This window comes from Citrobacter sp. Ce006, assembly GCF_030336535.1.
GTDB classification, from domain to species: domain Bacteria; phylum Pseudomonadota; class Gammaproteobacteria; order Enterobacterales; family Enterobacteriaceae; genus Citrobacter; species Citrobacter europaeus.
Map to the genome: position 1 here is coordinate 647,797 of NZ_JAOWDO010000073.1, position 57,671 is coordinate 705,467.

The 57,671-nt window shown below is 54.2% G+C and carries 48 protein-coding genes (2 of these 48 only partly in view); 21 read left to right on the forward strand and 27 right to left on the reverse strand.

Annotated elements, in window-relative coordinates; all coding sequences use genetic code 11:
- The 5 genes from igaA to pckA all read left to right on the forward strand — a co-directional run.
- Window positions 1-82: the 3' portion of an intracellular growth attenuator protein IgaA gene (gene igaA / locus OGV94_RS21755; RefSeq protein ID WP_286524375.1), read on the forward strand. The gene continues 2,054 nt to the left of window position 1, outside the view; the window shows 82 of its 2,136 coding nt (coding positions 2,055-2,136); its start codon lies off the left edge, out of view; it ends in the stop codon at window positions 80-82.
- 62 nt (window positions 83-144) lie between these two features.
- Window positions 145-813 (forward strand): GMP/IMP nucleotidase, encoded by a 669-nt coding sequence (yrfG, locus tag OGV94_RS21760; protein ID WP_003023533.1) that lies wholly within the window; start codon window positions 145-147, stop codon window positions 811-813.
- A gap of 10 nt (window positions 814-823) precedes the next feature.
- The gene (hslR, locus tag OGV94_RS21765) at window positions 824-1,225 is read left to right on the forward strand and encodes a ribosome-associated heat shock protein Hsp15 (RefSeq protein WP_019078146.1); all 402 of its coding nucleotides are present in this window, start codon (window positions 824-826) and stop codon (window positions 1,223-1,225) included.
- A 24-nt stretch (window positions 1,226-1,249) separates the two neighbouring features.
- Entirely contained in the window at window positions 1,250-2,128 is an 879-nt protein-coding gene (hslO, locus tag OGV94_RS21770) for an Hsp33 family molecular chaperone HslO (protein WP_016157640.1), read from the forward strand.
- Window positions 2,129-2,705: 577 nt separating this feature from the next.
- Window positions 2,706-4,328: a phosphoenolpyruvate carboxykinase (ATP) gene (gene pckA / locus OGV94_RS21775; protein ID WP_043018578.1), complete on the forward strand. Its 1,623-nt coding sequence runs from the start codon at window positions 2,706-2,708 to the stop codon at window positions 4,326-4,328.
- A gap of 74 nt (window positions 4,329-4,402) precedes the next feature.
- Here the strand turns inward: pckA and envZ are convergent, their stop codons facing one another.
- Entirely contained in the window at window positions 4,403-5,755 is a 1,353-nt protein-coding gene (gene envZ / locus OGV94_RS21780; protein WP_043018579.1) for a two-component system sensor histidine kinase EnvZ, read from the reverse strand.
- Complete coding sequence (gene ompR / locus OGV94_RS21785) at window positions 5,752-6,471, reverse strand: osmolarity response regulator transcription factor OmpR (protein WP_001157751.1); 720 nt, start codon at window positions 6,469-6,471, stop codon at window positions 5,752-5,754. The genes envZ and ompR overlap by 4 nt, the downstream gene beginning before the upstream one ends.
- 225 nt (window positions 6,472-6,696) lie before the next feature.
- On the opposite strand from ompR, the gene greB reads away from it, so the two are divergent.
- The 6 genes from greB to OGV94_RS21815 all read left to right on the forward strand — a co-directional run bounded on the left by greB (window position 6,697) and on the right by OGV94_RS21815 (window position 14,049).
- Window positions 6,697-7,170: a transcription elongation factor GreB gene (gene greB, locus OGV94_RS21790; RefSeq protein ID WP_016154802.1), complete on the forward strand. Its 474-nt coding sequence runs from the start codon at window positions 6,697-6,699 to the stop codon at window positions 7,168-7,170.
- Window positions 7,171-7,268: 98 nt separating this feature from the next.
- Entirely contained in the window at window positions 7,269-9,602 is a 2,334-nt protein-coding gene (locus tag OGV94_RS21795) for a Tex family protein (RefSeq protein ID WP_043018580.1), read from the forward strand.
- A 432-nt stretch (window positions 9,603-10,034) separates the two neighbouring features.
- Complete coding sequence (gene feoA / locus OGV94_RS21800; RefSeq protein WP_003023519.1) at window positions 10,035-10,262, forward strand: ferrous iron transporter A; 228 nt, start codon at window positions 10,035-10,037, stop codon at window positions 10,260-10,262.
- Window positions 10,263-10,280: 18 nt separating this feature from the next.
- Window positions 10,281-12,599 carry a Fe(2+) transporter permease subunit FeoB gene (feoB, locus tag OGV94_RS21805; RefSeq protein WP_043018581.1) on the forward strand — a complete coding sequence of 773 codons (2,319 nt, stop codon included), beginning with the start codon at window positions 10,281-10,283 and terminating at the stop codon, window positions 12,597-12,599.
- Between the two features lie 11 nt (window positions 12,600-12,610).
- Window positions 12,611-12,847, forward strand: coding sequence for a [Fe-S]-dependent transcriptional repressor FeoC (gene feoC, locus OGV94_RS21810; RefSeq protein ID WP_047408167.1), 237 nt, complete (start codon window positions 12,611-12,613; stop codon window positions 12,845-12,847).
- A gap of 239 nt (window positions 12,848-13,086) precedes the next feature.
- Window positions 13,087-14,049 carry an Rpn family recombination-promoting nuclease/putative transposase gene (locus tag OGV94_RS21815; RefSeq protein ID WP_286524378.1) on the forward strand — a complete coding sequence of 321 codons (963 nt, stop codon included), beginning with the start codon at window positions 13,087-13,089 and terminating at the stop codon, window positions 14,047-14,049.
- 44 nt (window positions 14,050-14,093) lie between these two features.
- Here the strand turns inward: OGV94_RS21815 and bioH are convergent, their stop codons facing one another.
- Window positions 14,094-14,864 carry a pimeloyl-ACP methyl ester esterase BioH gene (gene bioH / locus OGV94_RS21820; RefSeq protein WP_043018584.1) on the reverse strand — a complete coding sequence of 257 codons (771 nt, stop codon included), beginning with the start codon at window positions 14,862-14,864 and terminating at the stop codon, window positions 14,094-14,096.
- A gap of 37 nt (window positions 14,865-14,901) precedes the next feature.
- Here bioH and gntX point away from each other — a divergent pair, with 37 nt between their 5' ends.
- The 3 genes from gntX to gntT all read left to right on the forward strand — a co-directional run bounded on the left by gntX (window position 14,902) and on the right by gntT (window position 17,904).
- Window positions 14,902-15,585 carry a DNA utilization protein GntX gene (gene gntX / locus OGV94_RS21825; RefSeq protein WP_043018585.1) on the forward strand — a complete coding sequence of 228 codons (684 nt, stop codon included), beginning with the start codon at window positions 14,902-14,904 and terminating at the stop codon, window positions 15,583-15,585.
- A gap of 58 nt (window positions 15,586-15,643) precedes the next feature.
- A complete protein-coding gene (nfuA, locus tag OGV94_RS21830; RefSeq protein WP_003023509.1) occupies window positions 15,644-16,219 on the forward strand; it encodes a Fe-S biogenesis protein NfuA in 576 nt (191 codons plus the stop codon).
- Between the two features lie 368 nt (window positions 16,220-16,587).
- The gene (gene gntT, locus OGV94_RS21835) at window positions 16,588-17,904 is read left to right on the forward strand and encodes a gluconate transporter (RefSeq protein WP_286524383.1); all 1,317 of its coding nucleotides are present in this window, start codon (window positions 16,588-16,590) and stop codon (window positions 17,902-17,904) included.
- 88 nt (window positions 17,905-17,992) lie between these two features.
- Here gntT and malQ read toward each other — a convergent pair whose 3' ends face one another.
- A complete protein-coding gene (gene malQ, locus OGV94_RS21840; protein WP_047408156.1) occupies window positions 17,993-20,080 on the reverse strand; it encodes a 4-alpha-glucanotransferase in 2,088 nt (695 codons plus the stop codon).
- A 9-nt stretch (window positions 20,081-20,089) separates the two neighbouring features.
- Complete coding sequence (gene malP / locus OGV94_RS21845) at window positions 20,090-22,483, reverse strand: maltodextrin phosphorylase (RefSeq protein WP_200008158.1); 2,394 nt, start codon at window positions 22,481-22,483, stop codon at window positions 20,090-20,092.
- Between the two features lie 611 nt (window positions 22,484-23,094).
- On the opposite strand from malP, the gene malT reads away from it, so the two are divergent.
- Entirely contained in the window at window positions 23,095-25,800 is a 2,706-nt protein-coding gene (gene malT / locus OGV94_RS21850) for an HTH-type transcriptional regulator MalT (RefSeq protein WP_043018588.1), read from the forward strand.
- 37 nt (window positions 25,801-25,837) lie between these two features.
- Here the strand turns inward: malT and OGV94_RS21855 are convergent, their stop codons facing one another.
- The 3 genes from OGV94_RS21855 to glpE all read right to left on the reverse strand — a co-directional run bounded on the left by OGV94_RS21855 (window position 25,838) and on the right by glpE (window position 27,939).
- Window positions 25,838-26,596, reverse strand: coding sequence for a DeoR/GlpR family transcriptional regulator (locus OGV94_RS21855; RefSeq protein WP_003023499.1), 759 nt, complete (start codon window positions 26,594-26,596; stop codon window positions 25,838-25,840).
- A 15-nt stretch (window positions 26,597-26,611) separates the two neighbouring features.
- Window positions 26,612-27,442, reverse strand: a complete 831-nt coding sequence (gene glpG, locus OGV94_RS21860; RefSeq protein WP_043018837.1) for a rhomboid family intramembrane serine protease GlpG — start codon at window positions 27,440-27,442, stop codon at window positions 26,612-26,614.
- 170 nt (window positions 27,443-27,612) lie between these two features.
- On the reverse strand, window positions 27,613-27,939 hold the full coding sequence (gene glpE / locus OGV94_RS21865) for a thiosulfate sulfurtransferase GlpE (RefSeq protein WP_003827629.1): 327 nt from the start codon (window positions 27,937-27,939) through the stop codon (window positions 27,613-27,615).
- Between the two features lie 198 nt (window positions 27,940-28,137).
- On the opposite strand from glpE, the gene glpD reads away from it, so the two are divergent.
- Entirely contained in the window at window positions 28,138-29,646 is a 1,509-nt protein-coding gene (gene glpD, locus OGV94_RS21870) for a glycerol-3-phosphate dehydrogenase (protein WP_043018589.1), read from the forward strand.
- Between the two features lie 142 nt (window positions 29,647-29,788).
- Here glpD and glgP read toward each other — a convergent pair whose 3' ends face one another.
- The 6 genes from glgP to asd all read right to left on the reverse strand — a co-directional run bounded on the left by glgP (window position 29,789) and on the right by asd (window position 40,537).
- Entirely contained in the window at window positions 29,789-32,236 is a 2,448-nt protein-coding gene (gene glgP, locus OGV94_RS21875; protein WP_075145537.1) for a glycogen phosphorylase, read from the reverse strand.
- A 19-nt stretch (window positions 32,237-32,255) separates the two neighbouring features.
- Window positions 32,256-33,689, reverse strand: coding sequence for a glycogen synthase GlgA (gene glgA, locus OGV94_RS21880; RefSeq protein ID WP_047408145.1), 1,434 nt, complete (start codon window positions 33,687-33,689; stop codon window positions 32,256-32,258).
- A complete protein-coding gene (gene glgC / locus OGV94_RS21885) occupies window positions 33,689-34,984 on the reverse strand; it encodes a glucose-1-phosphate adenylyltransferase (protein ID WP_043018592.1) in 1,296 nt (431 codons plus the stop codon). The genes glgA and glgC overlap by 1 nt, the downstream gene beginning before the upstream one ends.
- Before the next feature lie 13 nt (window positions 34,985-34,997).
- Window positions 34,998-36,974: a glycogen debranching protein GlgX gene (gene glgX / locus OGV94_RS21890; RefSeq protein WP_043018593.1), complete on the reverse strand. Its 1,977-nt coding sequence runs from the start codon at window positions 36,972-36,974 to the stop codon at window positions 34,998-35,000.
- A complete protein-coding gene (gene glgB / locus OGV94_RS21895; protein ID WP_043018594.1) occupies window positions 36,974-39,157 on the reverse strand; it encodes a 1,4-alpha-glucan branching enzyme in 2,184 nt (727 codons plus the stop codon). Before glgB ends, glgX begins: the two co-directional genes overlap by 1 nt.
- Before the next feature lie 273 nt (window positions 39,158-39,430).
- Window positions 39,431-40,537, reverse strand: a complete 1,107-nt coding sequence (gene asd, locus OGV94_RS21900; RefSeq protein ID WP_043018595.1) for an aspartate-semialdehyde dehydrogenase — start codon at window positions 40,535-40,537, stop codon at window positions 39,431-39,433.
- Window positions 40,538-40,727: 190 nt separating this feature from the next.
- Here asd and yhgN point away from each other — a divergent pair, with 190 nt between their 5' ends.
- Window positions 40,728-41,321, forward strand: a complete 594-nt coding sequence (gene yhgN / locus OGV94_RS21905) for an NAAT family transporter YhgN (protein ID WP_003023480.1) — start codon at window positions 40,728-40,730, stop codon at window positions 41,319-41,321.
- Window positions 41,322-41,781: 460 nt separating this feature from the next.
- The gene (locus OGV94_RS21910) at window positions 41,782-42,228 is read left to right on the forward strand and encodes a hypothetical protein (RefSeq protein WP_047408133.1); all 447 of its coding nucleotides are present in this window, start codon (window positions 41,782-41,784) and stop codon (window positions 42,226-42,228) included.
- Between the two features lie 94 nt (window positions 42,229-42,322).
- Here OGV94_RS21910 and gntU read toward each other — a convergent pair whose 3' ends face one another.
- The 5 genes from gntU to OGV94_RS21935 form a co-directional block, all read right to left on the reverse strand.
- Window positions 42,323-43,663: a gluconate transporter gene (gntU, locus tag OGV94_RS21915; RefSeq protein ID WP_047408130.1), complete on the reverse strand. Its 1,341-nt coding sequence runs from the start codon at window positions 43,661-43,663 to the stop codon at window positions 42,323-42,325.
- Window positions 43,663-44,193: a gluconokinase gene (gene gntK, locus OGV94_RS21920; protein WP_003023475.1), complete on the reverse strand. Its 531-nt coding sequence runs from the start codon at window positions 44,191-44,193 to the stop codon at window positions 43,663-43,665. The genes gntU and gntK overlap by 1 nt, the downstream gene beginning before the upstream one ends.
- A gap of 141 nt (window positions 44,194-44,334) precedes the next feature.
- Window positions 44,335-45,330 (reverse strand): gluconate operon transcriptional repressor GntR, encoded by a 996-nt coding sequence (gene gntR / locus OGV94_RS21925; RefSeq protein WP_016157654.1) that lies wholly within the window; start codon window positions 45,328-45,330, stop codon window positions 44,335-44,337.
- A gap of 223 nt (window positions 45,331-45,553) precedes the next feature.
- Window positions 45,554-46,249, reverse strand: a complete 696-nt coding sequence (gene yhhW / locus OGV94_RS21930; protein ID WP_003023472.1) for a quercetin 2,3-dioxygenase — start codon at window positions 46,247-46,249, stop codon at window positions 45,554-45,556.
- A 123-nt stretch (window positions 46,250-46,372) separates the two neighbouring features.
- Window positions 46,373-47,410 carry an oxidoreductase gene (locus OGV94_RS21935; protein WP_286524389.1) on the reverse strand — a complete coding sequence of 346 codons (1,038 nt, stop codon included), beginning with the start codon at window positions 47,408-47,410 and terminating at the stop codon, window positions 46,373-46,375.
- Between the two features lie 416 nt (window positions 47,411-47,826).
- Between OGV94_RS21935 and yhhY the strand changes: the two genes are divergently transcribed.
- Both yhhY and OGV94_RS21945 read left to right on the forward strand, forming a co-directional pair.
- The gene (gene yhhY / locus OGV94_RS21940; RefSeq protein ID WP_019078130.1) at window positions 47,827-48,315 is read left to right on the forward strand and encodes an N-acetyltransferase; all 489 of its coding nucleotides are present in this window, start codon (window positions 47,827-47,829) and stop codon (window positions 48,313-48,315) included.
- 46 nt (window positions 48,316-48,361) lie between these two features.
- Window positions 48,362-49,246, forward strand: a complete 885-nt coding sequence (locus OGV94_RS21945; RefSeq protein ID WP_286524391.1) for a hypothetical protein — start codon at window positions 48,362-48,364, stop codon at window positions 49,244-49,246.
- A 47-nt stretch (window positions 49,247-49,293) separates the two neighbouring features.
- Here OGV94_RS21945 and ggt read toward each other — a convergent pair whose 3' ends face one another.
- Window positions 49,294-51,039, reverse strand: coding sequence for a gamma-glutamyltransferase (gene ggt / locus OGV94_RS21950; protein ID WP_286524394.1), 1,746 nt, complete (start codon window positions 51,037-51,039; stop codon window positions 49,294-49,296).
- Between the two features lie 118 nt (window positions 51,040-51,157).
- Here ggt and OGV94_RS21955 point away from each other — a divergent pair, with 118 nt between their 5' ends.
- A complete protein-coding gene (locus OGV94_RS21955; RefSeq protein ID WP_043018601.1) occupies window positions 51,158-51,598 on the forward strand; it encodes a DUF2756 family protein in 441 nt (146 codons plus the stop codon).
- Here OGV94_RS21955 and ugpQ read toward each other — a convergent pair.
- From ugpQ to livF, 7 genes are all read right to left on the reverse strand, one after another.
- Window positions 51,595-52,338 (reverse strand): glycerophosphodiester phosphodiesterase, encoded by a 744-nt coding sequence (ugpQ, locus tag OGV94_RS21960; protein ID WP_286524397.1) that lies wholly within the window; start codon window positions 52,336-52,338, stop codon window positions 51,595-51,597. The genes OGV94_RS21955 and ugpQ overlap by 4 nt on opposite strands.
- Window positions 52,335-53,405, reverse strand: coding sequence for a sn-glycerol-3-phosphate import ATP-binding protein UgpC (locus tag OGV94_RS21965; RefSeq protein ID WP_047408101.1), 1,071 nt, complete (start codon window positions 53,403-53,405; stop codon window positions 52,335-52,337). Before OGV94_RS21965 ends, ugpQ begins: the two co-directional genes overlap by 4 nt.
- A 1-nt stretch (window position 53,406) precedes the next feature.
- Complete coding sequence (gene ugpE, locus OGV94_RS21970; protein WP_003023450.1) at window positions 53,407-54,252, reverse strand: sn-glycerol-3-phosphate ABC transporter permease UgpE; 846 nt, start codon at window positions 54,250-54,252, stop codon at window positions 53,407-53,409.
- Window positions 54,249-55,136, reverse strand: a complete 888-nt coding sequence (gene ugpA / locus OGV94_RS21975; protein ID WP_043018604.1) for a sn-glycerol-3-phosphate ABC transporter permease UgpA — start codon at window positions 55,134-55,136, stop codon at window positions 54,249-54,251. The genes ugpE and ugpA overlap by 4 nt, the downstream gene beginning before the upstream one ends.
- A gap of 102 nt (window positions 55,137-55,238) precedes the next feature.
- The gene (gene ugpB / locus OGV94_RS21980; protein WP_043018605.1) at window positions 55,239-56,555 is read right to left on the reverse strand and encodes a sn-glycerol-3-phosphate ABC transporter substrate-binding protein UgpB; all 1,317 of its coding nucleotides are present in this window, start codon (window positions 56,553-56,555) and stop codon (window positions 55,239-55,241) included.
- 248 nt (window positions 56,556-56,803) lie between these two features.
- Window positions 56,804-57,085, reverse strand: a complete 282-nt coding sequence (locus tag OGV94_RS21985) for a hypothetical protein (protein ID WP_080626001.1) — start codon at window positions 57,083-57,085, stop codon at window positions 56,804-56,806.
- A 101-nt stretch (window positions 57,086-57,186) separates the two neighbouring features.
- Window positions 57,187-57,671 carry the 3' portion of a high-affinity branched-chain amino acid ABC transporter ATP-binding protein LivF gene (gene livF / locus OGV94_RS21990; protein WP_087050797.1) on the reverse strand. Its footprint extends 229 nt past the window's final position, so 485 of the gene's 714 nt are visible here — the last part of the coding sequence; the start codon falls outside the window, past its right edge; it ends in the stop codon at window positions 57,187-57,189.

Sequence of the window (57,671 nt, forward strand, 5' to 3'; positions counted from 1 at the left end):
CCGCATCGCGGAAATTCAGAGCTACTACGAAAGCTGCCTGAATCCAACGCTGATTGACGACCCGGAAAGCCTGATTCGATAACACGCTCGCGCGACAGGATATGCTACTCTGTCGCGCATCATGTTTTCTTCTGGGGAGTTTCCATGCATATCAATATTGCCTGGCAGGATGTCGACACCGTGTTGTTAGATATGGACGGCACGCTGCTCGACCTGGCATTCGATAACTATTTCTGGCAAAAGCTGGTGCCGGAAACCTATGGCGCGAAGCAGGGTATCTCTCCCCAGGAAGCCCAGGACTATATTCGTCAGCAGTATCATGCCGTGCAGCATACGCTAAACTGGTACTGCCTGGATTACTGGAGCGAGTGCCTGGATCTGGATATTTGCGCCATGACTACGGAACAGGGACCGCGCGCCGTTTTGCGTGAAGATACCGTACCGTTTCTTGATGCCTTAAAAGCCAGCGGCAAGCGCCGTATTTTGCTCACCAACGCGCATCCGCATAATCTGGCGGTGAAGCTTGAGCATACCGGTCTGGCCTCACACCTTGATTTATTACTTTCCACCCACACATTTGGTTATCCCAAAGAGGATCAGCGGTTATGGCACGCTGTGGCTGAAGAAACGGGAATGAGTGCAGAGAAGACGCTATTTATTGACGACAGCGAACCCATTCTCGACGCCGCTGCCCTGTATGGTATTCGTTACTGCCTCGGCGTAACCAATCCCGACTCTGGCATTGCGGAAAAACAGTACGCACGCCATCCGTCATTGAATGACTACCGCCGACTGATCCCCTCACTGATGTGAAGGAGACGCCATGAAAGAAAAGCCCTCTACTGAAGTCAGGCTGGATAAATGGCTGTGGGCGGCACGCTTTTACAAAACGCGTGCGCTAGCCCGCGAAATGGTTGAAGGCGGTAAGGTGCATTACAACGGCCAGCGCAGCAAGCCGAGCAAGATTGTCGAGCTGAACGCCACCCTCACCCTGCGCCAGGGAAATGACGAACGAACGGTCATTATCAAGGCTATTACCGAGCAGCGTCGCCCGGCCACGGAAGCCGTTACGCTGTATGAAGAAACCGCGGAAAGCGTGGAAAAACGCGAAAAAGTGGCGCTGGCGCGTAAACTTAACGCGTTAACCATGCCGCACCCGGACAGGCGACCGGACAAGAAAGAGCGCCGCGACCTGTTACGATTTAAACATGGCGACAGTGAGTGACTGTCACCTGCAAGAGAGATGATTATGCCGCAACATGACCAATTACATCGTTATCTGTTTGAAAACTTTGCCGTGCGCGGCGAGCTGGTGACCGTTTCGGAAACTCTGCAACAGATCCTCGAAAATCATACTTACCCGCAGCCGGTCAAAAACGTGCTGGCTGAACTGCTGGTCGCCACCAGCCTGCTCACCGCCACGCTGAAGTTTGCCGGTGATATCACCGTGCAGCTGCAGGGTGATGGTCCGCTGAGCCTGGCCGTCATTAACGGCAACAACAATCAGCAGATGCGCGGCGTGGCCCGCATGCAGGGTGATATTCCTGAAGGCGCGGATCTGAAAACGCTGGTAGGCAACGGTTACCTGGTGATCACCATTACCCCGGAAGAAGGCGAACGCTATCAGGGCGTGGTCGGTCTGGAAGGTGACACGCTGGCCGCCTGTCTGGAAGATTACTTCATGCGTTCTGAACAGCTGCCGACACGCCTGTTTATCCGTACTGGCGACGTCGATGGCAAACCTGCTGCTGGCGGAATGCTGCTGCAGGTAATGCCGGCGCAAAACGCGCAGGCCGATGATTTCGATCACCTGACCGCCCTGACCGAAACCATTAAAACCGAAGAGCTGTTGACGCTGCCGGCCAACGAAGTGTTGTGGCGCTTGTACCACGAAGAAGAGGTCACCCTCTACGATCCGCAGGACGTTGAGTTCAAATGCACCTGTTCACGCGAACGCTGCGCTGGTGCACTGAAAACGCTGCCGGACGAAGAAGTGGACAGCATTCTGGCGGAAGAAGGCGAGATCGATATGCACTGCGATTATTGCGGTAGCCACTATCTGTTTAACGCCATGGACATTGCTGAGATCCGCAGCAATGCATCCCCGGCAGACCCGCAGGTACATTAAATCACGAGCCCGGTAGTTTGCTCTACCGGGCTAAATTCCGCTTACTCTGCGTAATACTGCATCTTTATCCGTGCGCCGTGAATGACAATATACGCCACGCTCTGAACGCTGAATCCAGTTGCTCATTCGCCCCCGTCTGCCGCAGACCAATAGATCTCATGCTCCAGTAAGTGATTCGTGAACGTTCAACACTATGCATGTCGTCATCCAGCATCACGAGAAAGCCTCATAATCGCATCAACTTCACAATTTTGAGCATTGATGGACCGAATTCAGACCACCGCCACGGGAAGTGAATCGATATTGTTTATGTATGAGTTACGTTATTTTCTTACGTGAATGCGATTACACTCACAAGATTCCCGCCAAAAACACTCTCTATTAACGTTTTAAGAACATTTTCCACAACAAAAAAGGGTTTCCTGCCATAATATCCGCCTCTTTGTGACAGGAGTCGCAGCGCATTCGGTTACCCGTGATTTTCCCGGATGCGTAAATCTATGAGCCTTGTCGCGGTTAGCAATCCCTAAAAAACCTTACTATTCCAGGTAATACATATTGGCTAAGGAGCAGTGAAATGCGTGTGAACACCAGTTTAACCCCGCAAGATCTCAAGGCTTATGGTATCAATGACGTTCAGGATATCGTTTACAATCCAGACTACGACACACTTTTCCAGGAGGAACTTGATCCTTCCCTGCAAGGTTATGAGCGTGGCGTGTTAACGAACCTGGGCGCCGTTGCAGTTGATACCGGTATCTTTACCGGACGTTCGCCAAAGGATAAGTACATTGTCCGTGACGACACCACGCGCGACACGCTCTGGTGGTCAGACAAAGGTAAAGGTAAGAACGACAACAAACCGCTCTCCCAGGAAACCTGGCAGCATCTGAAAGGATTAGTCACCCAGCAGCTTTCCGGCAAGCGTCTGTTTATCATTGATGCTTTCTGCGGCGCTAACGCCGATACCCGCCTTTCCGTACGCTTCATTACCGAAGTTGCCTGGCAGGCGCATTTTGTCAAAAACATGTTCATCCGCCCAAGCGAGGAAGAGCTGGTTGATTTCAAACCTGATTTCATCGTGATGAACGGCGCTAAATGTACCAACCCACAGTGGAAAGAGCAGGGTCTGAACTCCGAAAACTTCGTAGCTTTCAACCTGACTGAGCGTATCCAACTGATTGGCGGTACCTGGTACGGCGGCGAAATGAAGAAAGGTATGTTCTCCGTAATGAACTACCTGCTGCCGCTGAAGGGCATTGCCTCCATGCACTGCTCGGCAAACGTCGGGGAAAAAGGTGATGTGGCGGTCTTCTTTGGCCTGTCCGGCACCGGTAAAACCACGCTGTCCACTGACCCGAAACGCCGCCTGATTGGCGATGACGAACACGGCTGGGATGACGACGGCGTGTTTAACTTCGAGGGTGGTTGCTACGCGAAGACCATCAAACTGTCTAAAGATGCCGAGCCGGAAATCTACAACGCGATCCGTCGTGATGCGCTGCTGGAAAACGTCACCGTGCGCGAAGATGGTTCCATCGATTTCGATGACGGTTCCAAAACTGAAAACACCCGTGTGTCCTACCCGATTTATCACATCGAAAACATCGTTAAGCCGGTGTCGAAAGCGGGTCACGCTACCAAAGTTATCTTCCTGACCGCCGACGCGTTTGGCGTGCTGCCGCCGGTTTCTCGCCTGACGGCAGACCAAACCCAGTACCACTTCCTGTCTGGCTTCACCGCCAAACTGGCCGGTACCGAACGTGGCGTCACCGAACCAACCCCAACCTTCTCTGCCTGCTTCGGCGCAGCATTCCTGTCGCTGCACCCAACGCAGTACGCAGAAGTGCTGGTGAAACGCATGCAGGCGGCAGGTGCGCAGGCATATCTGGTTAACACTGGCTGGAACGGTACCGGCAAGCGTATCTCTATCAAAGATACCCGCGCGATTATCGACGCCATCCTGAACGGTTCGCTGGATGACGCGGAAACGTTCCGTCTGCCGATGTTTGACCTCGCTATCCCTACCGAGCTGCCGGGCGTAGACACTCGCATTCTCGATCCGCGTAATACCTACGCGTCTCCGGAGCAGTGGCAGGAAAAAGCCAATGCACTGGCGAAACTGTTTATCGAGAACTTCGAGAAATACACCGACACCCCTGCGGGTGAAGCGCTGGTTAGCGCCGGACCGAAGCTGTAACGAAAAGTGCCGGATGGCGGTTTCGCCTTATCCGGCCTACAGCAACAAAAAGGGAGGCATTTCGCCTCCCTTTGTTATGCGTCTTTCGTGTTGCCCGGCGCGCGAGTGAAGGGCACCGGAAGCCAGGCGCGAATCGACAACCCTCCTCGCTCGCTGGTACCAATTTCCAGCATACCGTTATGGTTATCGATAATACGCTGCACAATCGCCAGACCCAGCCCTGTGCCGCTGGTACTACGCGCGCTGTCGCCGCGGACAAACGGCTGGAACAGATGCTTACGCTGCTCAGGCTTGATGCCCGGACCATCATCCTCTACCTGGAACCAGGCGCGATGCGTCTCCGTACCACTGCTGACCTTAATCCAGCCGTTGCCGTAGCGAGCGGCGTTAACCACCATATTGGCAACCGCACGCTTGATCGACAGCGGGTGCATCTTCACCTGAATGCTGCCAGGCAGCAGCGCAGTTTCGATTTCACGTTCATAGCCGCTTTCCGCCGCGACCACTTCGCCTAACACCGAATTCAGATCCGCCATCTCCATCGGCATCTCCTGACCGGTACGCAGGTAATCGATAAACTGCTCGATAATGGCGTTACATTCTTCGATGTCCTTATTGATGGATTCCGCGAGATAACCGTCCTCTTCGCCCATCATTTCGGTCGCCAGACGAATACGCGTCAGCGGAGTACGTAAATCGTGGCTCACACCCGCCATTAACAGCGTACGGTCATCGGCCAGTTGCTTCACACCTGCGGCCATATGGTTAAAGGCTCGGGTTACGGAGCGCACCTCTGAAGCGCCATACTCACGCAACGGCGGCGGAATGATGCCTTTCCCCACCTGCAGCGCCGCATGCTCCAGATCCACCAACGGTCGGTTCTGGATACGAATAAACAGCCATGCCCCACCGATAGCCAGCAGCATAATCGCCAGCGTATAGCGGAACAGCGGTGAGAAATCGCCCTGGTGGATTTCGGTCAGCGGTACGCGTACCCAGATATTGGGCGACAGCCAGGTTTTCAGCCAGACGACCGGCGAGCTTTTGTTCACCTCAACGCGGACTTCCGTTGGGCCCCCCAGCTGCTGCGCCATCTGATGGCTTAAGAATTCATAGTGTTGCGCCCAACGCAGCCCGGCTTCTTCCGCGGCCTCGTTGGAATAGAGGGAAATGCCCAGCTCACGGTAAATTTCCCGGCGGAATGCGGGCGGCACCACCAGTTGCGTACCGTCCTCCAGCTGCAGTTTATCGGTCATCAGCATACGAACTTCGTAGGCCAGGACCTTATTAAACTGCTGGAGGCTCGGCAGAATCGCGAAGTTCAGCACTACCAGGTAAGTCGTCACCAGGCTGGCAAACAACAAGGTGACGATGAGCAATAACGTGCGGGCAAACGAACTTCGTGGCGAGAAGCGCATTCGCCTCATGCTTTAGAACCGTCCGGAACAAAGACGTAGCCCAGACCCCATACGGTCTGAATATAACGCGGATGCGCCGGATCTTCTTCCACCATACGACGCAGACGGGAGATTTGGACGTCGATAGAACGCTCCATCGCCGAGTATTCACGGCCACGGGCCAGGTTCATCAGCTTGTCGCGGGACAACGGTTCACGCGGGTGACTTACCAGCGCTTTCAGTACCGCAAATTCCCCGCTGGTGAGCGGCATTGGCTCATCTTCGCGGAACATTTCACGCGTACCGAGGTTCAGTTTGAACTTACCAAACGCAATGACCGCTTCTTCCTGAGAAGGCGCGCCCGGCAGTTCGTTCGCCTGACGACGCAGTACAGCGCGAATACGCGCCAGCAGTTCACGCGGGTTAAACGGTTTCGGGATGTAATCGTCAGCGCCGATTTCCAGCCCTACGATACGGTCAACTTCTTCACCCTTCGCGGTGACCATAATGATCGGCATCGGGTTGCTCTGGCTGCGCAGGCGACGGCAAATAGACAGGCCATCTTCTCCCGGCAGCATTAGATCCAGCACCATCAGGTGGAAGGACTCACGGGTCAGCAGACGATCCATCTGCTCAGCGTTTGCGACGCTTCGAACCTGGAAGCCCTGCTCGGTCAGATAACGCTCCAGAAGCGCACGCAAGCGCATGTCGTCATCGACCACCAGAATCTTATAGTTCTCTTGCATTGTTATTACTCCCAAAGGTTCGCAACAATTAAGTGTATATTCTTAAGAAAGCTAACGTGAGTCACCAGCGAATTCTGGTATGAATTCCAGGCTAAATTGTTACAAAGCATATTAAACAGCAGCTTAAGTATACAATGTTTCTCGCAATACATTATTTATTCTGTTGATATGCTCACGTAATACCAATTGTGCGCATCATCACAGAGTCGAAGGTAAAACAATAAGATGAAAACGCCCCTGATAACCCGTGAAGGGTATGAAAAACTTAAACAAGAGCTGAATTATCTCTGGCGTGAAGAGCGCCCGGAAGTCACCAAAAAAGTTACCTGGGCCGCAAGTCTGGGTGACCGCAGCGAAAATGCCGACTACCAGTATAATAAAAAGCGCCTGCGTGAGATCGACCGCCGCGTCCGTTATTTGACCAAGTGCATGGAGAATCTGAAAATCGTCGATTACTCCCCCCAGCAGGAGGGCAAAGTCTTCTTTGGCGCATGGGTTGAGATCGAAAATGACGATGGCGACATCCGAAAATTCCGAATTGTCGGCTACGATGAGATCTTCGGTCGAAAAGATTACATCTCTATCGACTCGCCGATGGCGCGGGCGCTGCTGAAAAAAGAGGTCGGCGATCTCGCGATAGTAAACACTCCCGGCGGTGAAGCCAGCTGGTACGTGAACGAGATTGAATACGTGAAGTGAGACCGGAACAATCCGAAGCCCCCGTAGATGACTGGCATTTTTGCCAGTCAATCCGTATAACTATCCCCTGATTTTTTATCCTATAGACGAAGCTATCCATGATGAATGATTCTTTCTGCCGCATTATCGCAGGTGAAATTCAGGCTCGTGCTGAACAGGTAGAAGCTGCCGTTCGCCTGCTTGATGAAGGGAACACCGTGCCGTTTATCGCACGTTATCGTAAGGAAATCACCGGCGGTCTGGACGATACGCAACTGCGTAATCTGGAGACCCGTCTGGGATATCTGCGTGAACTGGAAGACCGCCGTCAGGCAATCCTGAAATCTATCGGCGAGCAAGGCAAACTGACCGACGATCTGGCGAACGCGATCAACGGCACGTTAAGTAAGACCGAACTCGAAGATCTCTATCTGCCGTACAAACCTAAGCGCCGCACCCGTGGGCAGATCGCTATTGAGGCCGGACTGGAGCCACTGGCAGACCTGTTGTGGAACGAACCCTCCCACGACCCGGAAACGGAAGCCGCAAAATATCTCAATGCCGAAAACGGCGTGGCGGATACCAAAGCCGCCCTCGACGGCGCCCGCTACATTCTGATGGAGCGCTTCGCCGAAGACGCCGCGCTGCTGGCGAAAGTGCGTGATTATCTGTGGAAAAACGCCCACCTGGTCGCCACCGTGGTCAGCGGTAAAGAAGAGGAAGGCGCTAAGTTCCGCGACTACTTCGATCACCATGAACCGATTTCTACCGTGCCATCCCACCGTGCCCTGGCCATGTTCCGTGGTCGTAATGAAGGTGTGTTGCAGCTTTCACTGAACGCCGATCCGCAATTCGATGAGCCGCCAAAAGAGAGCCATGGCGAGCAGATTATCCAGGATCACCTGGGACTGCGCCTGAACAATGCACCTGCCGATAGCTGGCGTAAAGGCGTGGTGAGCTGGACGTGGCGCATCAAAGTGCTGATGCACCTTGAAACCGAGCTGATGGGTACCGTGCGCGAACGTGCGGAAGATGAAGCGATCAACGTCTTTGCCCGTAACCTGCATGACCTGCTGATGGCCGCCCCGGCCGGACTGCGCGCCACCATGGGGCTCGATCCTGGTCTGCGTACCGGTGTAAAAGTGGCGGTAGTTGACGGTACCGGCAAGCTGGTCGCGACCGATACCATTTATCCGCATACCGGCCAGGCCGCCAAAGCCGCCGTTGCCGTTGCGGCGTTATGCGAAAAATATAACGTTGAGCTGGTGGCGATTGGTAACGGTACGGCGTCGCGCGAAACCGAGCGTTTCTTCCTCGACGTACAGAAGCAATTCCCGCAAGTGACGGCACAGAAAGTGATCGTCAGTGAAGCTGGGGCATCGGTTTACTCTGCTTCCGAGCTGGCGGCGTTGGAGTTCCCGGACCTCGACGTTTCGCTACGCGGTGCGGTTTCTATCGCCCGTCGTCTGCAGGATCCGCTAGCTGAGCTGGTGAAAATCGATCCGAAATCTATCGGTGTGGGCCAGTATCAGCACGACGTTAGCCAGACGCAGCTGGCGCGTAAGCTGGATGCGGTAGTGGAAGACTGTGTGAACGCCGTCGGCGTCGATCTGAATACCGCCTCCGTACCACTGCTGACCCGCGTTGCCGGCCTGACGCGCATGATGGCGCAAAACATCGTCGCCTGGCGCGATGAGAACGGTCAGTTCCAGAACCGTCAGCAACTGCTAAAAGTCAGCCGTCTGGGGCCTAAAGCCTTTGAACAGTGCGCGGGCTTCCTGCGTATCAACCACGGCGATAACCCGCTGGATGCCTCTACCGTTCACCCGGAAGCTTATCCGATTGTGGAACGCATTCTGGCCGCCACCGAGCAATCGCTGCGCGATCTGATGGGCAACAGCAGCGAACTGCGCAATCTGAAAGCCGCCGATTTTACCGACGAACGCTTCGGGGTGCCGACCGTCACCGACATCATCAAAGAGCTGGAAAAACCGGGCCGTGACCCACGTCCTGAATTTAAAACCGCGCAGTTTGCTGATGGCGTCGAAACCATGAACGATCTGCTGCCGGGAATGATTCTGGAAGGGGCTGTCACCAACGTCACCAATTTCGGCGCGTTTGTTGATATTGGCGTACATCAGGATGGTCTGGTGCATATTTCTTCGCTGTCGAATAAGTTCGTCGAAGATCCACACACCGTGGTGAAAGCGGGCGACATTGTGAAGGTGAAAGTGCTGGAAGTGGACCTGCAGCGTAAGCGTATCGCGCTGACCATGCGTCTGGACGAGCAGCCGGGTGAAACCAATGCGCGTCGCGGCGGCGGGAATAACGATCGCACTCAGAGCAATCGCCCGGCGCCAAAAGCCGCGAAACCGCGTGGTCGTGACGCCCAGCCTGCGGGCAACAGCGCCATGATGGATGCGCTGGCGGCGGCAATGGGTAAAAAGCGCTAAGTTTAAACCGTGTGCCGGATGGTGGAGTAAACACCCTGTCCGGCCTGGTTTTCGCCATTAATTTGTAGGCCGGATAAGACACATGAGTGTCGCCATCCGGCATATTTAATCTATTTCCCGCTTTGCACCACAATATATTTATCACTTCATTAACAGATGAAACCTTAATTAAACATTAAGATCCCCACTAATTACTTCCGTGAATCCTTCATGCCCAACCAGAATAAATATTGAGGAATATCAAAATTGGCTCAAATTATTATCCAATTGTACATTCCGTCACATTTATTCTATTGATGATAGAAACCATTCTCATTATCATTGATTTGTTGATTATTTACTCTTTCCTTACGTTGGCTAATCATCTGGTCTCATGCCGCCCTTTCGCCCCATGAGGTAATCATCCAGTTAGCGAGATATAAGTAGGTCCCTATGCAATTCACTCCTGACAGTGCGTGGAAAATTACCGGTTTTGCCCGTGAAATCAGCCCAGCTTATCGTCAGAAACTGTTGTCACTTGGCATGCTACCCGGCTCATCCTTCAACGTGGTACGCGTCGCCCCGCTCGGCGATCCTATCCATATCGAAACGCGTCGCGTAAGTCTGGTATTGCGTAAAAAGGATTTGGCGTTATTAGAAGTGGAAGCGGTTTCCTGTTAATACAGTGAGTCTATAAAAATGAAAAAACTAACCATTGGTTTAATTGGTAATCCTAATTCCGGCAAGACAACTTTATTCAACCAGCTCACCGGCGCACGCCAGCGTGTAGGCAACTGGGCTGGCGTTACCGTTGAGCGTAAAGAAGGTCATTTCGCCACAACGGACCATCAGGTCACACTGGTCGATTTACCCGGCACCTATTCTCTGACGACAATCTCATCGCAAACCTCTCTCGATGAGCAGATTGCCTGCCACTATATTTTAAGCGGCGACGCGGATCTCTTGATCAACGTGGTCGATGCTTCAAACCTTGAGCGCAACCTCTACCTGACGTTGCAACTGCTTGAGTTGGGCATCCCCTGCATCGTCGCACTGAACATGCTGGATATCGCTGAGAAGCAGCAAATCCGTATCGATATCGACGCCCTCTCCGCTCGTCTTGGCTGCCCGGTGGTTCCGCTGGTTTCCACCCGCGCTCGCGGCATTGAAGCGCTGAAGCTGGCGATCGATCGCTATAAAGAAAACGACACCGTCGAGCTGGTCCATTATGCCCAGCCGCTGCTGCAAGAAGCGGATTCCCTGGCCGACGCGATGACCAAAGATATGCCGCTTAAGCAGCGTCGCTGGCTGGGCCTGCAGATGCTGGAAGGCGATATCTACAGCCGTGCTTACGCCGGTGATGCCGCGCAAAACCTTGATGCCGCCATTGCGCGCCTGAGCGAGACCATGGACGATCCGGCGCTGCATATCGCCGATGCGCGTTATCAGTGCATTGCCGCTATCTGCGATACCGTCAGTAACACCCTGACGGCAGAGCCAAGCCGTTTCACCACCGCTGTAGATAAAATCGTCCTTAACCGCTTCCTTGGTCTGCCGATTTTCCTGTTCGTGATGTACCTGATGTTCCTGCTCGCCATCAACATTGGCGGTGCGCTGCAACCCTTGTTTGACGTCGGCTCCGTGGCGCTCTTTATCCATGGTATTCAGTGGATTGGCTACACGCTGCACTTCCCGGACTGGCTTACCATCTTCCTGGCCCAGGGCCTTGGCGGCGGGATTAACACCGTGCTGCCGCTGGTACCGCAAATCGGCATGATGTACCTGTTCCTCTCCTTCCTTGAAGACTCCGGCTACATGGCGCGCGCCGCGTTTGTGATGGACCGTTTGATGCAGGCGCTGGGACTCCCGGGCAAATCGTTTGTCCCGCTGATCGTCGGCTTTGGCTGTAACGTACCTTCTGTAATGGGCGCACGTACGCTGGATGCCCCGCGTGAGCGTTTGATGACCATCATGATGGCGCCGTTTATGTCCTGTGGCGCACGTCTGGCGATTTTCGCCGTCTTCGCCGCAGCGTTCTTTGGTCAGAACGGCGCGCTGGCGGTCTTCTCACTATACGTGCTGGGTATCGTTATGGCGGTGTTGACCGGTCTGATGCTCAAACACACCATCATGCGTGGTGAAGCAACGCCGTTCGTGATGGAGCTGCCGGTGTACCACGTGCCGCACATTAAGAGTCTGATCATTCAGACCTGGCAACGCCTGAAAGGCTTCGTTCTGCGCGCGGGTAAAGTCATCATCATCGTCAGCATTTTCCTCAGCGCGTTTAACAGCTTCTCGCTGAGCGGAAAAATCGTCGACAACATCAACGACTCTGCTCTGGCCTCCGTTAGCCGCGTTATTACCCCTGTCTTTAAGCCGATTGGCGTTCACGAAGATAACTGGCAGGCAACCGTAGGTCTGTTTACCGGCGCGATGGCGAAAGAAGTGGTTGTCGGTACGCTGAACACGCTCTATACCGCAGAAAACATTCAGGAAGAAGAGTTCAATCCGGCAGATTTCCACCTCGGTGACGAACTGCTCGGCGCGGTGGATGAAACCTGGCAAAGCCTGAAAGACACCTTCAGCCTGAGCGTGCTGGCTAACCCTATCGAAGCCAGCAAGGGCGACGGTGAAATGGCGACAGGCGCAATGGGCGTGATGGGCGAGAAATTTGGCAGCGCCGCCGCCGCGTACAGCTACCTGATCTTTGTTCTGCTGTATGTACCGTGCATTTCAGTGATGGGCGCAATCGCACGTGAATCCAGCCGTGGCTGGATGAGCTTCTCGATTCTGTGGGGTCTGAACATCGCCTACTCTCTGTCGACGCTGTTTTATCAGACGGTCAGCTACAAAGAACACCCGACCTACAGTCTGGTGTGCATTTTAGCCGTCATCCTGTTTAACATCGTGTTGCTGGGCCTGCTGCGTCGAGCTCGCAGCCGCGTGGACCTCGCGCTGCTGGCGACGAACAGGACGGCAAGTTCCTGCTGTTCAAGCACCACTGGCGATTGCCACTAAGGTTATCGACGATGGCATCGCTTATTCAGGTTCGTGATTTATTGGCTTTGCGGGGGCGCATGGAGGCGACACAAATTAGCCACACGCTGCATACCCCGCAGCCCATGATTGACGCCATGCTGAATCAGTTAGAAAAGATGGGCAAAGCGATGCGGATTCAGGAAGATGCCGACGGGTGTCTCTCCGGAAGCTGCAAAAATTGTCCGCAAGGTAAAGCCTGCCTGCGCGAGTGGTGGGCTTTACGCTAGTTCGATGCCGGATGGCGCTACGCTTATCCGGCCTACAAATAACTGCAAACGTTCAGGCCGGATATAGCGTTTAAGCTAATATCCGGCTTTTTGCGTAATGGATTCCACAAAGACCTCTCTGTTTTCAGCAAAACAGATCTATCCTCCAGCCTGCCGCGCATCGTTATCAACTCGTGGATGATTACTGCCGACCAGAGAAGTAGAGTCCCGTCATCTTGTTTCTCAGGTGACGGATCGCCATGAATACTGACACGACAGCTACACCGCATGACGCGATTTTCAAAACGTTCTTAAACAACCCTGCGACCGCACGCGACTTTATTCAGCTTCATCTTCCAGCCTCTTTGCAAAAACTTTGCGATCTTAAAACGCTGCAACTGGAATCCGGCAGTTTTATTGAGGACGATTTGCGCGCCTACTATTCCGATGTGCTGTGGTCGTTAAAAACGCGCGAAGGCGATGGCTATATTTACACCATTATTGAGCATCAGAGCACCGCCGATAGCCATATGGCATTTCGGCTGATGCGTTATGCCATTGCGGTAATGCACCGCCATTTAGCGGCAGGCCATAAGAAACTCCCGCTGGTGATCCCCATGCTTTTTTATCATGGCTCAGCAAGCCCATACCCCTACTCACTTTGTTGGCTGGACGAATTTGATGACCCTGAATCCGCCAGACAACTTTATAGTACCGCGTTTCCACTGATCGATATCACCGTCGTGCCCGATGACGAGATCATGCAGCATCGTCGGATGGCGCTGCTGGAACTCATCCAAAAACATATTCGTAAACGCGATTTGATGGGGCTGGTAGAAAAGCTGGCCATCCTGCTTGTTAAAGGACACGCTAATGACAACCAGTTGAAAGCCCTGTTTAATTATTTACTGCAGGCCGGGGACAGCGCACATTTTGGCGAGTTCCTATATGAAGTCGCCGAACGTTTACCCCAACATAAGGAGAAGCTGATGACTATCGCCGAAAGATTACGACAAGAAGGGCACCTTAATGGTCTTCAGGAAGGTCACAGGAAAGGGTTACGAGAGGGATTACAAGAGGGGTTACGAGAGGGTTTGCAACAAGGCAAACGTGAGGAAGCTCTGCGCATTGCATCAACCATGCAGGCTGATGGTATAGACCCGCTGACCATCTTCAGAATTACCGGTCTGACCGCTGAGGATCTGGCTGCGCGCAGTCATTAATCTCAAGCCCGGCAAGCGTGGCTGTGCCGGGCAACGCAACGAATTTATAGCCGCTGCTTCAACGCCACCAGCGCTGCGCAGAACTCAGCAGGATGCGAGATAAACGGCGCATGCGCCGCCTTAGCAAACACCAACGACTCGCTCTGGGGCCACAGGGCATCCAGCATCGGGATAACTTTGCGCGGAACCAGCCCGTCAAGATAACCATACATCCGCAGGAAAGGCATATCCACCGAGCACAGCGGCTCACGCAGATCGACTGTTTTCAGGATCTCCAGCCCGCCATTAAGCACCTCGACTTCCGGCATGGGTAAAGCCAGCACCGTTTTCTTCAACGCTCGCGCATCCTGACGCGCGGTTTCCGTACCCATCGTTTGCAATGCCAGAAAACGCTCCACCGTACGCTGAAAATCTTCGCTCAACTGCTGCTGGAAGCCTGCCAGCACTTCTGGCTTGATACCCGGCCACTCGTCTCGCGCGCTAAAGCAAGGGGAAGACGCCACGGTCACCAGCGCCTGAACACGGCCAGGATGCGTTAACGCCACCTGGCTTGCAACCAGCCCGCCCAGACTCCAGCCGAGCCAGATAGCGTTCTCCGGCGCCTGTTTTAATACCCGCTCAGCCATCTCTTCCAGCGACATTGCACCAAAACCCTGGCTGCGGCCAAATCCCGGTAAGTCGACAAGATGCAGCGTGAAATGCGAGCTCAGTTCCTCACTTATGCAATTCCAGACTTGCGCATTCAGTCCCCATCCGTGCAGCAGCACAAGATGGCAATTTCCCGAACCCTGGGTCTGCCACCAGATGTCATTCATCAGTTATTGTTCTCTTTTAGCCTGAAAGGATGCTTCTATGCTAACAGTACCGGGATTGTGCTGGCTATGCCGAATGCCCCTGACGTTGGGGCATTGGGGGATTTGCTCTGTTTGCACGCGGGCAACGCGTCAGCGCGGCAGCCTGTGCCCTCAATGTGGCCTCCCTGCCGCTCATACCGTCATTCCCTGCGGGCGATGCCTGCAAAAACCACCACCGTGGCAGCGACTGGTCACGGTCAGCGACTACATTCCACCGTTGAGCGGGCTTATCCACCAGCTCAAGTTTTCGCGACGCAGCGAAATGGCCTGCGCCCTGTCACGTTTACTGTTGCTGGAGGTATTACAGGCCCGGCGCGCCAGCGGCCTTCCTCTGCCGGACAGGCTGGTCAGCGTCCCGCTCTGGCAACGCCGACACTGGCGCAGAGGATTTAATCAGAGCGATTTATTGTGCCGCCCTCTGGCGCGCTGGCTGGGCTGCGACTGGAACAGCCAGGCCATCACGCGGGTTCGGGCGACGGCGACGCAGCACCATCTCAGCGCCCGATTACGTAAACGTAACCTGAAAAACGCCTTTCGCCTTGAATTGCCGGTGCGGGGACTCCATATGGTTATTGTGGATGATGTCGTCACTACCGGAAGTACCGTCGCGGAAATCGCGCAGCTGCTTTTACGCAACGGCGCGGCGACTGTCCAGGTATGGTGCCTGTGTCGAACCTTGTAGAGCCTCGATGATGGGCGTATTATAACCAAGTAAAATAGTCAACTATTAGGCCATTACTATGATCCATATTTCCGATGCTGCACAAGCGCACTTTGCCAAACTGCTGGCAAATCAGGAAGAAGGGACACAAATCCGCGTATTTGTGATTAATCCCGGCACGCCTAACGCTGAATGCGGCGTTTCTTATTGTCCGCCGGACGCCGTGGAAGCAACCGACACCGCCATTAAATTTGACCTGCTGACCGCATATGTTGATGAACTGAGCGCACCGTATCTGGAAGATGCAGAAATCGATTTCGTGACCGACCAGTTAGGCTCTCAACTGACTCTGAAAGCGCCAAACGCCAAAATGCGTAAAGTTGCCGATGATGCGCCGCTGATGGAACGCGTGGAGTACATGCTGCAATCGCAGATCAACCCTCAGTTGGCTGGCCACGGCGGTCGCGTCTCTCTGATGGAAATCACCGATGAAGGCTACGCCATTCTGCAGTTTGGCGGCGGCTGTAACGGCTGTTCAATGGTAGATGTCACGCTGAAAGAAGGTATCGAGAAACAGCTGCTGGCTGAATTCCCTGAACTGAAAGGCGTTCGCGATTTAACCGAACACCAGCGCGGCGAGCACTCTTACTACTAAGTCCTAAGCTGTAGAGTTGCCGTAGGCCCGATAAGACGCATCCGCGTCGCTATCGGGCATTGCTGCCGAATGGCAGCGTAACGGCCTACTACCCTGCATTTCTTCGCATCTATCCTGCAACAATCCCCCGCATAATTTGACCAGCCTCTCATAATTTAAATTTTGCCTGCCCAGGTGATTTTCAAGCGCCACATGTTACCCGTATCATTCGTATCAGCACCTAATACACACATAATAGCCAGCTAAACTGATTAGTTTTGAAGGCAACCAGCATTGGTGCTGAGAATACTCTGTTCCCGGTCGGGACAATCGGAATTTGTCATCTAAACACTGACGTTACCCATAACAAAGTAAAGGCCAGGTAAATCATGCCATTAGTCATCGTTGCTATCGGTGTAATCTTGTTACTCCTCCTGATGATCCGTTTCAAAATGAACGGTTTCATCGCTCTCGTCCTGGTGGCGCTTGCTGTCGGATTGATGCAAGGGATGCCACTGGATAAAGTCATCGGTTCGATTAAAGCCGGCGTCGGCGGAACCCTTGGCAGCCTCGCCCTGATTATGGGTTTTGGCGCCATGCTGGGCAAAATGCTGGCGGACTGCGGCGGCGCACAGCGCATCGCAACCACCCTGATTGCTAAATTCGGCAAAAAACATATCCAGTGGGCGGTGGTATTAACTGGCTTCACCGTCGGTTTTGCCCTGTTCTACGAAGTCGGCTTCGTGCTGATGCTGCCGCTGGTGTTCACCATCGCCGCTGCTGCCAATATCCCGCTGCTGTACGTTGGCGTACCGATGGCTGCTGCGCTGTCCGTAACACATGGCTTCCTGCCGCCACACCCGGGTCCAACCGCTATTGCCACCATTTTCAACGCAGATATGGGTAAAACCCTGCTGTTTGGTACAATTCTGGCAATCCCAACCGTTATTCTCGCCGGTCCGGTGTACGCTCGTTTCCTGAAAGGCATCGATAAGCCAATCCCGGAAGGTTTGTACAGCGCGAAAACCTTTACTGAAGAAGAGATGCCTGGCTTTGGCGTCAGCGTCTGGACCTCTCTGGTACCGGTTATCCTGATGGCAATGCGCGCCGTGGCGGAGATGATTCTGCCAAAAGGTCATGCTTTCCTGACGGTTGCAGAGTTCCTCGGCGATCCGGTCATGGCAACGCTTATCGCAGTGCTGATTGCGATGTTCACTTTTGGTCTGAACCGTGGACGTTCGATGGATCAGATTAACGACACGCTGGTGTCCTCAATCAAAATCATCGCAATGATGCTGTTGATCATCGGTGGTGGCGGTGCCTTCAAACAGGTCCTGGTTGATAGCGGCGTGGACAAATACATCGCTTCAATGATGCACGGCTCTAACGTGTCTCCACTGCTGATGGCATGGTCTATCGCGGCGGTACTGCGTATCGCACTGGGTTCCGCGACCGTTGCTGCGATTACAGCAGGTGGGATTGTAGCGCCGTTGATTGCAACGACCGGCGTAAGCCCAGAGCTGATGGTTATTGCGGTTGGTTCCGGTTCCGTCATTTTCTCCCACGTGAACGATCCAGGCTTCTGGCTGTTCAAGGAGTACTTCAACCTGACCATCGGTGAGACCATCAAGTCATGGTCAATGCTGGAAACCATTATCTCCGTCTGTGGTCTGGTAGGGTGTCTGCTGCTGGGTATGGTGGTTTAAACGAGACGGCTCGTAGGCCGAATAAGGCAAAGCTGCCATCCGGCCTACGATCTAGCACCATAAAAAATCCGGGGAAATCCCCGGCTTTTTACTTCTTCTTCGCGGCCGCTTTGCGGCGCTTATCCAAATCCTTAATCAGCTTATTCACGCCCTCATCGGCAAACATCTGTTCCAGCGTGGCGGTGAGCTTACGCCGCCAGTTTTTGTACTGGTCGCTGGTCCCCGGAATGTTGACCGGCTCAGCCATATCCAGCCAGTCTTCCGGTTGCAGGCCCAGCAACGCACTGTTGCTGTCAGCGATGTAGCGTTGCATACCGCGATTAAGAATCGGCGTCATCGACATCAGGGACGCCTTGTGACCAGCACGTTTTGGCAGGCAACCGTATTTGTGCAGCGCGTCCAGCAGCCCCTGTTTCGCCAGTTCTCTGTCCTGATACAACCCACGCAGCACGACTTCATCCGGGTACAGGCCCAGCGCCTTACCGAGCGTCAGATCGCCGCTATCCCAATAACCTTTAAGCGTAGGAAGGTCATGCGTCGCCGCGACTGCCATTGATTGTTCCGGGTACGCTTTCGGCGCACGGAAGTTCTTCTCATGGTCATTCTCAAAATAAAGTACTTTGTAGGAATAGACACCACTGTCACGCAGCTTGCTGACGATCTCCACCGGCACGGTACCCAGATCTTCACCAATCACCATGCAGTGATGACGTTTACTTTCCAGCGCCAGAATGGAAAGCAGATCATCTACCGGATAATGCACGTAGGCACCGTGATCGGCTGTTTCTCCGTAAGGGATCCACCACAGACGCAGCATCGACATAACATGGTCGATGCGCAGCGCGCCACAGTTCTGCATATTGGCGCGCAGCAATTCGATAAACGGTTCGTAAGCGCGTGCCGTGATGATGTGCGGATCCATCGGCGGCAGTCCCCAGTTTTGTCCGAGCGGACCGAGAATGTCCGGCGGTGCGCCCACCGAGGCTTTCAGGCAGTACAGCTCGCGGTCGCACCAGGTTTCCGCCCCACCTTCGGCCACGCCAACCGCCAGGTCGCGATACAGTCCAATCGGCATCGCAAAGCCCTGGCTGGTTTTCCAGCAGTCAGCAAACTGGCTATACGCCAGCCACTGCAACCACAGGTAGAAATCCACATCATCACGATGTGTTTCGCAGAAGCGTTTTACCTCTGGCGAGTCCACCGACTGGAATGCCTGCGGCCACACCGGCCAGCCCCAGCGCAATGCGTCCTCTTTCACCTGATTGGCATGCAACGCGTCAAAGGCCGCCTGCCAGTAGAGGCTATCCCCTTCCTGAGTCACAAACTGGCGGAATGCCGCCATCTGCTCATCATCGCGCGCAGAGAAGCTTTTCCACGCCATACGTAGCGCCGTCATCTTCAGTGCGGTAACGGCAGAATAATCAACCCACTCAGCATCGCGCGCGCGTTGCAAAGCTTGCTGCGTCGCAGGTTTCTGCCACCAGGCCTGTGCCTCTTTACTCAGGTGGAAATCATCGACTGCGTTAACATCAATATAAATAACGTTCAGCCAACGACGTGACGATGGACTATACGGGCTGGCGCTCTCCGGGTTCGCCGGATACAGTGCGTGAATCGGATTAAGCCCGATAAACGCGCCCCCGCGTTGCGCCACATCCACCAACATGGTGCGGAGATCGCCAAAATCGCCGATCCCCCAGTTTTTTTCCGAGCGCAGGGTGTAGAGCTGAACGCATGCGCCCCACAGCTTCTGCCCGGCAAGCAGCGCCTGTGGCTCATAGCAGCGTTTCGGCGCGACGATGATGCGGCAATGGGTGCGCAGCTCGCCCTGGGTCAGAGTCAGCGTGTGATACCCCTCCGGCAGCCTGGCTGGAAGGTTAAAAGATTTACCGCCGACGGCATGCCCTTTGTGCTGCACGCCCTCTTCGGTAGTCAGCAGCCAGTTAAACTCCCCGCTTCCCTCAACCGCCAGCGGCATTTTCTTACCAGCGGTATAAACCATGACATTCGGCACCGGCGTCACCGCCACCTGAACGGCGGCGGAGGTGCGATGCATGGCGTCAAGCAAACGCCGCTTGGTTTCGGCGCCAATAGACTGCGGTTTACCGTGGGCATTAATGTAATTGGGGCTGATCCCCGCCGCCAGCGCGGCATTATCCAGACGTTTGCTTTCCATCGCGATCCCTTAACGTTTCGCCTGCCAGATACGAGCCTGATAATCGCGGATGGAGCGATCCGAACTGAACATGCCGCAACGCGCGGTATTCAGAATCGCCGCCCGGGTCCAGGCTTCCTGGTCACGATACAACACGTCAACCTGCTTCTGAGCTTCAACGTAGGCCGCGAAGTCCGCCATCACCAGATACGGGTCACCGCCCTGCTTGCCAATACTGTGCAACATCTGGTCGAAGGCATGTTTGTCGCCATCGCTGTATTTCCCGCTTTCCAGCTCTTTCAGGACAGCATCCAGCACTTTGTCTTTCTTACGCCATTTCACCGGATCGTAGCCTTTGGCTTTGAGCGCCTTCACCTCTTCCACGGTATGACCAAAGATGAAGATATTTTCGTCACCCACCTTCTCGGCGATTTCGACGTTTGCGCCATCCAGCGTACCGACGGTTAACGCACCGTTCAGCGCCAGCTTCATATTACCGGTGCCGGAAGCCTCTTTCCCTGCGGTTGAGATCTGCTCAGAGATATCCGCCGCCGGGATCAGCATTTCCGCCGCCGAGACACAATAATCCGGCAGGAAGACGACCTTCAGTTTGTCACCCACTTGCGGGTCGTTATTGATGGTTTGCGCAACCTTGTTGATGGCGAAGATGATATTTTTCGCCAGGTAGTAACCCGGCGCGGCTTTTGCGCCAAACAGGAATACGCGCGGCACGCGATCGGCCTGCGGGTTCTCACGAATTTCTTTGTACAACGCCAGAATGTGCAGCAGGTTGAGGTGCTGACGCTTGTACTCATGCAGACGTTTAATCTGAATATCAAAAATCGCGTTGGTCGTTATCTCAATACCGGTACGTGCTTTAATAAACTTAACCAGTCGCTCTTTGTTCGCCAGCTTGATGTCACGATACTGCTGACGGAACTTCGCATCGTCAGCGTATTTTTCCAGGTTAATCAACTGGTCGAGGTCGTTGGCCCACTCTTTTTTCAGCGATTTATCCAGCAGAGCGGCAAGCGCCGGGTTGCACTGCTTAATCCAGCGACGTGGGGTAATCCCGTTGGTGACGTTATGGAATTTATTCGGCCAGAGCTGGTGATATTCCGGGAACAAATCTTTCACCACCAGATCGGAGTGCAGCGCCGCCACGCCGTTAACCGCAAAACCGCTGACCACACACATGTTAGCCATGCGCACCTGTTTGTTGTGCACCACCGCCAGTTTCGCCCAGACTTCAGCATCACCCGGCCAGGTTTTATCGACCAGTTTCTTAAAGCGGTCGTTAATCTCTTTGATGATTTGCATATGGCGCGGCAGAAGCGCTTTCACCAGCTTCTCGTCCCAGCACTCTAACGCTTCCGGCATCAGGGTATGGTTGGTGTAAGCAAAGGTTTTACTGGTAATGGCCCACGCATCGTCCCAGCTCATTTGGTGCTCATCAATCAGCACGCGCAGCAGCTCTGGGATCGCGATGGTCGGGTGGGTATCATTAAGCTGAATCACTTCGTAATCAGCCAGCTCATGCAGTTTACGCCCTGCCAGATGATGACGACGCAGAATGTCGGCTACGGAGCAGGCGCACTGGAAATACTGCTGCATCAGGCGCAGCTTTTTACCCGCGGTGTGGTTGTCGTTCGGGTACAGCACTTTGGTCAGTTTTTCGGCGTCAATGCCCTGCTGTTCTGCCCGCAGGAAATCGCCGTCATTAAATTTGGTCAGGTTAAACGGATGCGCGTGGCTGGCCTGCCACAGACGCAGCGGCTGGGCCACGCTGTTGCGATAGCCAAGAACCGGCAGATCCCAGGCCTGACCAGTGATGATAAATCCTGGTTCCCAGTGCCCTTCTTTGGTGACTTTGCCGCCAATTCCAACCTGCACATCCAGCGCCTCGTTGTGGCGGAACCACGGATAACTGCCGCGATGCCAGTCGTCCGGGGCTTCCATCTGTTGCCCATCGGCAAACGACTGACGGAACAGGCCGTACTGGTAGTTGAGACCGTAGCCCGTCGCCGACTGGCCGACCGTCGCCATCGAATCAAGGAAGCAGGCCGCCAGACGCCCCAACCCACCGTTACCTAACGCCGGATCGATCTCTTCTTCCAGCAGGTCGGTCAGGTTGACGTCATGCGCTTTTAGCTCATCGCTCACCGCCTGATACCAGCCGAGATTAAGTAAGTTGTTGCCGGTCAGACGACCAATCAAAAACTCCATCGAGATGTAGTTAACGTGACGCTGATTTTTTGCCGGTTTTGCCGCAGGCTGGGCGCTGAGTAACTCAGCCAACGCCCCACTCACTGCTTGCCACCACTGGCGCGACGTCATTTCTTGAGCCGACAGTAAACCGAAGCGCTGCCACTGACGTGTCAGGGCAGCCTGAAATTGATCTTTGTTGAAAGTAGGCTGTGACATAGGGGTTCCAGATCCTTAGGTAATAAAACAACGTTATCGCTAGTTTGCCTGGCTCGTTGTTGACATTCCTCATCCTGGCACGGATTAGGCAGGGAGGAGGAGCGGGGATGAGCATAAAAATGTGATCGCTGCCACTTAAAGGTAGCGTAATCGCCCGTAAATTCGCGTAATCCCGCATAACGGACGACGCATTAATAGCAAGGGATAAATCGACAATATCAAATAGTGGGGTGACGGTGGGGAAACAATGTGTAAACAGAGAAATAGTTTCTAACCTGAAATACCTGGGCCAGATAAGATAATTCACATGAAACTTTTAAGTCGGCCACAAGATTCGGTGCTTTACATTAACTCACTGAGTAGCCTTATAAAAAATGAGGCATTTTTCGGCGCAGTCAAAATAACGACGGATCCAGTCGCCACGCCTGTTGCGACTCTTTAAACCAATTAATGTAATAGATGTATAGATTTGTGACATAGTGCAAAATCAGACACACAAAAAGTCCGCTTAGCTTGCATAAAACTCTAATCTGGCCGACCTTATATCCATTAATTACGAAGCGCAAAAAAAATCACTCTTCCCCATTTTCACACAGTGAAGTGACTAACTTATGTTGATTCCGTCTAAATTAAGTCGTCCGGTTCGACTCGACCATACGGTGGTTCGTGAGCGCCTGTTGGCTAAACTTTCCGGCGCGAACAATTTCAGGCTCGCCCTGATAACAAGTCCTGCTGGGTATGGAAAAACGACGCTGGTTTCACAATGGGCGGCGGGGAAGAACGACTTAGGCTGGTACTCTCTGGATGAAGGCGATAATCAGCAAGAACGTTTTGCGAGCTATCTGATCGCCGCCATCCAGCAGGCAACCGGTGGACATTGCACCACCAGCGAAGCGATGGTGCAAAAGCGCCAATACGCCAGCCTGACGTCACTGTTTGCCCAGCTATTTATCGAACTGGCCGAGTGGCACCGCCCGCTCTACCTGGTGGTGGATGATTATCATCTGATCTCTAATCCGGCTATTCACGAAGCGATGCGGTTTTTCCTGCGTCACCAGCCTGAGAACCTTACGCTGGTCGTGCTGTCGCGCAACCTGCCGCAGTTGGGCATTGCTAACCTGCGGGTACGCGATCAACTACTGGAGATAGGCAGCCAACAGTTAGCCTTTAACCATCAGGAAGCCAAACAATTTTTCGACCGACGTTTGTCCTCCCCCATTGAAGCGGCTGAAAGCAGCCGGATGTGTGATGACGTTGCTGGCTGGGCCACAGCGTTACAACTGATTGCCCTTTCCGCCCGCCAGAACAATAACTCTGCTCACCAGTCGGCACGTCGCCTCGCCGGGATCAACGCCAGCCATTTATCTGATTACCTGGTTGATGAAGTGCTGGACAGCGTCGACCTCGGCACCCGTCACTTCCTGCTGAAAAGCGCCATTCTGCGCTCCATGAACGATGCGCTGATCGTCCGCGTTACCGGGGAAGAAAACGGCCAGATGCGGCTGGAGGAGATTGAGCGCCAGGGCTTATTCCTGCAGCGGATGGATGACGTTGGCGAGTGGTTCAGTTATCACCCGCTGTTTGGCAGCTTTTTACGCCAGCGCTGTCAGTGGGAGCTGGCGAGCGAACTGCCCGAAATACACCGCGCTGCTGCGGAAAGCTGGATGGCGCAAGGTTTCCCCAGCGAAGCTATCCACCACGCGCTGGCGGCAGGCGACGCCCATATGCTCCGCGATATCCTGCTTAATCATGCGTGGGGACTGTTTAACCACAGCGAGCTGACGCTGCTGGAAGAGTCGCTGAAAGCTCTGCCGTGGGAAAGCCTGCTGGAAAACCCGCGTCTGGTTCTGCTCCAGGCCTGGCTGATGCAAAGCCAGCACCGCTACGGAGAGGTTAACACTCTGCTGGCGCGCGCTGAGCAGGAAATAAAAGGCGACATGGAACCAACGCTGCACGCCGAATTCAACGCCCTGCGGGCGCAGGTAGCGATTAACGACGGAAACCCTGACGAAGCCGAGCGTCTGGCGAAACTGGCGCTGGATGAGTTACCCATCGCCTGGTTCTATAGCCGTATCGTCGCCACCTCGGTGCACGGCGAAGTCCTGCACTGTAAGGGCGATCTCACGCGCTCTCTGGCGTTGATGCAGCAAACCGAGCAAATGGCCCGCCATCATGACGTCTGGCATTACGCGCTGTGGAGCCTTATCCAGCAAAGCGAGATTTTGTTTGCCCAGGGCTTTTTACAGGCCGCCTGGGAGACTCAGGAAAAAGCGTTTCAACTGATCAAAGAGCAGCATCTGGAACAACTGCCGATGCACGAGTTCCTGGTACGTATTCGCGCGCAGCTACTGTGGGCATGGGCGCGTCTGGACGAGTCCGAAGCGTCTGCCCGCTCGGGTATTGAACTGCTTTCCACTTTCCAGCCGCAGCAACAGCTACAGTGCCTGGCATTGCTGATTCAGTGTTCGCTGGCGCGGGGCGATCTGGACAATGCGCGTAGCCTGCTTAACCGTCTGGAAAACCTGCTGGGCAACGGCCACTATCACAGCGACTGGATCTCAAACGCCGATAAGGTGCGGGTGATTTACTGGCAAATGGTAGGCGACAAAAACTCGGCCGCCAACTGGCTGCGCCACACGCCGAAACCGGAATTCGCCAATAACCACTTCCTGCAAAGCCAGTGGCGCAACATCGCCCGCGCGCAGATCCTGCTCGGCGAGTTTGAACCGGCTGAAATTGTGCTGGAAGAGTTGAATGAAAATGCGCGTAATCTGCGTCTGATGAGCGATCTGAACCGTAACCTGCTGCTGCTTAATCAGCTGTACTGGCAGGCAGGGCGCAAAAATGACGCCCAGCGCGTATTACTCGATGCGCTGCAGCTGGCGAACCGCACCGGGTTTATCAGTCACTTTGTTATTGAAGGCGAGGCCATGGCGCAACAACTGCGTCAGCTGATTCAGCTCAATACCTTACCGGAGCTCGATCAGCACCGCGCCCAGCGCATTTTGCGCGAGATTAACCAGCACCACCGCCATAAATTCGCCCACTTCGATGAAGGATTCGTTGAGCGTCTTCTTACTCATCCGGAAGTGCCGGAGCTTATCCGCACCAGTCCGCTGACCCAGCGCGAATGGCAGGTTCTGGGACTGATTTATTCGGGCTACAGCAACGAGCAGATCGCCGGAGAGCTGGCCGTCGCGGCAACGACCATCAAGACGCACATCCGCAATTTGTACCAAAAACTTGGCGTCGCACATCGTCAGGATGCGGTGCAACATGCGCAGAAGCTGCTGAAGATGATGGGATATGGGGTTTAGTTAATGCCTGATGCGCTACGCTTATCAGGCAATTATCTCAGCACAGCTCTAACTGAATATGATGGTCTGCGATAACCTGCATCACGCCAGCGGGCGGCAGCGTGTCGGTATACACCGCATCCACCATGCTGATACTGCCCATATTCACCATCGCGTTACGCCCAAACTTCGAGTGATCCACCACCAGCATCACATGCCGTGAATTCTCAATAATCGCGCGTTTGGTGCGAACTTCGTGATAATCAAACTCCAGCAGAGAACCATCGCTGTCGATGCCGCTGATCCCTAAGATGCCGAAGTCCAGTCGGAACTGAGAAATGAAGTCGAGGGTCGCTTCGCCCATAATACCGCCGTCGCGGCTACGCAGTTCGCCACCGGCGAGGATTATGCGGAAATCCTCTTTCGCCATCAGCGTATTCGCCACATTGAGGTTGTTGGTCACGATACGTAAATTACTGTGATTGAGCAGCGCGTGAGCCACCGCTTCCGGCGTAGTGCCGATATCAATAAATAGCGTAGAGCCGTTCGGGATCTGCGTGGCAACTTTGCGTGCAATGCGCTCTTTTTCCGCCGTCTGCGTCGCTTTACGGTCATGCCACGGGGTGTTGACCGAGCTGGATGGCAGCGCCGCGCCGCCGTGATGGCGCAAAATCATGTTCTGATCGGCCAGATCGTTAAGATCGCGGCGAATCGTCTGCGGGCTAACGGAGAAATGCTCCACCAGCTCCTCAGTACTGACGTATCCCTGTTTTTTTACCAGTTCAATGATCGCGTCATGTCGTTGTGTTTGCTTCATTATGGTTCCCTGAAATTACGTTCGTTTTCGCACATGAATAGTATCGGCAAACGCCATTGCCAGACCCACGGCCAGCCCGGCGATATGTGCGCCATTCGCCATCGACATGCCAAACAGATCAAACCAGCCGGCAACAATCCAGATCAAAGCAAAAATAATCAAACCACGCTGCAGGAAAATACCGCTCTGCGGATCGCGCTCGCCGCGCAACCACACATAGCCCATCAGCGCATATACCACGCCAGACAGTCCACCAAACCACGGACCGCTAAATTTCTGCTGAACATAACCGCTCAGCAGGGCGCTGATCACGGTAATGACTATCAGTTTTCCGCTACCCAAACGCTTTTCAACCGCACCGCCGAGATACCACCACCACAGCAGGTTGAACAGAATATGCATCAGCGAGAAGTGCATAAAAGCGTGGGTAAAATAACGCCAGAATTCAAATTTCAGCGTAGGGTCAAACGGCCATGCCAGCCAGAGCATCACCGCCTGGTCGCCCAGCACGTTCATGGCGATAAACACCACCACACATGCGGCCATCACCGCCCACGTTACCGGGCCTGCGCGTTCGCGCAATGTGGCCAGGAACGGATAACGTTGGTAGCGCAGACCGCTATCGGTCTGGCCTGACTGCCAGCTTGCCGCGAGGTAACGCGGGTCGCCCGGATTCTCCAGAAATCGCGCCAGTTCAGCACGCACGCGCTCGGCCTGGGACTCATCCGCCAGCCAGACATCCGTTTGCTGATGTTGTTGAATCGTCAGGATAACGCCCTGTGTCGCCATATAATCAACAAATGCCTGCGCCACGCGGGGGTTAGCAAAAGAGGTAATCATCAACATGGTTGCTGTCGCTTCATCCACACAAAAGAGGACAGTATATATACCCTTCTTACTTCGAGCTGCATCTTTGTTGGCTTTCCTCGCTCACTCCGGTCACGTACTGTTCGTACGCTCCCGGAGATTCGCTGCGTCGCCGTCGCGATGCAACTCGAATTAATTTGGGTATAGCCTTACGAACCGTATGCCACTTCTGCCGGAAAATGTCGATGCCAGGCGTCGAAGCCGCCATCAACGCTGTAAACCGCGTCATAGCCTTGTTGAAGAAGATATTGCGCCGCACCTTTACTGCTGTTGCCGTGATAACACATCACCAATACGGCGGTGTCGAAATCATGCTCACGCATAAACGACCCCAGCGTGTCGTTCGTCAGATGAAACGCCTGCGGGGCATGACCCATCGCATAGCTTTGCGGATCGCGGATATCCACCAACACCGCGCTCCCCTGATGCAGCTTCTGATGCGCTTCTTCGACATTAATACATTCAAACTGATCCATTGCTCTCTCTTCTTTATATGGCAGGTGACGCTTTTCGGACATGTTACTTCTTAGTGTACGTCCCGACGGCAGTTAAACGCCATAATGTTATATGTATCACTGTAAATTGTTTATCCGATGTTACCAATGGCGCGAATCTTTGCTATTATGCTCGATAACGAACATTAATGAGCTATAACGAAAGTGCGAGAGGCCAGCATGGAAACCAAAGATCTGATTGTGATAGGTGGAGGCATCAACGGTGCCGGTATCGCGGCAGATGCCGCTGGACGCGGTTTATCCGTGCTGATGCTGGAAGCGCAGGATTTAGCCTGCGCAACCTCCTCCGCTAGCTCCAAACTCATTCACGGTGGCCTGCGCTACCTGGAACATTACGAATTTCGCCTGGTGAGCGAAGCGCTGGCCGAACGTGAAGTGCTGTTGAAAATGGCACCGCATATCGCCTTTCCTATGCGCTTTCGTCTGCCCCATCGCCCGCACCTGCGCCCGGCCTGGATGATCCGCATTGGTCTGTTTATGTACGATCATCTGGGCAAACGCACCAGTTTGCCGAGTTCTACCGGTTTGCGTTTTGGCGCAGACTCCGTACTGAAACCTGAGATTGTGCGCGGTTTCGAATATTCTGACTGCTGGGTAGACGATGCGCGACTGGTTTTGGCAAACGCCCAAATGGTCGTACGCAAAGGCGGAGAAGTATTAACCCGCACGCGTGCCACCTCTGCTCGCCGTGAAAACGGTTTGTGGATTGTTGAAGCTGAAGATATTGATACTGGCAAAAAGCACACCTGGCAGGCACGTGGGCTGGTCAACGCCACCGGCCCGTGGGTGAAAGAGTTCTTCGACGATGGTATGCACCTGCCATCGCCGTACGGCATTCGCCTGATTAAAGGCAGCCACATTGTGGTTCCGCGCGTACATACCCAGAAGCAGGCTTATATTCTGCAAAACGAAGATAAACGCATTGTGTTTGTTATCCCATGGATGGACGAATTCTCGATCATCGGGACGACAGACGTTGAATACAAAGGCGACCCGAAAGCGGTGAAAATTGATGAGAGCGAAATCAATTACCTGCTGAAGGTCTACAACGCGCACTTTAAGAAACAGCTTGGCCGTGACGATATCGTCTGGACATATTCGGGCGTACGTCCGCTGTGCGATGACGAGTCCGACTCGCCGCAGGCTATCACCCGTGATTACACGCTGGATATCCACGACGAAAATGGCAAAGCGCCGCTGCTGTCGGTCTTTGGCGGTAAGCTGACGACCTACCGTAAGCTGGCTGAACACGCGATGGAAAAACTGGCGTCGTACTATCAGGGCATTGGTCCGGCGTGGACGAAAGAGTGCATTCTGCCAGGTGGTGACATTGGCGGCGATCGCGAAGATTACGCGGCCAAACTGCGCCGTCGCTACCCGTTCCTGACCGAGTCGCTGGCACGCCATTATTCCCGCACCTACGGCAGCAACACCGAATGGATTATCGGCGAAGCCACCTCGCTTGCCGAGTTAGGTGAAGACTTCGGCCATGAGTTCTATGAGGCCGAGCTGAAATATCTGGTCGATCACGAATGGGTTCGTCGTGCGGAAGATGCGCTGTGGCGTCGCACGAAAGAGGGTATGTGGCTGAACGCTGAGCAGCAGTCGCGCATGACCCAGTGGTTGTCGGAGTACATTGAGAAGCACCAGCTGTCGCTGGCGTCGTAAGCAAGTACACGAACGTAGGCCGGGCAAGCGAAGCGCCCCCGGCAACGAGCGCCCTGTAGGCCCGGTAAGCGTCAGCGCCACCGGGCTTTTTGCCGGATGGCGGCTAGCGCCTTATCCGGCCTACAGTTAACCCTATCCCTTGTTACAACCGCACCGAATCAATATGCCAGATGTTTTCGGCATACTCTTTAATCGTCCTGTCCGACGAGAAGTAGCCCATGTTGGCGATATTAATCATCGACCTGGTGGTCCACTCTTCCGGGTGACGATACAGTTCATCAACCTTATCCTGGCAGTCAACGTAGCTGCGATAATCCGCCAGAACCTGATAGTGGTCGCCAAAGTTGATCAGCGAGTCCACCAGGTCACGATAGCGTCCCGGCTCCTCAGGGCTGAATACACCGCTGCCGATCTGCGTCAGCACCTGGTGTAGCTCTTCATCTTTCTCGTAATACTCACGCGGCTTGTAACCCTGGCTGCGTAAAGCCTCGACCTCTTCCGCCGTATTACCAAAGATAAAGATATTCTCTGCGCCCACGTGCTCCAGCATCTCTACGTTGGCGCCGTCCAGCGTCCCGATGGTCAGCGCGCCGTTGAGGGCAAATTTCATATTACTGGTACCAGAGGCTTCAGTTCCGGCCAGAGAAATCTGCTCAGACAGGTCGGCAGCAGGAATAATCACCTGCGCCAGGCTGACGCTGTAGTTGGGGATAAACACCACTTTCAGCTTGTCGCCAATTTGCGGATCGTTGTTGATCACCTTCGCGACGTCGTTGATCAGGTGAATGATGTGCTTCGCCATGTAATAGGCCGAAGCCGCTTTACCGGCGAAGATATTCACACGCGGCACCCACTCAGCGTCAGGATCGGCCTTAATGCGGTTGTAGCGGGTGATTACATGCAGCACGTTCATCAACTGGCGTTTGTATTCGTGAATACGCTTGATCTGCACATCAAACAGCGATTTCGGGTTCACCACCACGTTAAGCTGCTGGGCAATGAGCGTGGCCAGACGCTTTTTATTCTCCAGCTTCGCACGGCGCACCGCCTGATTTACCAGCGGATAATCGCAATGCTGCTCAAGCTCGCTGAGCTGGCTGAGATCGGTTCGCCAGGTGCGGCCAATATTCTCATCCAGCACTTCAGAGAGCGACGGGTTAGCCAGCGCCAGCCAGCGGCGCGGCGTCACGCCGTTGGTGACGTTGCAAAAACGAGTCGGGAAAATCTTCGCAAAATCAGCAAACAGCGACTGCACCATCAGGTTGGAGTGCAGCTCGGAAACACCGTTAACCTTGTGGCTCACTACCACCGCCAGCCATGCCATACGTACGCGGCGACCGTTAGATTCATCGATAATCGACGTCCGCCCCAGCAGGCTGGTATCGTTCGGGTACTGTTCCTGCAAGGTCTTAAGGAAGTAGTCGTTGATCTCGAAGATAATTTGCAGATGGCGCGGCAGAATTTTGCCCAGCATATCGACGGGCCAGGTCTCCAGCGCTTCGCTCATCAAGGTGTGGTTGGTGTACGAGAAGACCTGGCAACAGACCTCAAACGCATCGTCCCAACTGAACTTGTGCTCATCGATCAGCAGGCGCATCAGCTCAGGGATCGACAGCACCGGATGGGTGTCATTGAGGTGAATGGCGATTTTATCCGCCAGGTTGTCGTAGGTTTTGTGCAACTGGTAATGACGGCTCAGGATGTCCTGCACCGTGGAGGAGACCAGGAAATACTCCTGGCGCAAACGCAGTTCACGTCCCGAATAGGTGGAGTCGTCCGGGTACAGTACGCGGGAGACGTTCTCGGAGTGGTTTTTATCTTCCACCGCCGCAAAGTAGTCGCCCTGGTTAAATTTACCGAGATTAATCTCGCTACTGGCCTGGGCATTCCACAGGCGCAGCGTGTTGGTGGCGTCGGTGTCGTAACCAGGGATAATCTGGTCGTAAGCAACCGCGAGGATCTCTTCGGTTTCTATCCAGCGCGTTTTCTTGCCTTCCTGCTGAATACGCCCGCCAAAGCGCACTTTGTAGCGCGTATTGTGGCGTTTGAATTCCCACGGGTTACCGTATTCCAGCCAGTAGTCCGGCGACTCTTTCTGTCGGCCATCAACAATGTTCTGCTTGAACATGCCGTAGTCATAACGAATACCGTAGCCGCGTCCCGGCAGGCCCAGCGTTGCCAGTGAGTCCAGGAAACAGGCCGCCAGGCGCCCGAGACCGCCGTTGCCAAGACCCGGGTCGTTTTCTTCGTCGATCAGATCTTCAAGATCCAACCCCATACCTTCCAGCGCATTTTTGACATCGTCATAAATACCCAACGATAACAGTGCATTGGAAAGCGTGCGGCCAATCAAAAACTCCATGGACAGGTAATAGACCTGGCGAGTTTCCTGAGATAATTGCGCACGGTTAGAACGCAGCCAGCGCTCCACGAGACGATCGCGCACCGCGAACAACGTGGCGTTCAGCCACTCATGTTTATTGGCAATGACCGGGTCCTTACCAATCGTAAACATCAGCTTATAGGCGATAGAATGCTTAAGTGCCTCTACGCTGAGTGTGGGCGATGCATAAGTAAATGGAGCATTCATATAGGTGATTCCTGGATATCTATTTCAAGCGATAGTAAAGCTCACGGTATGACTTCGCCGCGACTTGCCAGCTAAAATCCATGGTCATGGCCTGACGTTGTACAAACCGCCACAGCGAAGGCCGGGACCACAATACGAAAGCACGCCGGATCGCACGTAGCAGCGACCAGGCATTACTATCTTCAAATACAAACCCACTGGCGATACCGTCCGCCAGGTTTTCCAGCGAACTGTCAGAGACCGTATCAGCCAGCCCACCGGTGCGCCGCACCAGCGGCAGCGTACCGTACTTCAGTCCATACAACTGCGTTAAGCCACACGGCTCGAAACGGCTGGGAACCAATATGACATCGGCCCCCCCCATAATGCGGTGCGAGAAGGCTTCGTGATAGCCAATCTGCACGCCCACTTGCCCTGGATGTTCCGCCGCCGCGGCGAGGAAACCTTCCTGTAAAACCGGATCGCCCGCGCCAAGCAATGCCAGTTGCCCACCCTGCTCTAACAACCCCGGCAGCGCTTCCAGCACCAGATCCAGCCCTTTCTGACTGGTCAGGCGGCTGACGACTGCAAACAGCGGCACTTTATCGTTAACCTTAAGTCCCATCGCGATCTGTAGCTGACGTTTGTTCTCCGCCTTCTCCTCCAGCGTGTCGCGCGTATATCGCGATGCCAACAGCAGATCGGTTTCCGGGCTCCAGATTTTTTCATCAACGCCGTTCAGCACGCCGGAAAGACGTCCTTCACGATGACGTTGCTGCAACAGACCTTCCATGCCGTAGGCGAATTGCGGCTCGGTAATTTCCCGCGCGTAGGTCGGGCTGACTGCCGTAATGTGGTCGGCGTAGTACAATCCGGCCTTCAGGAACGAAATCTGTCCGTTAAACTCCAGTCCGTGCACATTAAAGAACGACCATGGCAATTGGATGTCATCCATATGCTTTGCATAAAACATGCCTTGATACGCCAGGTTGTGTACGGTAAACACCGATTTCGCCGGATGGCCGCGCGCCGCCAGATACGCCGGGGCCAGTCCGGCATGCCAGTCGTGCGCATGCACCACATCCGGGCGCCAGAATGGGTCAAAGCCGCAGGCCATTTCACAGCCGACCCAACCCAACAGCGCAAAACGCAGTACGTTATCCGTATAGGCAAACAGGTTAGTGTCGTGATACGGGCTACCGGGACGGTCATAGAGATGCGGCGCGTCAATCAGGTAAATACCCACGCCGTTGAAATGCCCGAAAAGCAGCGTGATACGTCCGGCGAAGGTATCCCGACGCGTCACGACCTGCGCATCGGGAATGCCGCGACGAATATCAGGAAACGCCGGGAGCAACACGCGGGCATCCACGCCGTCCGCTATTTGCGCTGCGGGTAACGCCCCAATAACATCCGCCAGTCCCCCGGTTTTTAACAGGGGGAACATCTCTGAACAAACGTGTAAAACCTGCATTATCGCTCCTGTTTGATCTGCAGTTTGCGCAGCATTTCACGCGTGACCAGCACAATACCTTCCTCTGAACGGTAGAAACGACGAGCATCTTCTTCCGCGTTTTCACCAATGATCATGCCTTCAGGAATAACGCAGGCACGATCGATAATGCAACGACGTAAGCGGCACGAACGTCCCACCCACACTTCAGGTAACAACACTGCCGAATCAATGTTACAGAATGAATTCACCCGCACTCGCGGGAACAAAACGGACTGCACCACCACCGAACCAGAAATAATACAGCCGCCGGAAACCAGCGAGTTCAGCGTCATACCGTGGCTACCGGAACGGTCCTGCACAAATTTCGCCGGTGGCAGAGACTCCATATGCGTACGGATTGGCCAGTCCTGGTCGTACATATCCAGTTCAGGGGTCACCGAAGCCAGATCGAGGTTCGCTTTCCAGTAGGCTTCCAGCGTTCCCACATCGCGCCAGTACGGCTCGGATTCCGGGTCAGACTGCACGCAGGACAGCGGGAATGGATGTGCATACGCCATGCCAGCTTCAGTGATTTTCGGGATAATGTCTTTGCCGAAATCGTGACTGGAGTTTTCATCGAGGTCATCTTCCGCCAGCAATTCATACAGGTAGTCGGCGTTAAAAATGTAGATCCCCATACTGGCAAGGGATTTGGTCGGATCGCCTGGCATAGCTGGCGGGTTGGCAGGTTTTTCAACGAACTCGATAATTTTATCAGTGTCGTCCACGTCCATCACGCCAAACGCGCTGGCCTCTTCAATAGGCACTGGCATACAGGCCACGGTGCAACGCGCGCCTTTCTCGACGTGGTCGATCAGCATGCGTGAGTAGTCCTGCTTGTAGATATGATCGCCCGCGAGGATCACCACATATTCCGCTTTATAGCGTCGAATGATGTCCAGGTTTTGGGTCACCGCATCCGCCGTGCCGCGATACCAGTTTTCACCCTGCATTCTCTGCTGGGCAGGTAGCAAATCGACAAACTCATTCATCTCTTCGCTAAAGAACGACCAGCCGCGCTGAATGTGCTGCACAAGCGTGTGGGACTGGTACTGGGTGATCACGCCAATGCGACGGATCCCGGAGTTAATACAGTTGGATAAAGCAAAATCGATAATGCGGAACTTTCCACCAAAGTGCACGGCGGGTTTGGCACGTTTGTTGGTTAAATCTTTCAGGCGGGTGCCGCGGCCACCGGCCAGGATCAGGGCAACAGATTTTAATGGCAGCTGGCGCGCCAACATTACACGATCGTTCTTCTCTAAACTCACCATGACTAACTCCTTTTTATCTTCTCTGGAACACACACAGTCCGTGCGCAGGTCCCTGCCAGACAGCCGTAAGCACCGGATTATCCTCTCCGGCAAATGGGGGAATAGCGTGCCATTCCCCTTCAGGTAAAACGATATCTGTCACCTCAAGCGTGGCGTTTATTGCAATCAGGAAACGGTCTGAAAGCAGAATTTGCATCTGCCTCGGGCCGTTTTGCCACTCATCCGCACTTAAGGGTTGTGCGTACTTATTCAGCCAATGCACATTGCCGTCGCCCTCTTCCCACCAGCAATCACCTGTTAATGCAGGTATTTGTCGGCGCAGATGAATCAGCGCGGCGGTAAATGTGGTTAGCCCACTGTTTGCCTGCTGCCAGTCCAGCCAGGTTAAGGCGTTATCCTGGCAGTAAGCGTTATTGTTGCCGTGCTGGCTATGACCATGCTCATCGCCCGCCAACAACATCGGCGTCCCCTGTGAGAGCAACAGCGTGGTTAACAGCGCATGAATGCTGTCGCGCCGCCGCTCAATCAGGTCCAGCGTGCCGCCTAATCCTTCTTTACCATGATTGTCGCTGTAGTTATTGCTAGTGCCGTCGCGATTTTCCTCACCATTCGCTTCATTGTGCTTATTTGTGAAGCAAACACAGTCACGTAGCGTAAAACCGTCGTGCGCAGTCACCAGATTGACCGTAGCGCTGGGTTTGCGGCCCTGGCGTTTAAACACGTCGCTGGATGCGGCAAAACGGCCGGCAAACTCGCCCAACGAGAGGTTACGCTGGAGCCAGAAGCGTCGCGTCGCATCACGGAAATGATCATTCCACTCGGCAAACGGCGGGGGGAAATTCCCCACCTGATACCCGCCTTCACCAATATCCCACGGTTCCGCAATCAGCTTAACGCGTGAGAGCAGCGGACAGTTTTGGATCGCGGTAAACAGCGGCGCATCCTGACGAAACGTAGGTGTACGCCCCATGACGGAAGCCAAATCAAAACGAAAACCATCCACATGACAGGTTTCAACCCAGTAGCGCAGGCATTCGCATGCGTATTCCACAACGCCTGGATGGCTCAGGTTGAGGGTGTTCCCACAACCGGTCCAGTTGTAGTAATCACCATCGTCCCTGATCCAATAATAGCTACGGTTATCAATTCCGCGCAGCGAGAAGACAGGCCCTTCGAGATCCAGCTCGGCGCTGTGGTTCAAAACGATGTCGAGAATGACCTCGATTCCCGCTTTGTGCAGCGCTTTTACCGCATCGCGAAACTCATCAAGCGCACTCTCCGGTGAGCAGGCATAAGCCGGATGCAACGCGAACATCGCCACCGGGTTGTAGCCCCAGTAGTTCGACAGGCCCAGCCGCTGAAGCCGCGGTTCGCTGGCAAAATGCGCCACCGGTAGCAGCTCAAGCGCAGTAATGCCGAGGCGCTTGAAATAGTCGATCATCACCGGGTGGCCCAGCGCCTTGTAGGTTCCGCGAATCTCTTCCGGCAGGTCAGGATGCAAATACGTCAGCCCTTTAACATGCGCTTCGTAAATCACGGTACTGCCCCACGGCGTGCGCGGCGGGGCGTCATCCTCCCAGTCATAACGGTCGGACACCACAACGCCCTTCAGCGCAATGGCGGCGTTATCATGATTATCCGGTTCATTTAACCCGCCGTGCAGCAGCGGGTTATCTTTTAACTCGCCATCCACCCGACGCGCGCAAGGGTCAAGCAGCAGCTTCGCCGGATTAAACCGGTGGCCCTGCTGCGGTTGCCATGGACCATGTACACGATAACCATAGCGCAGACCTGGACGGGCGTTGGCCAGATAGCCGTGCCAGACATCGCCGCTACGCCCCGGCAGGTCATAGCGGAGTTCGCAGCCTTGCTCATCGAATACGCATAATTCAACGCGTTCAGCGTGGGCCGAGAAGAGTGTGAAATTGACGCCATGGCCGTCATACGTTGCACCATGGGGGGTGGCGTTGCCGGTTGCCAGTTGCGTCATTACCCCTCCCGAACCAGCCAGACCGTTGCCAGCGGCGGCAACGTGAGGCTCAGTGAGTGCTGACGACCATGACTGGCGATTTCATCGCTGTGCACCGCGCCGCCGTTGCCGGTATTACTGCCGTGGTAATGCGTCGAGTCGGTATTGAGGATCTCGCGCCATTTGCCCGGCTGGTTGATACCGAAGCGATAGCCGTGGCGAGGCACTGGCGTAAAGTTGCTGATAACGATGATTTCATTACCAACTTTGTCACGACGAACGAAAGCCAGCACCGAACGTTCTTTGTCATCCACCACCAGCCATTCAAAGCCATAGGCATCAAAGTCGAGCTCGTGCAGCGCTTTGTGGTGGCGATAGGTAAGGTTCAGATCGCGTACCAGACGCTGTACACCGTGGTGCCAGTTATCACCGCCCTCCAGCAGATGCCAGTCGAGGCTGGCGTCATGGTTCCACTCACGCCCCTGAGCGAACTCATTGCCCATAAACAGCAGTTTCTTGCCCGGGAAGGCCCACATCCAGCCGTAATAGGCGCGCAGGTTGGCGAACTTCTGCCATGCGTCTCCCGGCATGCGGTCGAGAATGGATTTTTTACCGTGCACCACTTCATCGTGCGACAGCGGCAGGACGAAGTTTTCGGTGTAGTTGTACAGCATGCCGAAGGTCAGCTTGTCGTGATGGTACTGACGATGAATCGGATCCAGCTTCATGTAGTCCAGCGTGTCGTGCATCCAGCCGAGGTTCCACTTATACCAGAACCCTAAACCGCCCATGTCCTGCGGCCTTGAGACGCCGGCAAAGTCGGTGGACTCTTCCGCCATGCTCACCGCACCTGGCACCTGCTCGCCAAGAATTCGGTTGGTATTGCGTAAAAACTCAATGGCTTCGAGGTTTTCACGACCGCCAAATTCGTTCGGGACCCATTCCCCTTCTTTACGGCTGTAGTCGCGATAAATCATCGACGCCACGGCATCCACGCGTAGCGCATCGATACCAAAGCGTTCAATCCAGTACAGGGCGTTGCCCACCAGGTAGTTGCTGACTTCACGGCGACCATAGTTGTAGATCAGCGTGTTCCAGTCCTGGTGATACCCTTCTCGCGGGTCGCTGTGCTCATACAGGTTGGTGCCATCAAACTCTGCCAGACCAAAGTCGTCCGACGGGAAATGGCCCGGCACCCAGTCGAGAATGACGTTCAGTCCGGCCTGATGCGCGGCATTCACAAAATAGCGGAAATCATCACGCGTCCCAAAGCGACGGGTCGGCGCATACATGCCGGTAGGCTGGTAGCCCCAGCTACCGTCGAACGGATGCTCGTTAATCGGCAACAGTTCGAGATGAGTAAAGCCCATCCACTTGGCGTAAGGCACCAGTTGATCCGCCAGCTCACGGTAGCTTAGCCAGAAGTTGTTATCGGTATGACGACGCCATGAACCCAGGTGCACTTCATAGATAGAGATCGGCGCATCAAACTGGTTGGCTTTTTTGCGCTCCTCGCTTTGCACCACTTTTTCCGGCAGGCCGCAGATAAGCGACGCGGTTTCCGGGCGCATTTGCGCTTCGAAGGCGTAAGGATCCGCTTTGATTCGCAGCTTACCGTTCGCATCGATCATCTCGTATTTATACAGCTGACCCTGTTGCGCACCGGGGATAAACAGCTCCCAGATACCGCTTTCTTTGCGCAGGCGCATCGGATGGCGACGGCCATCCCAGTAGTTGAACTGCCCAACCACTGACACACGTTGAGCGTTAGGCGCCCAGACGGAGAAGCGTGTACCGGTTACGCCATCCATGGTATCCGCATGCGCGCCCAGCGTTTCGTAAGGTCGCAGGTGCGTACCTTCAGATAACAGCCAGGCATCCATATCCTGGATCAGCGGGCCAAAACGATAAGGGTCATCAATCAGATTCTGTTGTCCATGCCAGACAACGGCCAACTGATAGCGAAAGAAATTTTTACGGCGGGGAAGTACAGCACAGAAAAAACCGCGAGAGTCGAGGCAATCCAGCTTGCCGACTTTACGTCCGGTTTTGGGTTCGATCACCCACACTTCGGTGGCGTCAGGTAATAGGGCGCGGACTTCAAGTCCAGCATCAGTTTGGTGCATACCGAGTACGGAAAAAGGATCCGCAAAATGGCCTGCAATTAGCGCATTAATCACGTCTCTATCGATACGAACGGACATGGTTGTCATCCTGTTTTATGGTGTCACCCCTTCCAACTGATTTTCGACATCAGGTAGTGACACTTTTTTTGACCTGAACGGCGCAGCACAATTGTGCATCCTCTCTGCGTCGTCCCACCTTCAGGCAACAACTTAATACCTCCGGTACTAAGTCACCCTTAAAGAATAGCCAATGCTTTATCTTACTCCTGGTAAAAAATGAAACATCTGCGCTTACTCCTGTATTACGCAAAAAAAGGGGTGATTCCTCACCCCTTGATCGTTAACAAACTATTACGCCAATTGGCGCAGCATACGGCGCAATGGCTCCGCAGCCCCCCACAGCAACTGGTCGCCTACGGTAAAGGCTGACAGGAACTCCGGTCCCATGTTCAGCTTACGCAGACGGCCTACTGGCGTGGTCAGCGTGCCGGTAACGGCCGCCGGGGTTAACTCACGCATAGTGATATCCCGATCGTTTGGCACGACTTTGGCCCACGGATTGTGCGCCGCCAGCAGTTCTTCCACGGTCGGAATAGACACATCTTTTTTCAGTTTAATGGTGAACGCCTGGCTGTGGCAGCGCAGCGCGCCGACGCGCACGCACAGACCATCGACCGGGATCACAGAAGACGTATCAAGAATTTTGTTGGTTTCGGCCTGTCCCTTCCACTCTTCACGGCTCTGACCGTTATCAAGCTGTTTGTCGATCCACGGAATCAGGCTACCGGCCAGCGGTACGCCAAAGTTATCAACCGGCAGTTCACCGCTGCGGGACAGGGCCGTCACTTTGCGTTCGATATCGAGAATAGCAGAGGAAGGGGTCGCCAGTTCATCGGCCACATGGCCATACAGATGACCCATCTGGGACAACAGTTCGCGCATATGACGCGCGCCGCCGCCGGAAGCCGCCTGATAGGTCGCCACGGAAACCCAGTCAACCAGGTCATTGGCAAACAGGCCACCAAGGGACATCAGCATCAGGCTAACGGTACAGTTTCCGCCGACAAAGGTCTTAATTCCTTTATTCAGGCCGTCAGTAATGACATCCTGGTTAACCGGATCGAGAATGATGATGGCATCGTCTTTCATACGCAGCGAAGAGGCCGCGTCAATCCAGTAACCCTGCCAACCGCTTTCACGAAGCTTTGGATAGATTTCGTTGGTATAATCGCCGCCCTGACAGGTCACGATGATATCGAGCGCCTTCAGCGCGTCCAGATCAAAAGCGTCCTGAAGCGTGCCGGTCGCGGTTCCACCGAATGTCGGTGCCGCCTGCCCGAGCTGGGAAGTAGAAAAGAAAACAGGGCGAATGGCGTCGAAGTCACGCTCCTCAACCATGCGTTGCATGAGTACAGAGCCGACCATACCGCGCCAGCCGATAAAACCAACATTTTTCATAGCGTTTTTTCCTGCAGAGATGTGTGCTGTGTATGCTAACCAGTATCCTACTGGCCTATCCTTCACCATACAAAAAGCAGCCAAAGTCGCAAGTGAAATTAATCAATGATAGCGAAGCCATCAGTAATGCGACTTATCCCGCTGCGCAAGCAAGCAGAAAGTCCGCGGTAATTATCAGGGAATTTGAGTTATGAATGAAATCATTTCAGCGGCAGTTTTATTGATCCTGATTATGGATCCGCTCGGAAATCTGCCCATTTTCATGTCCGTATTGAAACATACCGAACCAAAACGCCGTCGCGCGATTATGATTCGCGAGCTGTTCATTGCGCTGTTGGTGATGCTGATATTCCTGTTTGCGGGCGAGAAAATTCTGGCATTTCTGAACCTGCGCGCGGAGACCGTGTCGATCTCCGGGGGCATTATTTTATTCCTGATCGCCATCAAGATGATTTTCCCCAGCGCCACCGGGAATAGCACCGGACTTCCGGCAGGCGAAGAGCCGTTTATCGTGCCGCTGGCGATTCCGCTGGTCGCCGGTCCGACAATCCTGGCGTCATTAATGCTGTTGTCACATCAGTATCCGAACCAGATGGGGCATCTGGTGATTGCGCTGCTGATCGCCTGGGGCGGGACATTCGTGATTTTGCTGCAGTCTTCGCTGTTTTTACGCCTGCTGGGGGAGAAAGGGGTTAACGCGCTGGAGCGCCTGATGGGATTGATTCTGGTGATGATGGCAACCCAGATGTTCCTCGATGGCGTACGGATGTGGATGAAGGGGTAACGCACTCACTTTACGCCGGGTGGCGGCTTCGCCTTACCCGGCCTACGGTGTTGATATGTTGCTCGTTTGTAGGCCCGGTAAGCGCTAGCGCCACCGGGCAATCAGCGCCGTGAATGTGTTTATGAGAAACACCTCAATCATTTAAGTCTCTGAAAAAGCGTATTTTCATTTCTGCGAAGCGCCTTCCGGAATGCCCTCTTGTCAGCATCACGGATAAGCATTATCTTCTCGCTGCACCTGCAAAATCAGGTGCCAGAATTAGCCTTCTGAACTCCTTCATCGGTGACGCAAGTATTTTTGTGTCGCACGCTTAGGTACACTCCAATGGTGGACCGGGCGGGGGCGTCGCAAGACGCGCCGGTATCCGATGAGGCCGGTAAGGCTAACCCTGTTCGGCTCCACCTCCAGTGAGATTAGCCTCTCCAGTGGTGGATGAAAATCACTCATCGGAGGCTGCCCTATGGCAACGACCCCTCTCTTTTCACACTCTTTATTTACCCTGCCCTTTAGCCATGCCACGGACTTCACCGAGTTGGCGGATAACTGTGAGCGTTTTGTCGAAGGGCTTGTTGAATGTCATGACCCTGTTGAAAAACTGGCGATTTGTGCGCGCCTGTCGGCCTGTCTGGCACTACTGCAACCAACCTTAACGGAACCTGTACCGCAGCATCTACAGGCCAGCCTGACGGTAGAAACCTTACCGACCCGCTCTCCCCTCTTTGAACCCGAACCAGATCAGATGGGGCGTTACTGCCAACTTTTGACGCATTTACTGATGAGTAAAACGCTGTCTGACGAGATGGAACGCGTGGCGGGTGATTTACTGCAGGATTTAGTGGGCTATTTCGCCGATACGCTAAAAGCGCCGCGTTGGTTGAAAACCGAGGATGGTGTGATGGTGCTGTAAAAAAGCCGGGTAGCGCTTGCGCTTACCCGGCCTACGGTGTGGATATGTGCTCAATTCCAGGCCCGGTAAGCGCAAGCGCCACCGGGCAATACCATCAGCTCAACAGCTGGAAGGCAATCATACCGACAATCGCACCGACCGTGCCGAGGATGGTTTCCATCATCGTCCAGGTCTTCAGGGTTTGCGCTTCGGTCGCGCCGGTAAATTTACCGAACAACCAGAAGCCCGCGTCGTTAACGTGACTGACGACGATAGAGCCACCCGCGATACAGATAGACAGCGCTGCCATCTGGGCCCCGGAGTAGTTCAGTTGCTCAATCACCGGCATCACCAGACCGACCGCCGTTAAGCAGGCCACGGTCGCGGAACCCTGAATGATACGCACCGCCGCCGCCAGCACGAAGCAGGTGATGGCAATCGGCAGGCCCATGCCGGTTAATGCTTCACCCAGTGCCGGACCCACGCCGGAATCCACCAGTACCTGTTTGAACACACCGCCCGCACCAATCACCAGCAGAATAATTCCCGCCGGCTGCAGCGCATGCCCGCAGATCTCCATCACGCGGTCTTTTGGCATGCCCTGGCGAATCGCCAGACCGTAAATCGCCACCAGACACGCCACCAGAATCGCGGTAAACGGGTGACCGATAAACTCGAACCATTCGTAGGTTGAAGAACCGACCGGCACAAAGCGTGCGGCGATAGTTTTCAGGCCAACCAGCACCAGCGGCAGCAGGATAAGCGATAAACTGAAGCCAAAGGATGGCATTTTGCCTTCACCCAGATGCGGCTCGGTAATGTCTTCCGGTACGTGCAGCTCAACATAACGGCTGATGAAGTTACCCCACAGCGGCCCGGCGATAATCATGCCCGGAATCGCGGCGCACAGACCAATCAGGATCATCCAGCCAAAGTCGGCGTGCATCTGAGAGGCCAGCAGCATTGGCGCAGGCCCCGGCAGCAGGAACGCTGCGGCAGCCGCCACGCCCGCAAACAGCGGAATGACCAGCTTTACAAGGTTAGTACCGGTGTGGCGCGCCATTGAGAACGCCACGCTAATCAGCAGCACAATTGCCACCTCAAAGAACAGCGGCAGCGCGCAAATCAGACCGGCCAGGCCAATCGCGTAATGCGCGCGGCTGTGACCGAAAGATTTCAGCATTTTGACGGCAATCTGATCGACCGCGCCCGTCTCATGCAAAATCTTGCCGAACATCGCCCCCAGCGCCACAACAATCGCCAGAAAACCGAGCGTGCCTCCCATCCCTTTTTCCATGGTCGCAGCGATTTTATCGAGCGGCATACCGGAAAAGAGACCTGCACCAATGGATACCACCATCAAAGCAACGAAAGCGTGCATACGCGCCTTCATCACTAAAAACAGCAGTAATAAAACGGACCCTACTGCTGTTAAAACAAGCGTTAATGTACTCACTACTTACTGCCCTGGTTAATAACCTCAATGGTGCTGGCGACCACACCGTCCAGTGGTTGATCGATATCGACCACCAGTACATCGTTTTCATTGGCACCCGGTTCTTCCAGCGCTTCAAACTGGGTCACCAGCATCTGCGTTTTGAAGAAGTGGCCTTTACGCGCCTTCAGGCGGCTTTCGATAACGTCAAAATCCCCTTTCAGATAGATGAAAGAGAGGTTTGGATTACCGTCGCGCAGCTGGTCGCGGTAGACTTTTTTCAGGGCGGAACAGACGATCAGCGAAACTTTATTGGTCCGCTGCATCGCGAAGGCGGCGTCATTCAGCGCCTGTAACCACGGTTTACGGTCGTCATCGTTAAGTGGCTCACCGGAAGCCATTTTCATGATGTTGCTGCGCGGATGGAGAAAATCGCCATCAAGAAACGCGGCCTGCAGTTGATGCGCCACTTCGCTGGCGACAGCAGATTTACCGCTGCCCGATACGCCCATCAGAACGTAAACGTGGTGATCATGATTAGTCGTGCTCAAAGCGTTGCCCCCACTGGTACAAGAATCAGGAAATTGTTACGGGTAACTGTTATCGGTAACATTGTCCAGCCGGATAAATAGAGAAGCAATATCCATTCGTGCTCGAAGTGTATAAGTGTGAGCTACTTCAAAGTTGTTGGCTTAAATAGATCCGCCCGGTGACAAGGTGAAACCTAAATCTAACATTTTAGGTGTGACTGCTTCACCACGAATGCGCGCCAGCAGGCGCTCTGCGCCAATGCTGCCCATTCGCTCACGCGGCGTGAGCACGCTCGCCAGACGCGGCTCCATCACCTGTCCAATGTCGTGACCGTGGAATCCGGCAATCGCCATATCATCAGGGATTTTCAGCCCTAAACGCTGACATTCGAAAGCCGCCCCTACCGCCAGGTCATCGTTGGTACAGAAGACGCCATCAAGCTGCGGGTATTCACGTCGCGCCTGACGAATGAGTTCAATACCGGATGAGTAGGAAGAAGACTGCTCCACCATCACGCTATACGGCACCAGGTCAGCATCGCGCATTGCCTGCTCGTAGCCTCTCTGTTTGATGATAGTACGTTCATCAAGACGTGCGCCAAGATAGGCAACGTGACGGTGCCCACGGGCGATAATAGCGGCGGTCATCTGGCGCGCGGCCTCGAAGTTGTCGAAGCCGACGGCAATATCCAGACACGGTGACTGGCTGTCCATCAGTTCAACCACCGGGATACCCGCAACCTCAATCATTTTCAGCGTACGGGGCGTATGGCTACGTTCGGTGAGGATCAGGCCATCAATATTCCACGACAGCATCGACTCCAGGCGCTCTTGTTCCATCTCAGGTTTATAGCCGTAGTGCGCGAGCATAGTTTGATAACCATGGGCGTCGGTGACGGCCTCAATGCCGCGTAGCACTTCAGCAAAAACCTGGTTAGTAAGAGAGGGTAACAGCACGCCGATCGCGCGGCTGGTGGCGTTAGAAAGGATATCAGGAGCGCGATTGGGAATATAACCCAGCTCATCAAGTGCAGCGGCAATTTTGCCCCGCAGCGCCACGGAGACCTGCTCCGGGTTACGCAAAAAGCGACTGACCGTCATTTTGGTCACGCCCACGCGGTCGGCTACATCCTGAAGTACGGGTCTTTTCTTTTTCATCGTCCTGAAGCGTTAAAAAGGGATAGATTCCCCCAGTTTACCACGGACGTGCGTGAACCTTCGCAGAGAAAAAAAGGAGTTTTTTATTGTGAGAAATACACAAAATCATTCGAGTTGCATCAAGGCGGCGACGCAGTAAATCCCCGGGAGCGTACATTAAGTACGCGACCGGGGTGAGCGAGGAAAGCCAACACAGATGCAGCTTGAAGGATGCCGTGTATTTTTAGACTGGCGGCAGGTCAAACAGTAACACTTCACTGTCGCTGTCGGCATGAATCGAAATTGCCTGTTCATCCCAGATGGCCAGACCGTCGCTGGTGGTCGCTTTGGTGCCATTAATGGTGACGTTACCTTTTACCACCTGGATCCAGACGCGGCGTTCAGCGGCAATCTGATGCACCGACTGCTCATCTTTGACCAGCGCCCAACGGTACAGCTCCATATCCTGGTAAACTTTCAGCGAACCATCACGGGCATCCGGCGACAGCACCAGTTGTTTACCCTGGGCGGCATCGAAACGGCGCTGTTCATAGCGCGGCGTAATACCGTTTTCCTGCGGCATGATCCAGATCTGATACAGATGCAGTTTCTCAGTATTGCTCGGGTTATACTCCGAGTGACGGATCCCCGTCCCGGCGCTCATAATCTGAAACTCACCGGCAGGAACCTGCTCTTTGTTGCCCATGCTGTCCTGATGCTCCACTGCACCTTCCAGCACATAGGTCAGGATTTCCATGTCTTTATGGGGGTGAGTGCCAAAGCCCTGGCCTGCGTCGATTACATCATCGTTAATCACGCGCAGTGCCGAGAACCCCATAAAGTTCGGGTCATAGTAGTTGGCAAAAGAGAAGGTATGCCAGGAATCGAGCCAGCCATGATTAGCGTGGCCACGGTCATTAGCTTTGCGTAAATAGATCATTGTGTTCACCCCCAGATGTTTTCGATGGAGTAAGTGTGGACTCAATCCGTCTGGGATCATAGAGGGTGAAAATTGACTCCTCTGTTCAAAAAATATGAACAAGCCCAGAGGAGTCTGTGCAGGCTATTTGGCGAGGGTTATCGTGGCAGGCATTGCCTGTTCAAAGGCGCGTTCGAGGATTTCCAGGTTGGTAAGAACTTCAGATTCCTTGACGTAATTAGGCGTACCGGCCGTCAGCGTCTGGTACAGCGCATCATAGACGCGACCGTAGTCTCCCACTTCCGGCTTCATCTCTTCTTTCACCGTGATGCCGTCATCGTTGACATATTCCAGCATTCCAATGGAATCATCGGCAGCGAAACCTGGCTCACCTGGCATGATATTAGCCTTCAGGCTGGTTTCCTGCTGGTCGATGCCGTACTTCACAAACGAGCCTTTGGTGCCATGGACGATAAACTTCGGATAGTCGATTTTCACCAGATGACTGGTTTTAACAATGGCTTTCAGGTCGCCGTAAAACAGCTGCGCTTCAAAGGTATCGTCCGGGTTCGCTTTGTTGCGTAGGCTGCGGATGTCATAGGCCACATGATCGGGGCGTCCGAACAGCGAGATAATCTGATCCATGGTGTGTACGCCCAGACCATAAAACGCGCCGTCCTGCGGCAGCCCCGGCTTGGTTTCTGCTTCGGGACGGTAGTAATCGAAATGGCTTTCAACTTCAACAATCTTGCCGAGCTTGCCGCTCTCAATCGCTTTTTTAGCGGTGAGGAAACAGGAGTCAAAACGACGATTCTGATACGGCGTAACGGTCAGTCCTTTGCTTTGCGCTAGCTCAAACAACTCTTTTGCTTGCGCAAGCGTCGGGGTGAAGGGTTTCTCAACCAGCACATTTTTACCCGCTTCCAGCGCGCGTTTGGCGTATTCAAAATGGCTGTCAGCATGGGTACAGACGATCACCAGCTTCACCTGCGGATCGTTTAAGATCTCGTCGAGGTCACTGGTGAAGTGAATATGGGAATACTGCGGCGCCTGCTCTTCCGGCTTGGCGTTGCGGCGGAAAATGTGCGCAACGTGCCAGCTATTTTTGCGATTGAGGACGTACGGCAAATGGTAGCGAGTGGTGCTTTTACCAAAACCAATAAATGCGCAGTGTAAGGTCATGAGACGATCCTTTTGAAAGTGATTGTCTACACCATAGCGCAAAGCGGCTGGAGACTGAATGTTGGATTCTTTGCCGGATGGCGGCGGAGCCTTATCCGGCCTACAAAACCCAGGTCTCAGCTGTAGGCCGGATAAGCGCAAGCGCCATCCGGCATCATCCCGGGGACAAAATGACAAGTAAGCCAGGCAGAAACAAAACCAAAAAAAAAGCCAGCGCAAGGCTGGCTAAAGTAATACTGGAAGCAATGTGAGCAATGTCGTGCTTTCAGGTTCTCCGTAGGGGTTCCCCTGAACGCAGAGCAATAATAATCATTCTCATTCGCACTTGTCTACTTCTTTTTGCAAAAAAATGCAGTTGACGGGATTTTCTTTCTCAGCGAGTGTAAATACACAATTAACCCTGCAGGAGATAAGGAATGAGTGAAATAGTGATACGCCACGCTGAACCAAAAGATTACGACGCAATTCGTCAGATCCACGCTCAGCCGGAGGTGTACCACAACACGCTACAGGTTCCTCATCCTTCCCTCGAGATGTGGCAGGCGCGGCTAACCGAGCAAGCCGGGGTTAAACAACTGGTTGCCTGCATTGACGATATCGTCGTGGGGCATCTCTGTATTGAGGTTGCGCAGCGCCCGCGCCGCAGCCACGTGGCCGATTTTGGTATCTGCGTGGATGCCCGGTGGCACAATCGCGGCGTTGCCAGCGCGCTGATCCGCACGATGATCGACATGTGCGACAACTGGCTGCGCGTCGAGCGTATTGAGCTAACGGTATTTGTTGATAATGAGCCTGCCGTGGCGGTGTATAAGAAATACGGCTTTGAAATCGAAGGCACCGGTAAGAAATACGGCCTGCGCAACGGTGAGTACGTTGATGCCTACTTTATGGCACGCGTGAAATAAATTTAAGGGCGAGTCGTATCGCCCTGCTTATTGAAAGGACGCAATAGTGAAAAAGTACCTTCCCCTGGTGTTGCTGGCAACGCTCTCCCCTGCTTTTGCCACTACCGTACAAAATCTCGATTCCGTACCCAGCGCCATTCAACACCCGGAAGGCAAACAGATTTTCGCTGAGCAAATGGCGGGAGCAACACCCGCGAAAGGATTTGGCGAGCTTCCTCAGGGCTTATCTGAAAAGCAGTGGATTGCCTGGGTTGCACCGAATGAAGATCCTGACAATCTGATTCTCACGGGGGCCAAAGCCTGGGGCAAAGACGGCAAATATATTGGCATGGCATGTTTCGCTGACAATCAGGCCGATGCCGGGCAGGCAAGGAAATATGCGGATAACACCTGTCCGGAAAACTACAGTAACGGGCGCGCCAATAAATTATATCTCGGTGTTTTTTCCTGGCAGAACCAACGGCTAGTGCCGATTGCCCGCTCGGAAAAACCGTTAAACCAACTCTCGGAGTGGAATAAAGCCGCCGAAAAAGAGAGCGATGATGAGTCCGTCAGACCGCTGGCTTATTATACAAAACTGGATCTGGCACCGTACCGGATCGCCCCCGATACCCTGGCGTTCGGGGTGCGTGGTGGATACTCTGATGCGTATTCCGGCGGCGGCGCATTTTACGAAGTGCTGGAGCTCTATACGATCAAAGACAACAGGATAATCAACGTGTATTCCGACCTTGTTTATCAATATACGGACATCGCCGGAGACTGGAATAAAGACGGCACAAGGCAGCACGACATCAGCGAAAGTAAGTACATTCTCAAAATGCGCTCGGCAAAGACACACGGATTTTATGATTTAGAACGCGTTAACCTGCAGGATAAAAGCAGCCAAATATTCCGCTGGTCTGAGTCACTGCAGGGATATGCGCCATAACCAACCAGTCAGGCCTACACCACTTAGAACGCTGTAGGCCATTATTCTTAGTATCCCGCCGTTAAATCATCCACGGAACGCGGGTCAGACGCGCCATACAGTGCGCCATCCGGTCCAACCATAATGCTCTGCGTGCTGCCCATCGCCTCTTTCAGCGCGACTTTCTGTCCTTTTTGCTCCAGCAGCTTGATTGTATCCGGGCTAAAGCCCTTCTCGATGCGCAGTTCATCCGGTAACCACTGATGATGGAAGCGCGGCGCGTTGGTCGCTTCGGCGACGTTCATCCCGAAATCAATGCTGTTGACGACCATTTGCAGCACGGTTGTGATAATTCGACTCCCGCCAGGGCTGCCGGTAACCAGCCAGGTTTTCCCGTCTTTTACCACGATAGTCGGTGACATCGACGACAGCGGGCGCTTTTTCGGCCCAACCGCGTTAGCATCGCCGCCCACCAGTCCATAAACGTTTGGCACGCCCGGCTTAGCGGAGAAATCATCCATTTCATTATTGAGCAGGATACCGGTGTTACCCGCCACGATGCCGGTCCCGAAGGTGGTATTCAGGGTATAGGTCACCGCCACGGCATTGCCGTCTTTATCCACCACCGAGAAGTGAGTGGTCTGGTTGCTTTCATACGGGGCGAGCTTGCCTGGTTTGATCTGGCTGGAAGGCTTAGCCTTGTTGATATCAATTTGATCCACAAGCGTTTTAGCATAGGCTTTGTTGGTCAGTGCCTGCCACGGCACTTTCACAAAATCCGGGTCGCCCAGATACTCTGAACGGTCGGCGTAAGCATATTTCTCCGCTTCAGCCATGACCTGCATGGCGTCGGCGCTGCCAAACCCGTACTTCTTCATGTCGAAGTTTTCGAGAATATTGAGGATCTGCACGATGTGAATACCGCCAGAGGACGGCGGCGGCATGGAGAAGATCTGATACCCGCGATAGTCACCGCTAATCGGCGTACGCTCCACGGCTTTATAGCTGGCTAAATCATCTTTGGTCATCAGCCCGCCGTTCTTCTGCATTTCCCCGGCAATCTGATCGGCAATCGCCCCTTTATAAAACGCGTCCGGACCGTTCTCGGCAATCATCTCGAGGCTTTTCGCCAGATTCTTTTGCATCAGCTTGTCGCCCTTTTTCAGCGGCTCGCCGTCTTTCCAGAAAATGGCTTTGCTGTTCTCGTGATTAGGGAGCACTTCGCTGCCATAGGTTTTCAGATCGTCGGCCAGCGCATCGTTAACCACAAAGCCTTCTTCCGCCAGCTTCATTGCCGGGCGCACCACTTTGTTCAGCGGCATCGTGCCGTATTTCTCCAGCGCCAGCGAGAAACCCGCCACGGTACCCGGCGTACCGGATGCCAGATGCGACGTCAGCGACTTTTTCGCATCGGCGTTGCCCTGCTCATCGAGGAACATGTCACGGGTCGCGCCAGCAGGCGCCATTTCACGAAAATCGATCGCGGTGGTGTTACCGTCTTTGGTACGCACCAGCATAAAACCACCACCGCCCAGATTGCCCGCCTGAGGATGCGTTACCGCCAGCGCGTAGCCAACGGCCACGGCGGCATCGACGGCATTCCCCCCCTGTTTCAGAATGTCCACCCCAACCTGGGTGGCCAACGCATCCACGGAGGCCACCATCCCCTGTTGCGCGCGCACAGGATGGAACACATCTTCCTCAACACCGTAGGATACCGGCGGTGGCGCAGCCGGCGCAGCAGCAACGCTAAAACAACTTCCTGAGAGCAGAGCAGCAATGGCTACCCGGCGTAAAAACGTCGGTTTTATCATCGTTATTCTCCAGATGTATGGGGGTCGGCCCCCAATAAGCCTGGTGCATAACTCTGAAATAATCATCGTAACGGCGAGAAAGGAGTAAACTTAAACGATCCCCGAGAGGAGAAAAGCGATGAAACGACTCTTACTTTTAGCCATGCTGTTGCCGTTTGCAGGCTTTGCACAGCCTATCAACACCATGAATAACCCGAACCAACCCGGTTATCAGATCCCGAGTCAGCAGCGTATGCAGACGCAAATGCAATCGCAGCAGATTCAACAGAAAGGGATGCTCAACCAGCAGTTGCAAACGCAGACGCGTATGCAGCAACAGCATATGGAAAACCAAATCAACACCAACTCCCAGCGAGTACTTCAGTCTCAGCCTGGCGAGCTGAATTCCGGTCAGCAGCAGATGCTTTCCAACAGCAACGGTGGGATGTTGAGTGGAACCCGTAACCCGGACAGCTCGCTGAATAAGCAACATATGCTGTCAGAGAAAAAGAACGGCGACATGCTGAAGCCCTCCAGCACGCCGCAGCCTAATGTTCCGTTAAAAACGATTGGACCTTAACAGGGCTGGAAATCCGGACCAATCGTATCAATAGCATCGGTACAGATACAGTCCACTCCCCAGCGTAGCAGTTCCGCCGCGCGCTGGGGTCGGTTGACGGTATACACCAGTATCCGTAGCCCCGCGTCGCGCAGCGCATCCACGCGAGCGTCATCCAGCAGCTTGTGATTAAGATGAATAGAGACGCAGCCAAGCCGCGTTGTCAGCTCACGCCAGTCTTCGCGCCATTCATCCAGCAGCAAACCTCTAGGCAGTTCAGGCGCCGCCTGCTGCGCCGCTTCAAGCGCATCAATTTCAAAGGATGACAACAGTGGTGGCGTCATTTCCGCCCACAGTTCCCGCGCGGCCAGCGCCACGACTTTGCCGGTTAAGGTTCCGGTGCCGGTTGTGGGTTTAATTTCAATATTCGCCATCATACCGTGCTGACGGCAGCGCTCGGCCACTTGCGAGAGCAGCGGCAGCGGTTCACCTTTAAACTCACCGCTAAACCAGCCGCCGGCGTCCACGCGCAATAAATCCTGCCAGTTCAGCTCGCCTGCCACGCCCCAGCCGTTACTGGTTCGCTCCAGGTTGTCGTCATGCAGCAAGAAGATCTCACCGTCTTTCGACAATTTAGCGTCAAACTCGATCATGGTATGCCCGTATCGCGCCCCCACGTCGATCGCCGCCAGGGTGTTTTCCGGTGCCAGCTTACCGCCGCCACGATGGGCGACAATATGGGGGTAAGGCCAGTAACTCATACGCGTTGTCCTGTTTCGCCATCAAAAAGATGCAGATGATTTTCTGGCAGATGCAGCCACAGCGTGCTGCCTGCCGTCGGGCGATGCTGATGCGCCAGTCGCACCACCAGCTTTTGCTCACCCCAACGTCCATGTGCCAGGTTATCCGCTCCCAGCATTTCCAGCGTGTCGACGACCAGTGGCACGCCGCCTTCGGCCTGCGAGCTTAGCGCAATATGCTCCGGGCGGATACCCAGCGTCATATTACGCCCACCAGACACTCTGGCGCTTCTGCCGACCGGCAACGTCATACCGTCGTCAAGCTCAAAATGGGTACCCGCGGCGCTGATGCGCCCGTCCAGCAGGTTCATCGCCGGGCTGCCGATAAAACTCGCCACAAAGCGGCTGGCTGGCTTTTCATACACCTCAACCGGCGTACCTACCTGCTCGGCAATGCCTTTGTTCATCACCATCACCCGCTGGGCGAGCGTCATCGCTTCAACCTGATCGTGCGTCACGTACAGCGAAGTGGTTTTCAGGCGGCGATGCAGATGTTGTAACTCGAGACGCATCTGTACGCGCAGCTTGGCATCGAGATTGGAAAGCGGTTCATCAAACAGGAATACCGCCGGGTCGCGGACAATCGCCCGCCCCATCGCCACGCGCTGGCGCTGTCCGCCGGAAAGCTCGCGCGGACGACGCTTGAGCAGTTCACCCAGCTCAAGAATACGCGCCGCCTCTTTCACCCGTTCGGCAATATGCTCCTTACCCATCCCGCGGATTTTCAGCCCCCAGGCCATGTTTTCTTCCACGCTCATATGCGGGTAGAGCGCGTAGTTCTGAAAGACCATCGCAATGCCGCGATCCTTCGGCTCCATCTCGGTAACGCGCTTATTATCAATCCAGATATCGCCGCCGCTCACCCGCTCAAGCCCGGCCACCATCCGCAGCAGCGTAGACTTTCCGCAGCCGGATGGCCCAACCATCACGATAAATTCCCCGTCCGCGACGTCCAGCGTCAGCGGTTTAATCACCTGGGTTTTGCCGTCCCAGCTTTTGGTTACTGCCTGTAGTTTGAGTCCTGCCATTTTATTTCTCACTGTCCACTAAACCACGTACAAACGCGCGCTGCATGGCTAACACGATGATTACCGGAGGGATAAGCGTTAGCAGCATGGCTGCCATTACCTGATTCCATTGGGTGGTACCTTCACCGGTGGCAATCATGCCTTTGATACCCGCCACCGCAGTGCCCAAATTGACGTCGGTAATAATTAACAACGGCCACAGATACTGGTTCCAGCCGTAGATAAAGGTGATAACGAACAGCGCCGCCAGGTTGGTTTTTGACAGCGGTAGTACGATATCGCGGAAAAAACGCATCGGTGACGCACCGTCAATACGCGCCGCCTCAACCAGTTCATCCGGCAGGGTCATAAAGAACTGCCGAAACAAGAAGGTTGCAGTAGCCGATGCCATCAACGGCAGCGTCAGACCCGCATAGCTGTCGAGCATTTTCAGGTTGGCAATAACCTCCACCGTCGGGAAAATACGCACCTCAACCGGCAGCATCAGGGTGATAAAAATCATCCAGAAGAACAGGTTGCGCAGCGGAAAACGGAACCAGACGATGGCGAATGCGGAGAGCATAGAAACGGTGATTTTGCCTACCGTAATACTGAACGCCATAATGAAACTGTTGAGCATCATCAGCCAGAACGGCGCGCTATTGACGCCCACGCCGTTGACCCAGATGTATTTCATGTTTTCCAGTAGCTGTGTGCCGGGCACCAGCGTCATCGGCGTTTCAAACACCGCTTTGTTGTCCAGCGTCGCCGCGACAAACGCAACGTACAGCGGAAACAGGATCACCATGATCCCCATAATCAACATGGCATGGCTGAATATTGTTAGCCCACGACGGTTCTCAATCATTGGTAACGCACCTTACTTTCCACATAGCGGAACTGCACCACCGTCAAAATAATGACCAGGAACATCAGCACCACCGATTGCGCGGCCGAAGCGGAGAGATCCAGCCCAACAAACCCTTCGCGATAGATCTTATAAATCAACGTAGTGGTCGCCTGTACCGGGCCACCCGCCGTGGCGGCATCGATCACCGGGAAAGTATCAAAGAAGGCATAAACCAGATTCACCACCAGCAGAAAGAAGCTGACCGGGGCTATCAGCGGCAACGCCAGCTTAAAGAAGCGGCGAACCGGCCCTGCGCCATCAATCGCGGCGGCCTCAATCAGCGACCGCGGAATAGACTGCAGTGCGGCAAAGAAGAACAGGAAGTTGTAACTAATCTGCTTCCAGACCGACGCAAACACCACCAGGAACATCGCCTGACCGCTGTTTTGCGCATGGTTCCAGTCATAGCCAAACTCACCGAGAAAATGGGTAATCAGTCCGCGTCCTGGGTTAAACAGGAAGATCCACAATACGGCGGCGACGGCGGGCGCGACGGCATAAGGCAACAGCATCAGCGTCTGGTAAAAACGACTGCCACGCACCACGTAATTCACCAGCGCCGCAAAAAACAACGACACCAGCAGACCGCTTACCGTGACGAACGTACTGAACTTAATGGTGGTCCAGAACGAATCAAGGTAGTACGGGTCATGAAACAGCGCGACAAAGTTCTCCAGTCCGACAAACTGGCTGGAAAGACCAAACGGATCAACGGATTGCAACGAATACCACAGCGCTTCACCGGCGGGCCAGATAAAGAAAATAACGGTGATAACCAGCTGCGGAGCCACCAGCAAATAGGGAAGCCAACGCGAGCGGAATACCGGACGGGATGAAGACATGTAGACTTTTCCTGGAAGGTGCCGGATGGCGGTGCAGGCACCTTATCCGGCCTACAAACGCTGTAGGCCTGATAAGCGCAGCGCCATCAGGCACTTATACACTTAAGACTTGGTCGATTGCTCAAAACGACGCAGTAACTGATTGCCACGTTCAACGGCGGTATCCAACGCCTGCTGCGGGGTTTTCTTCCCGGTCCAGACGCTTTCCAGCTCTTCATCCACGATAGTGCGGATCTGCGGCATGTTGCCCAGACGCAGCCCTTTGGTGAACGGCAACGGCGGCTTGTTCAGCATCTGGCGAGTGGCGATATCAGCCCCTGGGTTCTTATCATAGAAGCCCTGCTCGCGGGTCAGGTCGTAGGCAGCAGTGGTGATGGGCAGATAGCCGGTCTTCTGGTGCCATTCGGCAGCAATTTCAGGCTTCGCCAGGAAGTTGAGGAACTGCGCCACGCCTTCGTAAGTTGCTTTGTCTTTACCCTGCATAACCCACAGGCTGGCCCCACCGATAATCGCATTCTGCGGTGCGCCCTTCACGTCGGCATCGTACGGCATCATTCCGACGCCATAGTTGAATTTAGCGTAGTGACGGATGTCAGCCAGAGAACCAGAAGAGGCGGTGGTAATGGCACAATCCCCGTTATAGAACTTCTCGGTGGACTCATCTTTACGCCCAAAGTAGCTGAAATCCCCTTTTTTGTTCAGCTCTTCCAGCAGGGCGATATGTTTCACCTGTTCCGGTTTATTGAACTCCAGCACCGCGTCAGTACCGTCAAAACCGTTGTTTTTGGTTGCTACCGGCAGACCGTTCCAGGCGCTGAAGTTTTCAATCTGAATCCATCCCTGCCAGCCGCTGGCGTAACCGCACTTCATTCCTGCGGCTTTCAGCTTCGCGGTGTATTCCGCCAGATCCTGCCAGGTTTTCGGCGGCTGCTCCGGGTCTAAACCGGCTTTTTTGAAGGCATCTTTGTTGTAGTACAGCACCGGAGTGGAGCTGTTAAACGGCTGGGAGAGCAAGTGCCCACTTTTAGAGTCGGTGTAGTAACCGGAAACGGTCGGTACGAACTGAGACTCATCGAAGTTAATGCCGGCCTCTTTGAAGACTTCATAGACCGGTTTAATGGCTTTCGAGGCCATCATTGTTGCCGTACCCACTTCATAAACCTGCAACAGCGCAGGCGCGTTTCCGGTACGGAAGGCGGCAATACCTGCGCTCAGGCTTTGCTCGTAGTTGCCTTTGTACTGCGGAACAATTTTGTAGTCGGGATTGGCGGCATTAAAACGTTGCGCCAGTGAGTCAACTTCTTTACCCAGTTCGCCTTCCATTGAGTGCCAGAACGGGATAGTGGTGACCGCCAGTGCCTGACCTGCAAATGCCAGGCTAAGTGCCAGTCCTAAAGCTGTATGTCGTAACGATATCATCGGTTATCTCTCTTGTTGTGCCGGATGCGCGATATCACGCGTTTTATGCTCGCGGGGGTAACATGACATGCTCGAATGACAGAAAAATAACTTTTTTATTACAAAAAAAAGATAGTAAGGCGACAAACAGATGGCAAGGCGGTGAAAGCGTAGTGACAGGAAAATGCGGGGTGGTGCACAACAAAGCCGGATAGCGCTATGTCTTACCCGACCAGGATGATGTTATCTGTTACTGCCAGCAAGGAACATTAATCTTTACGCCCGCGTCGTTCATATTCATTCTGTAAACGCTGCTGTTCACGCCGCTCGCGTTCGCGCTGGATATCCGATTTCTCATCTTCCCAGCCCGGACATACTGAGCTGGTGAAGACTTCGCAGGGCGAGTTGGACTGCGCTAACGGGTTGTCCGGTTTCTCTTCCCAGATTGATGGGTCGCGCGGGTCGAACGCTGGCGGCGCTGAGGCCAGGGTATTTAATGAAAGCGTCAAAAACAAACTACCAATCATCATGCAGGTACCTGAACGAATCATCCTTTCTCCATGTTCATTTTTATTATTGATAACTATTCTCAATAATAACATAGAGCAATAAAAAGGGGCCACAGCGGGCCCCTTGTCTATTCAGAGAATGGTTAACCGCCCAGATACGCGCTGCGCACCGCTTCGTTAGCCAGTAACGCATCACCGGTGTCTTCCAGCACCACATGACCGTTTTCCAGCACGTAGCCGCGATCGGCGAGCTTCAGTGCCTGGTTAGCGTTCTGTTCAACGAGGAAGATGGTCATCCCCTGCTCGCGCAACTGCTCGATGGTGTTAAAAATCTGCTGGATGATAATCGGTGCCAGACCCAGCGACGGTTCATCAAGCAGTAGCAGCCTCGGCTGGCTCATCAGCGCACGACCTATCGCCAGCATCTGTTGTTCACCGCCGGACATCGTTCCCGCACGCTGAATTCGACGCTCATGCAGGCGAGGAAACAGGTCATACACCCATTTGATGCGTTCCTGAAACTGGTCCTTTTCGGCAAAGAAGCCGCCCATCGCCAGGTTCTCTTCGACCGTCATGCGGGAAAACACGCGACGCCCTTCCGGAACAATCGCGACCGCTTCGCGCATGA

Coding starts and splice junctions, on each gene's coding strand:
- gntR (WP_016157654.1), bottom strand. CDS start 45,330: ATGAAAAAGAAAAGACCCGTACTTCAGGATGTAGCCGACCGCGTGGGC.
- OGV94_RS21985 (WP_080626001.1), bottom strand. CDS start 57,085: ATGATTCGTTCAGGTACCTGCATGATGATTGGTAGTTTGTTTTTGACG.
- OGV94_RS21795 (WP_043018580.1), top strand. CDS start 7,269: ATGATGAATGATTCTTTCTGCCGCATTATCGCAGGTGAAATTCAGGCT.
- glgX (WP_043018593.1), bottom strand. CDS start 36,974: ATGACGCAACTGGCAACCGGCAACGCCACCCCCCATGGTGCAACGTAT.
- ggt (WP_286524394.1), bottom strand. CDS start 51,039: ATGATAAAACCGACGTTTTTACGCCGGGTAGCCATTGCTGCTCTGCTC.
- hslO (WP_016157640.1), top strand. CDS start 1,250: ATGCCGCAACATGACCAATTACATCGTTATCTGTTTGAAAACTTTGCC.
- ugpE (WP_003023450.1), bottom strand. CDS start 54,252: ATGATTGAGAACCGTCGTGGGCTAACAATATTCAGCCATGCCATGTTG.
- malQ (WP_047408156.1), bottom strand. CDS start 20,080: ATGGAAAGCAAACGTCTGGATAATGCCGCGCTGGCGGCGGGGATCAGC.
- yhhW (WP_003023472.1), bottom strand. CDS start 46,249: ATGATCTATTTACGCAAAGCTAATGACCGTGGCCACGCTAATCATGGC.
- pckA (WP_043018578.1), top strand. CDS start 2,706: ATGCGTGTGAACACCAGTTTAACCCCGCAAGATCTCAAGGCTTATGGT.
- asd (WP_043018595.1), bottom strand. CDS start 40,537: ATGAAAAATGTTGGTTTTATCGGCTGGCGCGGTATGGTCGGCTCTGTA.
- ugpB (WP_043018605.1), bottom strand. CDS start 56,555: ATGATATCGTTACGACATACAGCTTTAGGACTGGCACTTAGCCTGGCA.
- envZ (WP_043018579.1), bottom strand. CDS start 5,755: ATGAGGCGAATGCGCTTCTCGCCACGAAGTTCGTTTGCCCGCACGTTA.
- OGV94_RS21910 (WP_047408133.1), top strand. CDS start 41,782: ATGGCAACGACCCCTCTCTTTTCACACTCTTTATTTACCCTGCCCTTT.
- greB (WP_016154802.1), top strand. CDS start 6,697: ATGAAAACGCCCCTGATAACCCGTGAAGGGTATGAAAAACTTAAACAA.
- malP (WP_200008158.1), bottom strand. CDS start 22,483: ATGTCACAGCCTACTTTCAACAAAGATCAATTTCAGGCTGCCCTGACA.
- yhgN (WP_003023480.1), top strand. CDS start 40,728: ATGAATGAAATCATTTCAGCGGCAGTTTTATTGATCCTGATTATGGAT.
- ugpA (WP_043018604.1), bottom strand. CDS start 55,136: ATGTCTTCATCCCGTCCGGTATTCCGCTCGCGTTGGCTTCCCTATTTG.
- glpE (WP_003827629.1), bottom strand. CDS start 27,939: ATGGATCAGTTTGAATGTATTAATGTCGAAGAAGCGCATCAGAAGCTG.
- nfuA (WP_003023509.1), top strand. CDS start 15,644: ATGATCCATATTTCCGATGCTGCACAAGCGCACTTTGCCAAACTGCTG.
- feoB (WP_043018581.1), top strand. CDS start 10,281: ATGAAAAAACTAACCATTGGTTTAATTGGTAATCCTAATTCCGGCAAG.
- OGV94_RS21855 (WP_003023499.1), bottom strand. CDS start 26,596: ATGAAGCAAACACAACGACATGACGCGATCATTGAACTGGTAAAAAAA.
- feoA (WP_003023519.1), top strand. CDS start 10,035: ATGCAATTCACTCCTGACAGTGCGTGGAAAATTACCGGTTTTGCCCGT.
- glgA (WP_047408145.1), bottom strand. CDS start 33,689: ATGCAGGTTTTACACGTTTGTTCAGAGATGTTCCCCCTGTTAAAAACC.
- glgB (WP_043018594.1), bottom strand. CDS start 39,157: ATGTCCGTTCGTATCGATAGAGACGTGATTAATGCGCTAATTGCAGGC.
- ompR (WP_001157751.1), bottom strand. CDS start 6,471: ATGCAAGAGAACTATAAGATTCTGGTGGTCGATGACGACATGCGCTTG.
- feoC (WP_047408167.1), top strand. CDS start 12,611: ATGGCATCGCTTATTCAGGTTCGTGATTTATTGGCTTTGCGGGGGCGC.
- OGV94_RS21965 (WP_047408101.1), bottom strand. CDS start 53,405: ATGGCAGGACTCAAACTACAGGCAGTAACCAAAAGCTGGGACGGCAAA.
- malT (WP_043018588.1), top strand. CDS start 23,095: ATGTTGATTCCGTCTAAATTAAGTCGTCCGGTTCGACTCGACCATACG.
- bioH (WP_043018584.1), bottom strand. CDS start 14,864: ATGAATGACATCTGGTGGCAGACCCAGGGTTCGGGAAATTGCCATCTT.
- yhhY (WP_019078130.1), top strand. CDS start 47,827: ATGAGTGAAATAGTGATACGCCACGCTGAACCAAAAGATTACGACGCA.
- hslR (WP_019078146.1), top strand. CDS start 824: ATGAAAGAAAAGCCCTCTACTGAAGTCAGGCTGGATAAATGGCTGTGG.
- glpD (WP_043018589.1), top strand. CDS start 28,138: ATGGAAACCAAAGATCTGATTGTGATAGGTGGAGGCATCAACGGTGCC.
- gntT (WP_286524383.1), top strand. CDS start 16,588: ATGCCATTAGTCATCGTTGCTATCGGTGTAATCTTGTTACTCCTCCTG.
- glgP (WP_075145537.1), bottom strand. CDS start 32,236: ATGAATGCTCCATTTACTTATGCATCGCCCACACTCAGCGTAGAGGCA.
- OGV94_RS21955 (WP_043018601.1), top strand. CDS start 51,158: ATGAAACGACTCTTACTTTTAGCCATGCTGTTGCCGTTTGCAGGCTTT.
- OGV94_RS21935 (WP_286524389.1), bottom strand. CDS start 47,410: ATGACCTTACACTGCGCATTTATTGGTTTTGGTAAAAGCACCACTCGC.
- gntX (WP_043018585.1), top strand. CDS start 14,902: ATGCTAACAGTACCGGGATTGTGCTGGCTATGCCGAATGCCCCTGACG.
- glpG (WP_043018837.1), bottom strand. CDS start 27,442: ATGTTGATGATTACCTCTTTTGCTAACCCCCGCGTGGCGCAGGCATTT.
- ugpQ (WP_286524397.1), bottom strand. CDS start 52,338: ATGAGTTACTGGCCTTACCCCCATATTGTCGCCCATCGTGGCGGCGGT.
- glgC (WP_043018592.1), bottom strand. CDS start 34,984: ATGGTGAGTTTAGAGAAGAACGATCGTGTAATGTTGGCGCGCCAGCTG.
- OGV94_RS21815 (WP_286524378.1), top strand. CDS start 13,087: ATGAATACTGACACGACAGCTACACCGCATGACGCGATTTTCAAAACG.
- yrfG (WP_003023533.1), top strand. CDS start 145: ATGCATATCAATATTGCCTGGCAGGATGTCGACACCGTGTTGTTAGAT.